Consider the following 57671-nt stretch of genomic DNA (forward strand, 5'->3'; position numbering starts at 1 on the left):
CCTACAGACAGCCGGACGCAGTCGCTACTCGGTGGGGGCTAATTGATCCAGCGCCCGATTCACCGCCAACTCGCCCAGCATGATGACTTGCGCAATCCCCAGCAGGGAGTTGCGGCATGTCCCGTCCAGTTGATCCGCCAGGTCCGTCGCCATGACATTGGCCGATGCCAGGGATTCACACGCATGGGCCAGCAGGGTTTCGGTATCGAGTTCCGGGTTGACGATAAACAGGGTGGTGGGTGTTCGCGGAGTGGCTTTGATGTGAGCGTTCTGGGCGGCAGGGTTGAAGTAGAAATCGAGGGCGCGATTGACTGCCTCGCGATGTGCTTCTGAATCGGGATTGTCTTGCGGCGATGCCGGATCGGTGTCCGGTGGATTGGGCGTTACTTTGAACATTACAGGTACTCCTAATTGAAAAAGGAGCCTTCACCCTCGCTACCAAACGATGGGTGGCGGCCATACGCGGGTTGGTAGACCGGTAATTAGGAACCCGGCGCCCCCGAGGGAGCCCTGCGCATGGCCACCATAAAACAGAGACTAAAAAGGTCTGCTAACAGTGACGCAATACGCCTAATTGAACCGGGCTACCAAACCCCATCGCTGTATTTTTCAGCGACCGGAAAACGATAGAGCCCTGGCCCAAGGCGCACAAGCCGGCGGATTCTGGCGCAAGCGTAGGCAATGGCGCAAGGCGTTGTAGCCTGCGCGAAGTAACACGAAGTGTTTTTAAACACGCGTGGTTAAACATGAGCAAGCACTGCTGAAAATCGCGGAAGCGCCAGACTGTGCTCGTGGCAGTTTGCAAAGGCAAAACCACTGAATGTGTGTTTGCCGAACGGTTACGACGTGTATCGATTGATGGATCCAACAGCGGATCGTCACGTCAACACCCAATACCGGGCAAATGCCTGACCGTGGGCTATAACCAATGGGGGGAATCGCCGGGAAGTACGCCCATGAACATGCCCACACAATCGCTCCAGTCCGAAGAGGGCGATGTGCGCTTGAGCTCGCGAAAGCAACCGTTCAATCTGCTGCGCTGGTTTTCCCTCATCAGCATGGCGGTGATTGGTACGGTGGCGGTGGCGCTGGGGGCTGTGTCCACGCGATTTGTGATTACCGAGAGCGTGCAGCGCGATGCATTGCTGACCTCGCAGTTCATTCAGACGATTGCCTTGACCGAGGTGCGCCACGTATCCATTCCCAATGTGCGCAGCATGGGCGAGCTGCTGGACCCGCGCAAGGACAAGGATTTCCCCGACGTAGACCCGATGGCCCGCGCCAACGCCCGGGGCGAATTTCTCGACCACATCGAGCACTTGCCTGACGTGATCCTTGCCAACATCTACGCCCCCGACCGCATGGTGATCTGGTCGACCAACCCGGCATTGATGGGCACCACGATCCATGCCGACGAAGACCTTGAGCGCGCATTCGCCTCCAGGACGCCGGTGTCGACCAGTTATCACGACGTCGACAAGACACGCATGGAGCAAAAGTTCGTCTCGCCGCCGGAATTCATCTTCATCGAAAACTACATTCCGCTGTTCGATGCCGACGGCGAGCACGTCACGGCGATGGTCGAGATCTACAAGGAACCCGAAGACCTGATCAGCCGCATGGAGCGCGGTCTGGTGTTGATCTGGCTGGCCACCGCACTGGGCGGCGGGCTGATTTATCTGGGGCTGTACTGGATCGTGCGGCGTGCGGCGATCCTGTTGGCGGCGCAGCAAAAACAATTGATCACCAACGAAACCTTTGTCGCCCTGGGTGAGATGTCATCGGCGGTGGCCCACAGTTTGCGTAACCCGTTGGCGACCATTCGCTCCAGTGCCGAACTGGCGCTGGAGTTCGACAATGGCCCGGCGCACCAAAACATCAACGACATCATCGGTCAGGTCGATCGCATGTCGACGTGGGTCAGGGAATTGCTGCAATCCTTGCGCCCGCTCACCGATGAACCGGAACCGGTGAACCTGGTGGCGGCGGTGCACGACAGCCTCATGGCCTTCGAGCAGCAGATCGCCAAGGCCTGCGTTCAGGTGGTGTTCGAGCCGAAGGACACGCCCATGGTCCTGAGCCAGCAGATGCAGTTGACGCAGATACTCAACCGTCTGCTGGCCAACGCGCTGGAGGCCATGGACCAGGGCGGCACGCTCACCGTCATTCTGGAGCCGACGGATGCCCGAGACGTCAGCGTGGTGGTGAGCGATACCGGCAGAGGCATGAACGAAGAACAGCGCAGCATGGCTTTCCGGCCGTTTTTCACCACCAAGCAAGGCGGGCTCGGCGTCGGGCTCGTACTGGTCAAGCGGATTATGGAGCGCTGCGGCGGTACGGTGAGCCTGGACAGTCGCGAGGGCGAGGGCACAAGTGTTCGCCTGTCGTTCCAACGCAGTCCCTGAAATGGGGACGAACTTTCCCCGGTTGCGGGTGTCATTCCCCAGTCGTTTTTCGGGGAATGGCAAATTGATGTTGATAAGCCATTGTTTCCACGAGCATTAGTGCGATTGTATAGGCTGTAGCAAGTCTGGCGAGCTCCTTGCAAAACCCCCATTACCCCCTTCACGACTTCGAGGCGGCTGGTGATGGACAGAAAAGCGCTGCACCCCTGCAAATGGTTTGGTCTCCTGACGCCCCTTAGCGTTTTTGTGGCCATGACGCTCGGCACAACGAGCCTGCGCGCCAGCCCGATCGACGACGAGGGGCAGCCGCCACCTTCCGACCCTTCGGCGTATCACGACGAGCCGGCTGACAAGGCAGGTGCCTTGAACGCCATTTTGACCATGCCCCCCGCCAACCTGGATGCCTTCGACTTGCCGGCTGGCGTCAAAGGCACCCGAGAGACCCCGCTCAAGGAAAACGTCCTTCCGCCGGCGATACAGACCAGCTTCAATTACCCTACCAACGGCAAACCCAGCCCGTTGTACGGTGCTCTGCCGTTCACTCAGCAACTGGTGCTGTTCGAAGAGTTCGGTCCGGAAAAACTCGACCCCACCACCCCGGCGGCGCAGTTGCCGTTTCCACCGGCCGCCATCGGCCCGCTGCCGCAACAGGATCCCACCAGCGTCGCTCGCAGCGCTCCGCCGAGTGCGGCACTCGACGCTTTCATGCGCCAACCCGGACTGACCCCGTTTCCCAGCCATTATTCCAACGTGGTCGACCGCAACCCTTGGCAGAAGCAGATCGAATTTTTCCTCAACCGCCGTATCGGTTCGTCGGCTGAAGGCCGTCCACCAGGAAAAGGCTGGTCGCACCAGCGCTGGAACGAGTTTTACCCGCAGATTGCCTACAAGACTGTGCAATCCGGCGCACGGGTGAATACCGGGTTGCGTGACAGTCGTCAGATGCACCGCTATGCCATGGGCGAGTTTGGCCCCGGTGGCCTCTATTACAATGTGGCTGGCCTGCCGACGACCGTAGGCACCGCCAAAGGCGTCGATGCGCGTTTTCACCCGAAAATGCCGGTGCAGAACCACAAATCGGTCTGGACCTTCGACGGCACCTTGCCGCCAAAATTGCTCATGGTGCGTTACGGACAACCCGTGCTGATGCGCCATTACAACGCCTTGCCGATCGACCCGTCGGCGAACATGGGTTTTGGTCTGCACACCCTCAGCACCCACGAACACAACGGTCACCAACCGGCGGAAAGCGACGGTTATGCCAACGCATTTTTCTTCCCCGGGCAATTCTACGACTATCGCTGGCCGATCCAGTTGGCCGGCTACGACAGCATCAACACCACGGCTACAGACCCGCGTGCAGCTTTTCCGTGCTCGCCGGGCGAAACCCTGTGGACCAACGACCTCATCCCCAGCCGCAAGACCTGCGACAACGGCACGATCAAGATCCGTGGCGACTGGCGCGAAACCATGAGCACCCACTGGTTTCACGACCACATGCTCGATTTCACCGCGCAGAACGTCTACAAGGGCAACGCGGCGATGATGAACTACTACAGCGCCCTGGACCGTGGCAATGAAGCGGTGAATGACGGCGTCAACCTGCGTTTACCCAGTGGCAACGCCTTGCCTTGGGGCAACCGCGACTACGACGTCAACCTGCTGTTTGCCGATAAAGCGTGGGACAAGAACGGTCAACTGTGGTTTAACCCGTTCAATACCGATGGCTTCCTCGGTGATCAGGTGCTGGTCAACTGGCAGTGGAAACCGGTCCTGGATGTGCGCGCCCGCAGCTATCGGTTCCGCATGCTCAATGGCTCGGTATCGCGCTACTTCAAACTCGCGCTGGTGCGCGAAATCAAGGGCACCGGCGGCGAGTTCCCAGGGCCTGTCGGGTCAGGCTTGTCGTACGCCCGCGTGCCGTTCCACATGATTGCCAACGACGGCAATATCATGGAACACGCCGTGCCGTTCGACGGCACCATGGACCTGGATGCCGACGGCGATACTCAAAATCACAACGCGATCCTGCCAACCATGGGCATCGCCGAACGTTTCGACATCATCGTCAACTTCTCGAAAAACGGGGTCAAGGCGGGCGACAAGCTGTTCTTCGTCAACCTGCTGGTGCACGAAGACGGCAAGGGCCCGGAAGAACCCGCCGCCCTGGCTGACGTGCTGTCCGAGAAGTACAAGGCCGTCATCAGGCAATCCAGCAAGGGGCCGAAGTGGGAGGACGGTGATCCGGCGATAGGCAAAGTGTTGCAATTCAACGTCAAGGCCTACACCGGTCAGGACCTGGCCATGGACCCGGCGGCCTATGAACCGGCCAAACCGGGCAAGGCTGAAGGCCTGGTGATGATCCCGCTGAAAATTCACCGCGATAATGTGGCCGACAAGGCGCTGCTGGCCAAGGCCCGTCATCGCACCTTCACCTTCGGTCGTTCCGACGGCACCGATTCGGCGCCGTGGACAATCAAGACCGACGGCGGTTTCGGTTTCAGAATGGACCCTCGTCGGCTGAACGTCTCGACCAAACTGGCCTCCGGCCCGACCGATGCCGGCGCCACGGGCTTCGGTACGCTGGAAGTGTGGAACATCAAGCTCGGCGGCGAGGGCTGGAGCCACCCGGTTCACGTGCACTTCGAGGAGGGGATCATCCTCAGTCGCGGCGGCAAGCTACCACCAGAGTGGGAAAAATGGGCACGTAAGGACGTGTACCGCATCGGTCCGGAAAAGGACGGCCTGGACAGCGTCGAGATTGCGATCCACTTCCGCGAATTCGCCGGGACGTACATGGAGCACTGCCACAACACTCAACATGAAGACAACTCCATGCTGTTGCGTTGGGACGTTGAGAAACCGGGGCAACTGCAATTGATGCCGGTTCCGCTGCCGAGCTGGGATGGCGTGCGCTACGTGAACTCTGCTGCACTGCCAACCTTCCGCACTGGCGATGGCTACGGCCCACAAGTGGTGATCAAGCCATGATCCGCAGGGGAGCCGACATGACACTGCACACGCCGCGCTCCCGCGCACTGGGCATGCACCTGATTCTGGTACTGGTGACGTTTTTGCTGGCCAGCCAGGTGCTGCTCGCTCATGAAGGCGCACTGTCGCCGTCGCCGACGGAATCGGCGACCCCCTGGGGGCGCGATTACTTTCCCAACACCTTGCTGACCGACCAGGACGGTCGGCAGGTGCGTTTTTTCGATGACATGATCAAAGGCAAAGTGGTTGTGATCAACTTCATCTTCACCACGTGCAGCGATTCCTGCCCGCTGGAAACCGCGCGCCTGCGCCAGGTGCAGCAGTTGTTGGGGCCCCGGGTCGGTCAGGACATTTTTTTCTACTCGATCAGCATCGACCCGTTGAGCGATACACCCGAGGTGCTCAAGGCCTACGCGCAGCGCTTCAAAGTCGGACCGGGCTGGCAGTTCCTCACCGGGGAGTTCGAGGCCGTCACCGACCTGCGCAAAAAGCTCGGGCTGTTTATCGAGGGTGTCGACAACGGTCGCAGCAAGGACCACAACCTGAGCCTGATCGTCGGCAACCAGGGCACCGGTCGCTGGATGAAAGCCTCACCGTTCGAGAACCCATGGATTCTCGCCGATCAGTTGGCCAATACCTTGCAGAACTGGAAGCAACCCAGTGTTGAAGAAAATTATGCCGATGCGCCCGAGATCCGCCCGCCGAGCAACGGCGAAGAGTTGTTTCGCACCCGTTGCGCCTCGTGCCACAGCCTCGGGCCGCAAGACGGGCAGGGCATCGGCATGCGTGCCATCGGCCCGGACCTGATCGGCGTAACCCGCGTGCGCGATCCCGCCTGGCTCAATCGCTGGATCCGAGAACCGGATCGCATGCTGGCCGAAAAAGACCCGATTGCGCTGGAACTGTTTCAACGCTTCGACAAAATCCCGATGCCAAACCTGCGCCTTGATGAGAAAGCGGCGCAGTCCATCATTGATTTTTTGCAGGAGGAAACCGATCGTCAGCAATCGTTGCAAGCGGCGCAGGTGCCATAGCGGCGAATTACTATCATTGAACCGCCGACTCGATCAATGACACCTACACTGATGCGAAACGCCACTGAATAGGCTTCATGCCAGTACCGAATTCAGGACCCACCATGCAGATACTCGAACAACAAAAAGTACCTGCTCCGTCGAACCTTCCGGCGGGGGAATGCACGAGCTGGCGTGGCGAATTCAATCTGCTGCGCTGGTTTTCCTTTGCCAGTTTTTTGATCATTGCCGCCGTGGCGGCGGGGCTGGGGTACATCTCCACCCGTTTCGTGGTGGAGGAGAGCATCGAACGCGATTCCATGCTGACCGCGCAATTTATCCAGGCCATCGGTGCTGCCGAAATCCGCCACGCATCGATTTCCCCGGAAAGAACCATGGGCGAAATGCTCGATTCTCGCCTGGATAACGCCCATCCCGACGTGAACCCGGGCGCACGTGCTGCGGCGCGCATCGAGTTTCTCGACCATGTGGCAAACCTGCCGGACCTGCTGTTGGCCACGGTGTATGCCCAGGATCGCACCGTGGTCTGGTCGACCAACCCGGAACTGATCGGCGTACGCATCGAAGACGACGATGAACTGGACGAATCTTTCGAAATGAAGGAGCCCGTTTCCACCAGCTACCACGAAGTCGATGAAGAACGTCCGGAACAAAAACTGTTGCACGAGCCCCAGTACCTGTTCGTTGAAAACTACATCCCGATGTTCAACGCCGACAAAAGCAAAGTCATCGCCATGGTCGAGGTCTACAAGGAGCCTACTGATCTGGTTGAACGTATCCAGCGCGGTTTCAAGGCCATCTGGCTGGCCACCGTGCTCGGTGGTGCCGCCATCTACTTGGGGCTGTTCTGGATTGTGCGGCGTGCGGCGAAGCTGATCGAGAGCCAGCAGAAACAGCTGATTGCCAACGAAACCTTCGTCGCGCTGGGGGAAATGTCTTCGGCCGTGGCCCACAGTTTGCGCAACCCGCTGGCGAACATTCGCTCCAGCGCCGAACTGGCCCAGGAAATCGCCAGTCAGAGCGCGCAGAAGAACATCGGCGACATCATCAACCAGGTCGATCGCATGTCGCGTTGGGTTCGCGAGTTGCTGGTGTCGTTGCGGCCGGTGAATGACGACTACGAAACGGTAGACCTGGTGTTGGCCATCGACGACACCCTGAGTGCCTTTGACGCGCTGATCAAGCGCTCCGGTGTCGAAGTCCGGTTCACGCCGCAGGTTTGCCCACCGGTCGTCAGCCAACAGGTGCTGCTCACGCAAATTCTCAATAGCCTGTTCGCCAATGCCCTCGAAGCCATGCCCAAGGGCGGCGTGCTGAGCATCGATATCGAGTCGCCGCAGTCCGGACTCTTGCGCATGACCCTGAGCGATACCGGCAAGGGCATGACCAAACAGCAGCAACAAATGGTTTTCAAACCGTTTTTCACCACCAAGCAAGGCGGGTTGGGTGTGGGCCTGGCCCTGGTCAAAAGAATAATGGAGCGTTTTGAAGGTTCGGTCGAACTGACCAGCCAGGAGCAGGAAGGAACCCGCGTTTGTCTGAACTTCAAAGTGGCAACGGGAGGGGAATATGGGGTACAGCATTCTGCTGGTCGAGGATGACGAAATCCTCGCCGGGAATCTTCAGACCTACCTGGAACGCAAAGACTTCGAGGTGACGGTCTGCCACTCGGCTGAAGATGCGCTGAAGCAAATGAACACGTTTGCCCCGGACGTCGTACTGACCGACAACTCGTTGCCGGGCATGAGCGGTCACGATCTGATCCAGAAGCTGCGTATCAGCGCGCCGGACCTGAAAGTGATCATGATGACCGGCTACGGCAATGTCGAAGACGCCGTGGTGGCGATGAAAGAAGGCGCGTTCCATTACGTCACCAAACCGGTGGCGCTGCCGGAACTCAAGCTGTTGCTGGACAAGGCCCTGGCCACCGAGCGGATGGAGCGCACGCTGTCGTTCTATCAGGAACGCGAAGCGCAGAAGTCGGGGGTGCAGGCGTTGATCGGCGAATCGGGGCCCATGGTCTTTCTGAAAAACACCATCGGCCAGTTGCTCGACGCGGAGCGCCGGATGGCCAACGCCGATTTGCCGCCGGTGCTGGTGGAAGGCGAGACGGGCACTGGCAAGGAACTGGTGGCCCGCGCGCTGCATTTCGACGGCCCGCGCAGCAAGGGTCCGTTCATTGAATTCAACTGCGCGTCGATTCCCTCCAACCTCGTGGAGTCGGAGCTGTTCGGCCATGAGAAGGGGGCATTCACCGACGCCAAGGACCGTCGCGTCGGCCTTGTGGAAGCGGCGGATGGCGGCACCTTGTTTCTCGATGAAGTCGGGGAAATGGACCTGCTGCTGCAAGCCAAACTGCTGAAGCTGCTGGAAGACCGGACTATTCGCCGGGTCGGTTCGGTGAAGGAGCGCAAGGTCGATTTGCGGGTGATCAGCGCAACCAATTGCAACCTCGAACAAATGGTCCAGCAGGGCAAGTTCCGCCGCGACCTGTTCTTCCGTTTGCGCATCATTTCGATCAAGGTGCCGCGCCTTTATACCCGTGGCGAAGACGTCCTGTTGCTGGCCCGGCACTTCCTCGCCATCCACGGCAAACGCTATGGCAAACCGAACCTGCATTTCAGCGAACAGGCCGAAGAGTTGCTCATGAGCTACAGCTGGCCGGGCAACGTGCGCGAGTTGCGCAACATGCTCGAACAAACCGTGCTGCTGGCCCAGTACGACACCATCGCCGCGCACCAGTTGAACGTCTGCCTGAGCCTGGTGGACGAGCCGGTGGCGATGCCCGAGGCGCCCCATAACGAAGTGCGCCCGGCGTACAACGGCAACGAGTCGATGAACCTGCCGGAGGTCGAGCGCGACATGGTGCGCAAGATGCTCGACAAGACCGACTGGAACGTCACCAAGTCCGCGCGCCTGCTGGGTTTGAGCCGCGACATGCTGCGTTACCGGATCGAAAAACTCGGCCTCGCCCGCCCGGACAAGCGTCAGTGGTAGACGGGCGTCGCCTGGCCCTGCCGACTGAGGCAGGCCAGCAGGCAGGTCGGGTCGACGACTTCTTCGTTCACGTAGACGCCGAGTTCCGGGTCATAGGAGCGGATGAACACCCGGACGGTGGCATCCGCGACGGTCGGCAACTGTGAATCGGAGAACACGTGCTCGCTGGAGATCGGGATGAAATCCTGCGGCGCCGTGGGAATGTACGAGCGCGGTGGCACCGTGCTCAACGTCGGCGGAACGGGGTGGGCGAACGGCTGGTTTTCGCCGTAATAGTTGAACTCGCTGCTGTACCCGGACGGCGGCGTCAGGTTGTCATCCGCGTGAACCCCCGTGGTGGCGGTCAGGCAGAAGATGAGCAACAGCATCAAATCGGTGTGTTTCATGGCAGCACCTGCGAAATCGGTTGTCCCGCAATTCCCCAAGGCCATTAACTATAGCTGCCGTACGGGGGCGTTGCCGGCTTACAACATTCCAACAAACACCACATGGGTTTTTCAAAAACGCTGATCTAGACTCGGGCCGGTCTGATAAACCCGAGTTCTGGAGCGTGCAATGGAAATGCTGACCAAAGAAAAAGCCATCGCCAGCAACCGCGATGCGTGGAATGACTCCGCCCGACACCACAAAGACAATCCCGAATGGCCGTCCCTGTTGAAGGCCGTGACACTGGGCGATTTCTGCTGCATCGACGACACGTTGCGCGGTGTGCTGGAGCAGGTCGGGGTCGACGGCAAGGACGTGGTGCAACTGGGCTGCAACAACGGCCGCGAAAGTCTTGCACTGTTTGCGCTCGGTGCCCGCAGCGTCGTCGGCGTTGACCAGTCCGCAGCGTTTCTCGATCAGGCGCGGGAACTGGCTTCCCGCTCGCCGCACGCGCCTGAATTCGTCGAGGCCGACATTCATCACCTGCCGAGTGAACTGCACCACCGGTTCGATGTGGCCCTGATCACCATCGGCGTATTGGGCTGGATGCCGGACATTGGCGAATTCTTCCGCCACGTCGCCCGCACCCTCAAGCCCGGCGGGGCGTTGGTGGTGTACGAAACCCACCCGTTCCTGGAAATGTTCGACCCCGAATCAGACGATCCCTTTCGCCCGGTCACTTCGTACTTCCGCCGCGAACCTTTCGTGCAGGACCAGCCGATCGTCTACGAAGGTAAAGTCGAACAGCAGGCCGCGACGTCCTACTGGTTCGTCCACACCCTCAGCGAGATGTTTACCGGCGCCATCGAAGCGGGGTTGCAGATCAGCCACTTCAAGGAATATCCGCATTCCAACCGGGAGGAGATTTATGATCAGTATCAGCAGCGAGAGGCGCAGTTGCCGTTGTGTTTTACGTGGGTGGGGGTGAAGTGCTGAGTTTTTGAGCCGAAAATGAGTTGCCCCTATCGCGAGCAGGCTCGCTCCCACCTTGATCTTTGGCGCAACGAAGATCCAATGTGGGAGCGAGCCTGCTCGCGATGGGGCCCTAACGTGCAACGCAAACCTGAAATTTGTCCCAACTCCACTTCCGCGGCCGCTATCCTTTGCCCCACGCCCCTAAAACAGGTTCACCCATGCTTTCGGTCCAAGGCGTTTTCAAAAGCTACGCCACTCCGCAAGGTCCTCTGTCGGTGCTGCAAGGTGTCGACCTGACGCTGAAATCCGGCAGCAGCCTGGCGCTGATGGGCGAGTCGGGCAGCGGCAAAAGCACCTTGCTGCACTTGATCGCCGGGCTGGACAAGGTCGATAGCGGCAGCATCCGCAGTGGTGAACATCAGCTTGAACGAATGAGTGAAGGGCAACTGGCGAACTGGCGACGCACCGAAATCGGCCTGGTGTTCCAGCAGTTCAACCTGATCGGCAGTTTGCGCGTGGAGGACAATCTGGCGTTCCAGGCGCGGCTGGCGGGGCGGCATGATGCGCGCTGGCAGGCGCATCTGGTCAAGCGTCTGGGCCTGGGCGATGTGTTGCGGCGTTATCCCGAGCAGTTGTCCGGCGGCCAGCAACAGCGAGTCGCGCTGGGCCGGGCGCTGGCATCGCAACCCAAATTGCTGCTGGCCGATGAACCCACCGGCAGCCTCGATGAAGCCACCAGCGATGAAGTGCTGAAGTTGTTGCTGGAACTGCTCGACGACAGTCCGACGACGTTGTTGATGGTCACCCACAGCCCGAGAGTGGCCGCGCGGCTGGCTGAAAAAGTGGTGCTGCACCGTGGCCGTCTGGCTGGCGCGGACGAGCACTGAGGTGAGGGTCTTTCGCGAGACGTTGCGGGCGCTGCTCAGCCATTGGCGGCAGCACCCGGTGCAGTTTTTCAGTGTGCTGACCGGGCTGTGGCTGGCCACCAGCCTGCTGACCGGCGTGCAGGCGCTCAACAGTCAGGCGCGGGAAAGTTATGCGCGGGCCAGTCAGTTGATCGGCGGTGAACCGCAGGCCAGCCTCAGTGCACCCGGTGGCGGGACTTTTTCTCAGGCATTGTTTATCGAACTGCGCCGCGCCGGTTGGCCGGTGTCGCCGGTGCTGCAAGGGCGGGTGACGCTCAAGGGCCATGAAGACCAGCGCTTGCAACTGATGGGCATCGAGCCGGTGTCGCTGCCGGCCGGTTCGGCGGTGGCCGGGCGGGCATTGGACATTGAGCAGATCGTCCGGTTTTTCAGCCCGCCGGGCAGCACCTGGATTTCGCCGCAGACGTTGCAAGCGTTGGGCATGCGCGAAGGCGAGCAGCCGTTGACGTTGAGCGGTGCCGCCTTGCCGCCGCTGCATGTACAAACCGACATGGCCCCCGGCGTGTTGCTGGTGGATATCGGCTTCGCCCAGCAGATTCTGGGGCTGCCGGAGCAACTGTCTCGTCTGCTGCTGCCCAAGGATTTCACCGCCACCTTGCCGGATCAGTTCAAAAGCCAGCTCCAACTCAAAAGCAGCGGCGAAGAAAACAACCTCTCGCGCCTCACCGAAAGTTTTCATCTGAACCTCGATGCCTTGGGTTTTCTGTCTTTCGTGGTCGGCCTGTTCATCGTTCACGCGGCCATCGGGCTGGCGCTGGAACAACGCCGAGGGCTGCTGCGAACCTTGCGCGCCTGTGGTGTCAGCGCACGGATGTTGATCGCTTGCCTCGCCGTTGAACTGGGCGGCCTGGCACTGCTCGGCGGCCTCGCCGGCGTTGCCAGCGGCTACCTGCTGGCCAGCGTGCTGCTGCCGGATGTCGCTGCGAGTTTGCGCGGTTTGTACGGTGCCGAAGTGGCGGGGCAGTTAAGCCTCAGTCCATGGTGGTGGCTCAGTGGCGTCGGCTTGAGCCTGTTCGGCGCGTTGTTGGCCGGTGCCAACAGTTTGTTGCGGGCGGCGCGTCTGCCGTTGCTGGCCCTGGCCGATCCGCAAGCCTGGCATCAGGCTCACGCACGCTGGTTGCGGCGCCAGGCGTGGGTCGCGGCGATTGCCGGCGTGATCGCGTTACTGGCGCTGATCCGGGGCGACAGCCTCGCCAGTGGATTTGTGCTGATGGCGGCATTGTTGATCGGTGCCGCACTGGCGCTGCCGGTGGTGCTCAACAGCGTGTTGAACCTGACGCTGCAGCGCAGCCGCTCGGTGCTCGGCCAATGGTTTCTCGCCGATTGCCGCCAGCAACTGCCGGCCCTGAGCCTGGCGCTGATGGCGCTGCTGTTGGCATTGGCGGCGAACATCGGCGCCGGCAGCATGACCGCCGGTTTCCGCCAGACCTTCAGTAACTGGCTCGAACAACGCCTGACTGCCGAGCTGTACGTGAACCCGCAAAATCCGGCCCAGGCCCGAGAACTGCAAAGCTGGCTCAAACAGCAACCCTCCCTCAGCGCGGTGCTGCCCAACTGGCAGGTGTCGATCCAGTTGCAGGGCTGGCCCGCGGACGTATTCGGCGTGACCGACCACCCGACCTATCGCCAGCACTGGCCGCTGTTGGAGGCCTTGGGCGACAACCCGTGGGACCGGCTGGCCAAGGACGACGCCTTGATGCTCAGCGAACAACTGGCGCGGCGGTTGAAAGTGCATCTGGGCGACCACCTGACGATACCCACACCGGCGGGACCCTGGTCGCCGCGAATCGTCGGGATCTACGCCGACTACGGCAACCCCAAGGGCCACCTCCTGGTCAACGTCAATCACCTGCTGCGCGGCTGGCCGCAACTGACGCCGAACCGTTTCAACCTGCGCATCGACCCGCCGTTGATTGCGCCGTTCCTGCAAACCCTGCAAGCGCGCTTCGCCCTCGATGACAGTCGCATCGTCGATCAGGCCCGGCTCAAGGGCTGGTCCACACAAGTGTTCGAACGCACCTTCGCCGCCACTGCCGCGCTGAACAGCCTGACCCTCGCAGTCGCGGGCGTGGCGCTGTTCATCAGCCTGCTGACCCAGAGCCAAAGCCGCCTCGGACAACTCGCGCCCCTGTGGGCGCTGGGTGTGACGCGCCGACAATTGATGCTGCTCAACCTCGGGCAAACCTGGCTGCTGGCAGTGCTGACGCTGATGTTGGCGTTGCCGTTGGGCATCGCGCTGGCGTGGTGCCTGGACACGGTGATCAACGTTCAGGCGTTCGGCTGGCGCCTGCCGTTGCGGGTCTTTCCGTTGCAGCTGTTGCAGTTGATGGGGCTGGCGTTGCTCGCGACTTTGCTGGCGTCGGCGTGGCCGCTGTACTCGCTGTATCGCTCGCAACCGGCGGACCTGCTGAGGACGTTTGCTCATGAGGATTAAGCTCGGCGCGTTGTTGCTGGCACTTTTTTTGAGCGGCTGCGATGACACGGCGCCGGTTGAAAAAGGCTTCGCCGGGCTCGGGGGTGAAGCTGCCGCGTTCACACCCGTAGTGCCCGGCCGGGTGTTCAGTTTCCCGGCGGATCACGGTCCCCACGATGGTTTTCGGATCGAGTGGTGGTACGTCACGGCTAACCTCAAGGACGATCAGGGCCGCGAGTTCGGCGTGCAATGGACGCTGTTTCGCAGTGCCTTGAAAGCCGCGCCCGAGGTGGCGGGTTGGGGCAATCAGGTGATCTGGTTGGGGCATGCTGCGGTGACCTCTGCCACGGTGCATCATGCTGCCGAGCGTTATTCCCGGGGTGGCGTTGGTCAGGCGGGTGTGAGTCTTGACCCGTTCAATGCGTGGATCGACGACTGGCGATTCAGCAGCCAGGGCGCCGATCCTCTGGCGGAGCTTCAACTCAGTGCCCGCGACAAGGCGTTCAGCTACCAGCTGCGGCTGACGTCCACGCGTCCACTGGTGCTTCAGGGCGACAAGGGTTTTAGTCAGAAATCCGAACAGGGCCAGGCGTCGTACTACTACAGCCAGCCGTTTTTCCAGGCCAGCGGCACGTTGGATATCGACGGCAAGGCCTATCAGGTCAGCGGTCCAGCCTGGCTTGACCGCGAGTGGAGCAGCCAGCCACTGACCGCCAATCAGACAGGTTGGGACTGGTTTTCCCTGCACCTGGACAGCGGCGAACAGGTCATGCTGTACCGCATGCGGCAGAAAAACGGCGAGCCGTATCTCACCGGCACCTGGATCGACGCACAGGGCCAGACTCAGTTATTGCACGCCGCCGACATCATCCTCACGCCACAAGACACCGCGACAGTCGCCGGTCGTTCGATGCCGGTGCGCTGGTCAATCAAAATTCCCGCCAAGCACCTCGACATCACCCTCGATGCCCTCAATCGCAATGCCTGGATGAATTTGCGCATTCCATACTGGGAAGGCCCCGTGCGCCTGAGCGGCAGTCATGCGGGGCAGGGCTATCTGGAAATGACCGGGTATTGAGTCGCAGCTCTCGACAGCGCGTGCCTCGAAATACTCCGACGTACCGCGTCCACCCGTGCAAGAGACGGCGGACAATCGCTGAACAGCGTCTATGCTCAGTGGCACAGACGGCGCCGAACCTCGATTCAGAGCCGTCTGCTGCCATCCACCACAGGGAATGTTCCGCTTATGAAACTTCATGCTCTGACCAATGCCATCGCCCTCGCCACCGTGCTGTCCACTGTCAGCTTCAGCGCCGTGGCAGCGGACATTCCGTTGTCTGCCGTCGTTGAAGCCGATCAAGTCACGACCAAAGTCCTGGCCGTAGACGCCGCCAACCACCAAGTCGTCCTTGAAGGTGCTGAAGGCCGTGAGGTGAATGTACAACTGAGCGACAAGGCCAAGAATCTGGGTAACCTGAAGGTCGGCGATAAGGTCACTGTCGAAGTGATCCGCTCCGTTGCCGCTTACCTCGACACCGATGTCGACAAAGGTCTGCCGGGCTCTACCGAACGCACCGGAGAAATCCGCGCCACCAAAGACGACCCCAACCCTGGGGGTGAAGCCTTCCGTCAGGTACAGGTACAACTGCAAATCACCAAAATTGATGTGGCGAAAAACCAGGTGACCTTCAAGGGACCCCGCGGACACTCGAAAACCATCAACGTTGAAAAGCCTGAAGTTCAGAAAAAACTGAAAGACTTGAAAGTAGGGCAGAGCGTCGTCGTGACGTATACCGATGTATTGAAAGTGACCACTCAACACTAAAGTTGAGTCTTGGCTCTACAGCTTGATCATTCCTGTACAGTTTCTTGTATAGGAATGATCAGAATTAATGGTCTAACTGGTGGGTTTAAAAAGTTGTCAGCGTAATATTGCAATCGACATTTTGTTAAACATTGTGTACACAAATTTCATGTTTATGCACACGGACATATCCGCCAACTTCTATTAAAATCCCTCCCGTTCGCCCAGTGTCAGGGCTCTTTACCAGTGCATGGATTGCCGAGGCCATTACACTGGGCGAACACCTTCTTCAAGTGCAATATGCACTGCATAAATCCGATAGGATGCCCAGCATTTCTTGTAAAGGATGAAAACGGCAGCCGCCGTTCTGACACGGATGAAACCTCTCTCCCTTTATCACCCGGCCCTCTACTGGCTGCGCGTGTGGCAAAAAAGACTGTTCCGCCAACTGGCGTGGCGCTTCTCCCGCAAACGTTACGCTCGCCCGAAAGACACCTTTGAGCGCTTGCCGTACCGATACCTCAAACACACCTCCAAACTGATCCGCAAACTCGGCAACTCCGATGTGCAGCTGCAACACAACAAAGTCGTGAACCTGAAATTGGCCGTGGCTTCAATAGACGGCGTGGTCATTGGCCCCGGTGAATACTTTTCCTTCTGTCGTCTGGTCGGCCGACCGACCCGAAAACGCGGTTACGTCGAAGGCATGGAACTGTCCTTTGGTGAAGCACGCAGTGGCGTCGGTGGCGGGATTTGCCAACTAAGCAACCTGATCCACTGGATGGCGATTCACTCCCCGCTGCTGGTAGTCGAACGATCGAATCACAGCTTCGACCCATTTCCTGACGAGGGGCGCGTGCTGCCATTCGGTTCCGGGGCGGCGATCTTTTACAACTACATCGACCTGGTGCTGCACAACCCGACGGATCGGCACTTTCAGTTGAAGTTGAAAGTGGCTGAGCAGCAGTTGGAGGGGGAGTTGTTGTGTGATCAGATCCGGGCGTTTCGGTATCACGTTTATCAACGGGAACACCGGTTTGTGCGTGAAGGCGGGCGGGTGTTTCGGGAGAATGAAATCTGGCGGGATGTGAGGAGCAAGGGGCAGGAGAGTCAGGTGTTGGAGAGTGCGCGGCTTTATAAGAATCGGGTGGTGGTCAAGTATGAGGTTGAAGAGAGTTTATTGGCAGAGCGTGCATAAAAAACGGGCGATAATTTGATCGCCCGTTTTTTATGTTGTCTGAAACTGTAACTTTTTCAGGAGTCAGCTTCTTTCTCTAGGTCGATTAATCTAGATGATGGTCCATCACACCGTAAACGTTCAAGCACGATTTTCGGCCAATGATTACGCGAACGACGGTTAGCGATTTTGTAGGTGAAATCCTGAATTAGACTTGAGGGGTGAAAAAATAGGTTGCCCAAAAGCATTGCGACATCAATACCACTTAAGTAGTTTTTACCGTTAGCAGCGGCTTTTTTCTCAGCTATTACTTTGCGAGTATGACCAAGAAACCCCGACTGTTTAAGATTCGATGCGAGCTGAGTCTTAACAAATTTGTCGGAGTCGCTCGGATTTCCATTTTCATCAAACCAGGGGCCGTTGTTCATGTATGATCGGATGTATTCCCAAAAGCCCTTTTGCATGTCTAGCGATTTCCCCATCGGGGTACCAAGACTGATCATCAGCGCGTTCTCAGCATTACCGAATTGGTGAACCAGTATTTCCAGAGAGGCATTAGTCATGCCCGCTGTATAAGGTCCGACCATCTGGAATTCACATGTCAGTGCTTTTAGCCCATCCCAAGGTGCGTGATACAACTCCCCATTGTTGTCATAGTAGATTTCGCGAGTGCGTCTATTGAAAATTATGGGCAGCGGTAATCGGCGAAATGTCTCCCAGAGGAAGGGAATTGCTACCAATGGCGCAGCCACGATTAACCCATTGCTGGCGCCTTCATAATTGCCGGTCGCTAATAGCCATAGGGCAATTAGAAAGCATGGAATCGATCCGAGAGCCATTAATCCAGTGATGAGCCCACGGTCTGTATCTCCGCCAGTTTTTAGTGACAAAAAATGCTCGGAGTGCTCGTCGGTAATGAACAGTTCCATAGGGAGTTGGCCTGTTGACTGATCAAAACTAAGGGTTGTGGTTTTTGAGGCTCCATATTTTGTATTCGCCTGTCTTACAAGGTCATCCAGAGCCATGTGATTTCCTATTTTCTGGCAGCGAGTCGTGCGGTTGAAAAGTATCGGTAGAGTTGGCTAAAGTGTCTCCCACAGGAGTGGGGGAGGAAAAACGGTGCTCCGAACACCACTGGCGATATTACGGCTTCCCATCGGCCTAAAAGTGCTATCCACAACTCCATGCCCAGGATAGAGATGGCGGAAGTTCTTGATTTTTTCTTCTACTTTTCAATATCAATCAATCTAGTAGTGGGGCCATCTGACTGTAAACGCTCCAGCACGACCTTGGGCCACCGATTACGAGATTTACGTTTTGCAATGTTATAGGTGAAATCCTGAATCCAATGGGTAGGATAGAACATTATGTGTCCTAGAAGCATGAGCGCATCCATACCACTGAGATAGTTCTTCCCATTTGTTGCGGTTTTTTTGTCAGCGATGGTTTTTCGCCAATGAGCAAGAAAGCTAGAGGGTTTCGTGTTTAGGTTTAGTTGGCTTTTCACAAAAGTATCTGATTGGCTGTAATTGCCTTTCTCGTCAAACCATGGTCCATTGTTCATGTAGGAACGTATGTATTCCCAAAATCCTTTTTGCATATCCAGGGTTTTACCTATTGGTGATCCGAGACTAATCATTAATGAATCGCCAGGGTCGCAAAAACGATGAAGCATTATATCTAAAGACGTATTTCCAATGCCGCCAGTATAGGGTCCGACAATTTGAAATTCGCACGCCATAGCTTGAATTCCATCCCATGGGGAATGGAATAGTTCACCTTTTTTTTCAAAATAAATTTCACGAGTGCGGCGATTGAATAGAACGGGTAAAGGAAGAGGTCGGCTGATTTCAAATAAGAAAGGAATTACAAACATAGGAATCGCAATGGCGAGAGATAAAGCTGCCAACGCCCATTCAGCTTCCATCGCCATCCATAGTGACAGAAGCAGTCCAAGCGGAGATGCGATGCCTGCAAGCATGCCTGTCATTGCACCCCGTTCAGCGTCGCCGCTCATTTTCAGGGTGAGATAATTTTCAGTGTGTTCATCGGTAATGAATAGCTCTATAGGGGCCTTGCCTGTTGGTTTCTCAGCCCTGAGAATTACCGTAGGCGGGGCTCCATATTTTGCATTCGACTGTCTTATAAGATCACCCAGTACCATGTGATTCCCTTGTTTTCTGGTAGGGATGTGCATTCCGAATGCATATCTTGAAAAAGATAGAACGACCTGTTTTTATGAGGTCGTAGTAAGTAGGTTGCCCTTTTACGCCTTGTACAGAACATCATCTATATTTTCCTAATCTATCAGTCTGGTCGCAGGGCCATTATGTCTTAGTCGCTCAAGCACTATGTTCGGCCAGCGATTGCGCGATCTCTTTTTTGCGATTTTATAAGTAAGGTTCTGTATTAGGTTTGATGGGTAAAACATTAAATGGCCAAGAAACATAAGTGCGTCTATACCACTTAAGTAATTTTCCCCGTCTGCCGCAGCTTTTTTTTCTGCGATAGTTTGGCGCCAGTGATCAAGGAGCTGGGATTGATCGATGTTCGCAGAAAGTTGCATTTTTACAAAGTTGTCTGAATTACTATGATTTCCATCTTTATCGAACCATGGACCATTATTCATGTAGGAACGAATGTATTCCCAGAATCCTTTCTGCATCTCCAGTGTTTTTCCTGCCGGAGATCCTAGGCTCACCATAAGCGCGTTTTCAGGGTTTTGATACCGATGAACCATAATTTCTAAAGATGCGTTTTTCATACCAGCAGTGTAGGGGCCGACTATTTGAAATTCACGTGCAACGGCTTGGATACCATCCCATGGACAGTGAAACAACGTCCCTTCATGATCAAAATAGACCTCGCGAGTCCTGCGGTTGAAAAGTATCGGTAGAGGAAGTGGTCGAAGTGTCTCCCATAGGAACGGGGCAAGGAAAAGCGGAACGCCAAACACCACTGGCCATATTACGGCTTCCCATCGGCCTTGAAGCGCCATCCACGACCCTATGACAAGACAAAGACTTGAGCAAATACCGCCAAGAATACCGGTCAACATTCCTCGGTCAGAGCCCCCTCCAACCTGAAGTGATAGGTATTGCTCAGTGTGTTCATCTGTAATGAAAAGCTCCATAGGAGCCTTGCCTGTGGGCTGATCTGCACTTAGAACTATCCGGCTAGTTGCATGTGCGAGACCGCGGGGCTGTTTGATCTCTACGCTCATAATGCCGAACTATCCGCTGATTCTTTTGCCTCGGTTTTGCTGAGGTTGGCCTTGAAGTACGTCATGAAATCCTGTCCTTGAGCAAAGGCTCTTTCAATCTTCGCGCTTTGCTCGTTCAAAGCTTGGCTCGGCTTGGCCCACTGCTCAGGTGGTATAGATTTTGACCACTCAGCAATGGATTCAGGTAGAGACTTCATGCTGAAACGATGGTCCCATTCCGCTACCCAGTACGGAAAACGCCACCAAGTCATCAGGTGTGTCAGGTACCACCAGCCAACGCCTAAAGCGGAACGCTCGTTGTGTTGGTATTCCTCGTGCACGTCTTGTCGTTCTTTATCAAAGGTGTGACGCCCTTCGTAGGGGGCTTTGCCAGGGCGGAACTCTGGACCTTTTTCCATGTAGACGCGTATGGCTTCCCATTTGCCCAAGCCATGAGCAGGAGTCATTACGCCTTGTCTCACAAAGTGCACTACGTCAGCTCCGGAGTCGTCGAACGCCATACCAAAGGTATAGGCGCTTGCTACTCCCACTCCAGTAACCCCTGTACTGATTGAGAGCCAAGATACTGTCTCTTCCCATGGTTGAATGACAGGAACGTCAGAACCTTCGGGGAAAAAGCAGACTTCACGACGTTGGCGGTTGAATCGAATTGGACGGGTGCGGGACTTCTCTCTGGTAGTGCTCAAGATAACGTAAGTACCCAGAAGCGCGGCTATTCCTCCTCCCCAAAGACTAAAGGTCACACCGAAATGGAACATGCCTGCTGCCCTGTCCCAAAAGGACTCGGAAAATGGATTTCCCCAAGTAGTAGATCCTGCAAGCAAAGGCAGAACAATCAGGCATGAGAATATGAACATCATACCGAGCCCAATCATTGCCCTAGCTTGGAAAGCCTTGCCGAAATTACTACTGCCTACGTCAAGGAATGTCTCGTTGACTTCAACGAAGCTTCCGCCGAGATCCATGGGTATTTGCCCGGTAGGCACCGGCAGTGGCGAAAAAAATAGAGCCTCTCCAGTAGCAAAACGACGAGTTTCACCGGCAGCAGGGCGCTGCTGTTTAATATCGAACTCGTCGTGCTGCGCAGAGATAGGTGTCATTCGGAAAGCCATAAACGGTATTCGGCCTAGGATGCATCCACTGTGGGCTCGTTAGCCGGTTCGGAAAATTTCACCTTGAAGTAATCCAGCAGGTTTTGCCCTTTGGCAAAGGCCTTCCGGATTTCAGCGCTTTCCTCGAGCAACGCTTCGCTCGGCAGAGCGTGTTGCTCAGTGGGGAGAGGTCTTGACCATTCCAGGACTTCTTTAGGAAAACCTGCTTTTGGCCGACGGTTCACCCAACCAGATATGTAGCACGGTATTGTCCAGCCGCTAAAAAATTGTATTGTCAAAAAGCCCCAGGTGTAACGTAGAAATGAGTGATCTGCTCGATAACTACGACGACACAGATGGAAGAATTCGACGGAGCCTTCCTCTAGTTCGTCCGATTGATCTGGGGGGAGGGCAGACATACCTTCCTCCATATAGGCACGAATTGCCTCCCACTCAGAAACGGCAAGGCTCAAATTACTGCTGGGTATAACGGACCACAATACATTTCCGGTGCCGGCATCCCGCAGGCCAATCATCAGTTTGTATTCTGGCATCACTGCATATTGGGTAATGAGTTTTCCCACTGAGACACAAGCTATAACATCTTCCCAAGGTACATATCGTGGTTTATGGCCCTTTTGAGGTACAAATACGACTTCGCGGCGCTGCCTGTTAAAGCGAACAGGTGGGTGTGCTGAAACTTGTCGAGCGGCTTGATGGAAGAAATAAATATAGGTAAGTGCGATAGCGCCAATAATAAACCAAAGTACAGGGTTGAAAAAAAAGCTGAGCCAGCCACTCAAAAATGGCTCTGCGTTTCTCCTAAGGTAAGAGGCGAAAGCAGAGAAAAAAAATAGCAAAGTCACAATGAACATTATCGCGCCGATGCCAATTCTAGCCATAAATTCAAAATTACCTTGCCCGACAGCAAAGTCTAGAAAGGTTTCATTAGTGTTGCGGTGCAGTTGGCGAGAGCTAACTGCTGGCATTCCTGTCGGTACTGGTTTTGGTGATAAGTAAACCACCTCGGTCCCCGACTCTTTCTCAAAGTCTCCCGCATGGGGCAGTCGCTCGTATTTACTATCAGGCACTTAGATTCTCCGGTTTAATGTCGGCCCATTTTAACGTGGTTCTACTCTGTCTGACCGAAGATTCACCTTTAATTGGGTTGTTGGTGCCCGAAAAGCGTAGTGAAATAGGGTAATAAAGAAATCCATCATTGGCTTTGAGCGGCGCACTCGCTATATCTGGCTGTACACTCAGGCGTAATCTCAATTCGGATTGCTCTCCACACCACTCTTCAGGTATTTCTAATTTTAGGAGTAGCGGGTCGCTACTCGCCAGTTGCAGTATATCTCGTACGGATTCGCTGACATCTTTCGCTGGATGGGTAAGCTGAGCCGATAGTTCTGCCTGCATCCGAATTGGATTTTCATTCCACTTCTCCAGAGATAAACCTGGAAATGTGATTCCAATTGTTCGAATGCCTTCCCCATCTAGTTGGCGCTTTGCGATACCTGTGTCAGTAACAACAGGGCGTAAATTGGCCTCGGCTAATCCTTGAGCGTGCGTTTTCATATCCCATTGCTTATTCTCAATACCCCAGCAACAACTTTGCATCCAGCGTTGTTGATCATCAAGGTTGAAATAGTTGTAAAGGGCTTCGCCGCCCAATTGAAGTGCGGTGAAACCTAAAGACCATGGCGTTAGTCGAGATGAGAAACTTAAGAATCGTACTCCGCGGGTACCCCAAGCTCGTCCCACTGCGACAACTCGATCAGCTCTTGGCGTGGTAACGTAAATGCGACCTACGGTACCAATCTCCTTGAACGACTTAGCCGTAGTGATACCGGCCACACCAGTGTTACCTATGTCTCCCGTAAGGGCTAGCAATGCTCCCGCTTTTTCACCTGCTGTACCGGTAAGCAATGCGTCTGTCCACTTGTTCCAGTTATCTAAAGTAGTGCCAATGGAGCTGAGGAGGCCCAATGGCGCTATCACTGCTCCCAGACCTAGTCCCAGCTTGCCAAGTTTTACCATGAATAGGGCGCCGCCTTTACCTCCGGTGCTGGCGACAGTTGCTTTGAACCCTATATCTACTAATGCAATATATGCGTTTTGGTATACCGATAACGCAGCGGAAACAACACCCGTAAATGCTCCGAAAAATACAATGCTGTCTTTTGTCGTTGCATTGCCCGAGACCTTGCTCCAAGCGTCCAACGCTTCTCTGAAATTCCAAGCTTGAAATAATAATGCAGCCATTGGAACAAAGCTGCTCTTTAGTACGGCGGAACTGCCAGGTTCCCCATAACTACGGAGTGCCCCGATTTTTAATCGTTGTATTTCATTGTTTAGCAGCGCTTGTTGGGCTGTATCAATGTTTAGCTGTACGCCAATATAGCCGGATGCAAGTGTGTTGGTTGTAATTAGGCTGTCTTGGATCTTGGCTGTGAGAGCAAGGCGCTCCTTTCTCAATAATAAAAGCTGGCGATTTAGCTCGTTTTTTTCTGCTTTAGCATTGGCTTGCCTTGCTTTACCCTGATGGTCGCTGCTCGCTACACGGCGCTTGCTTTCTTTTTGTGCTCGATTTCGTTCTCGGACTAACTGCTGCTCCGTATCTAGCATCGTTCCTAGACTTCCAAGTCGTCCAAGGAAAATTTGTTTATCTTGAGTGCTGGATACTTTTAGTGTCGCACCTCCATGTTTCAATGCATATAGTGTTCCAAGTCGATGAGCTCGATTGCTATGCGTTGAAATTTTATCGAGATGGGTTTTTAGTTCTGGGCCATTAAGTTTTTCCTGGATTTCTGAAAGCCAGTTTTGTAAGCGTAGGGCAATCGCTGGAGAGTAAGCTGCATTGATCGCATGGCTTGTGCTCAGAGCGTTAGAATTTAAGTTTGCAGTCCAATGGCGGCCTAGTAGGGTGCCAATTTCGTTGAGTCGTGCTTTTGCGTCATCAAGTCCGGATTGTAGATTCTTCGCGTCGTCTAACCATTTACGGACATCCCCTGCTTTTTTAAGCAGGAAGGCTTCGTCGAGACGACTAGAAAATGCCGGCATAATGTAATAAGGCGCGCCGTGGAAGTATTCGCCTACTGTCTTTAAACTTTCCTCTGTACGACACAAATCTCGAACACAATTCTGCTCTGTTACCAAAGCCGACATCAACTGATCAGGAACATCCGCATCGAAATACCACGCACTCATGTGGTATTCGCTTTTGGTAAACAACCCTACCCGGTCATCAGTAATGCGGTTCAAACGAGAGGTCCAGCGCTTCATGTGCGAGCGCTCGGTTTCCAGGTATTTGTTCATTTCCTCATAGCGGACGAGGTCGTGGATGCCACGAGCGCCCAGGCCTTTACCTTGTACAGCGGCGTGGCTTTTGTCTTCCAGCACCTCGATGTCATCTTCCAGATCGCTGTAAAGACTTTTGCCAAGGGAGTCGATCATCTCCTGCTTTTTGGTGTTCATGACCTTGTAAGCAGCGCCGACCTTGGGGTTGGGGACGCGAACCCGGCTTACTCTCTGTGGCAGATCAGTGGTGCTGGTTCTGGCGCCGTCGTATTCATTTCGCGAATTAACGTAGTCATAGATTTTTTGACGTTGCTCAGGCGTGGTTTTTTCGAACAATGCATCGCTGGTACCTGCCTGGCGGGCAGACTTTTCGCTGACTACCATGAGCGTTTCGATGTAGTTACCGATGGAATACTTGAGGTCGTTCTTCTCCTTGAGCACCCATTCATCGATCCAGCCAACCACTTTGTCCTGCTGTTCGGCAAGATCACGCATTACCCCAATGCTGTCTTTGAAAACCAAAAAGAAATGGTCTTTTTCATAGGCTGGCAATAACGACTTTTTAATCGTGCCGAGTTGAGTCGCCTTGAACAGATTCTTCTGGTCTTCCCAGATGTAGTCCTTACTTTCCTCGGGGTGGGCACCCGTAGGCGGTGCTTGTGTGGCGGGTTTCTCCGCAACCTCTGTGATCCATTTTTCAGCCTGTTTGTCGGTCAGCAGGTTTGGGCCACCTTTTTCAACGTCGCCTTTGGCGAGGTTTACTTTCTGCATGAACAGATCGCGCTCTTTACTCGACTTAAGCATTTGCGAGCACTTGGCAGCCGTCCATTGCACTTCGGCATAGGCTATGTGCAGAGAGCTGCCACGGGTGAATATCAAAGCGTTTTCGCCTGCAGAACCGGTGCGCTTGTCCTGGGTAGCTTCTTTGCCTTTCCAAATGCACTTGGTGACCACGCCGTTTTTCACTTCGTACTCGTGCAAGTAACCCGTCGTGTTGTCGATTACGTAAAGCCAGCCATCGCGCAGCAGGCGAATCCCCATTGGGCGCGAGGCGGTTTTGTAAGGAAGCGACAATTCAGAAGAAGGGTCGAGCCGTTCGACAAGACCATAGCGCAGGGGAATCAGCTGAAGCTTTTGCTTCATCTGCGAACAGCCACCAGTGGAGCACTTGGCATCGCTGCGGGGCAGGTCGACTGCGTTGGGGTTTTTTCCTGTCTGGCTCATACGGAATTCCTTTCCAGCATCGGGTAGCAAGGGCGGATCGATTCGCCCGTTTGCTCAGTTCTTGGTGATGACGTGAGTGTCGCTACCGGCGGGTTTTACTAACGCGCGGCGCAGTCTCACAAAAAGCTGCCTTTTAGGCAAAGAGTGAAGCTCTCTTGAGCGTTCTCTTTCAATTCGGTTTTGCCGCCCGTTCCTGGGCAATATCAGCGACCCGTTCGAGTCTCTGAGCGGGCGTTTGTTCCGACGGGGTCTTGAGTATCGCATCCAGGTCCGGATGCTCCTCCAGCGCTCGCTCGCCGAGGAACCCGTGAATGTTGGCGTAGAGGGTGATGTCGAGTTCGGTGTTGAAGCCGCGATCGTAGGAGGTCGAGGCCAGTGCGTGCAGGTGTTCCCAGCGGTGCAGCGGCATCGATTGTGCCTGATAGGACGGGAAGTATTCGTGCATGTGCTGGTCGAGACGCAGGACGATGCTGCGGAAATTCACTTCATCCAGTTGGCTGAGTTGCTCGTCGCTCAAGCGATAGCGTTTGCTGTGGTTCGGCTCGGGGGCTTTGCCCGGTCGCTGGTTGATGTGCCAGCAACCCAATGCCGCGTCGGCGGCGACGATCTGCGAGCAGGGGCCGAACAGGGTAGGGTCCTCGATGCTCTCGGCGTGACCGAGCAATGCGTGGGCCACGGCAGGGTCGGCGATGCGCAGCAGGACTTCTTCACCCTGAGGGTGCATGACGCTGGTCAGCCAGCGGAAGTGCTCGACCATTTGTGTCCAGGGTTGATCGCTGAACACCAGGTAGCCCCACTCTTGGCGGGGCTCGGCGAGAAACTTCGCGAGGATGGGGTTGTTCTGTGCATTTATCTGAACCAGGCACGGCGAGACGTCGCCCAATTCCGCCCACTGTGTGCCGAGGTAGAGCGGCTCGAACACCGGGTCATCCGACCATTGATAAAGGTGCTGGGGCAGTTTCTCGACGCTGACGCCATCCAGCAACAATCCGACGGTGCCATTCCACGGCAGGCCTTGGGGCAATCCGTTTTCCAGCGTCCAGTCGGACTTAAGCATTTTGCGCCTCCAGTTTGGCCTTCTCGCAAATCGCGCAGATCGGCTTCTTCTGCATCAACGCTTGGCGCTGCGCGGGCACCAGCAATTGCCCGGCCTTATCCGCATCCGCCTGCTTCAACGGCCCCGGCAATATCGGCGCCGCCCCCGTCCCGCTGCCCGGTCCGCCACCGGAGTTCATGTTGATCGCCGGCCCGCTCATGGTGACGCCGCCGGCATCGATCTTGATGAAGCTGCCGCCGCCGATCAGGGTCAGTTCGCTGCCGGCTTCGAGTACGACTTTGATGCCGCTGCTCAGGTGGATTTCCTGGCCCGCGTCGATGAATTGCCCGGTGCCGATCTTGATGTGCTGGTTCACGCCCACGGTCAGGTGGTCGTTGGCGCGGGTTTCGACTTTGCGGTCTTCATAAACGGTGTGGTGTTCTTCGGCCTTGAATTCGCTGTAGCTGTTCTTCTCCACGGTGTCGTGGCGTTCGTTGCCGACGCGGATCTTCTGGTCGTGTTCGACGTTTTCATCCCAGTCGCGCTGGGCATGGAGGAAGATCTGTTCCTGGCCTTTTTTGTCTTCGATGCGCAGTTCGTTGAAGCCTGCGCCACCGGGCGAGCTCAGGGTTTTGAAGGTGGTGCGGGTCTTGTTCGCCGGCAGGGCGTACGGGACGACGTTTTCCTTGTGGTACAGGCAGCCGCTGATCAGCGGCTGGTCGGGGTCGCCTTCGAGGAACGTGACGAGCACTTCCATGCCGATTCGCGGGATGGCGATGCCGCCGTAGTGAGCACCGGCCCAGGCGGAGGAGACGCGCAGCCAGCAGCTGGTCTTGTCGTCGGCCTGACCTTCGCGGTCCCAGTGGAATTGCACTTTGACGCGGCCGTACTGATCGCAGTGGATTTCTTCACCTTTGGGCCCGGTGACCACAGCGCTCTGGCTGCCGAGAATGCGCGGTTTCTTCTGCGTCAGCGGCGGGCGGTTCGGCACGTCCCACGGGGTGGTCTGGAAGCGGTTGCGATAACCCTGATGGAAGTCGTCTTTCAGGTTGGTCGTGCTGCTGGTGACCGACTCTTCCAGCACTTGCGGCTGTTTGCCTTCGTGCAGGACTTCGGTGAGCAGCCACAGGTCGTTCCATTTAGCTTTCGGGTGTTGGGTCAGGGCCAGGAAATGGCCACTGACCAGCAACGGCTGATCGCTTTTGCCTTCGGCCAGCTGGAAGTCGCTGCGGTGACGTTCGAGGGCACGTTTGGCCAGGTGCTTGCCGCGTTCGCGGTCGATGAAGCGACCAGGGTAGTCGTAGTCTTCGAGGTCGGGCAGGGCGTCGCCACGGTGTTCGCTTTCGAGGTTGATGCGCGGTTTTTCGAAGTCGTAGTCACGGCGGGTGATGCGGCTGGTGCGGGTTTCCAGGCGCAGGTCGAAGCGCTTGATCACCGGGTCGCTGGCGACCATGCCGGAGTCTTGCTGATAGGCCACGGGCGCGAGTTTCGGGAACACCGTCTGGTCATCGCCGAACACCAGTTTGTGGGCCGTGGGGCTGTGCTCGAAGTGGTAGTGGATACCTTCTTCCTCGCACAGGCGCTGGACGAATTGCAGGTCCGATTCATCGTACTGAACGCAGTAGATGCGCTCGGGATAAATCGCCCCGACTTTGAATTGGTAGGCATTGCTCTGAATGCCGTGCTCTTCGAGGACCAGGCCGATGATTTTCGGCACGGTGAGGTTCTGGAAGATGCGCTGGTTGATGCGGTGCGCGAGGTAGGACAGTTGCGGGCGCAGGGTCACCGCGTAGCGGGTCAGGCGTTTGCCGGAATCACCCTGGGCGGCGCGATAAATCTGGCCATGAATGCCGCTGCCGTCGGGCGAGAGCTGCAAAAAGGCCGGTTTGTGCAGCAGGCTTTCGAGGTCCAGGGACGGCTTTTCACTGACCAGTTCCACCTCAAACACAAACGGCTGGCTGATGGCTTCCCGACCTTGCAGGGATAAAACCTGGAAGTCGCTGGAAAGACCTTCGATGGTCAGGGCAAAGTGAGTCTGATTGGCCGGCGCGAACATCCCTTGTTCCTCGTGCAGTGGAGCGGCGTTCGTCGACAACCGCAAAGCGGATCAACGCACGCGAAATTCTGGAGGGGCGTAAACAACATCGACCAGCAGAGCTGGCCGATGCTTGTAACGATCAGCCGTAATTAAACGACTGGAGCACGCCAGTCATCGGAACCCGAAGTACCGGATACTTCGTGGGTCCAGGTGATTTTGCGGTAGGTGAACTGCACTTCTTCCAGGTGGGTGAAGTGCGAGTTGCCTGGATCCTGGCAGTTGTGCATTTTGTTGTTGATGGCGACGATGATCGCGTCTTCCAGTTTGGTGGTGTAGTAGTGCTCTTGAGTACCTTGAGCCGAAGTACGGTACCACTGGATAACGATTTCGCTCATGCGCTCGCCGGAGGTCAGAGCCGCTTGCAGCAGAGGCGAAGCCTTGTCGTAGACCTTGGTGATCACGACTGGCTTGTGTACGCGCTGACCGGTCGGTTGGCCGGATTGCGGGTCACGCGGGATGATCACGTCGTGGCTGAAAGCCTGAACCATGACCTGGTCTTCGTGACCTTCCTGGTAGGTGTTGCCAACGGAGTCGGCAGTGAAGGCGCCGGCAGTGATCAGGCCTTGTTTTTCGCCAGTGACGGACATGTACGCTGGTGTTGCCATGGATGCTCTCCTTGCTGAATAAATAAAGGTGCCCGGGAGGCGGTATCGCCCGGTGGGTGCATGACTGTTATCAAGGTCCGTGCCACAAACGATAAAAGCCATATAAAACAAGGTGTTGAGATGGTTTCGCGACTGTTTTTGAAACGCCGCGCAAGGCTCTACGCGTAATGTGCGCAAGAAGTTGCGCAGCACTGCGCAACTTCTTGCGCACTCGGCTGGAGGCCCTGATTAGCCGGATGTTGTGCAGTGAAACCGGACGATTTGCTCGGTCGATTGCGCAACTTCTTGCGCATCAAGGCGGTTGGCCATCACTGAGAGAACCCGTGTAACAAGTGCAACGAACTGCGCAGCCGGGTGGTCAAAAACTGCGCTGAGATAACCGTACATTTCCCACATTCAAGGAGCGCGACATGAAAATCCTGATGGTTTTGACGTCCCACGATCAATTGGGCAATACCGGTAAGAAAACCGGCTTCTGGCTGGAGGAATTCGCGGCACCGTATTTCGCTTTCAAAGACGCCGGCGCTCAGCTGACGCTGGCGTCGCCCAAGGGAGGCCAGCCGCCACTGGACCCCAAAAGCGATGAGCCCGATGCGCAGACCGCTGCGACGGAGCGTTTTCGCAAGGATTCTGCAGCCCAGTCCGCATTGGCGTCCACCGCGTTGCTCGGCAGCGTGCGAGCCGAAGATTACGATGCGGTTTTCTATCCGGGCGGGCATGGCCCGTTGTGGGATCTGACTGAAGACAAGGTTTCGATCGCATTGATCGAGGCGTTTTACAAGGCGGGCAAGCCGGTTGCTTTGGTCTGCCATGCGCCGGGCGTGTTGCGTCACGTCAAGGGCGCGGATGGTCAACCGCAGGTCAAAGGCAAGCGTGTGACCGGTTTCACCAACTCCGAGGAGGAGGCGGTGCAACTGACTAATGTGGTGCCGTTTCTGGTGGAGGACATGCTCCAGGAGAAGGGCGGGATTTATTCCAAGGGAGATGACTGGGCGAGTTATGTGGTGACCGATGGTCTGCTGCTGACCGGGCAGAATCCGGCGTCGTCCGAGGCGGCGGCTGAAGCGCTGCTGGCGAAGCTGAAATAACCACGAACCTTGTAGGAGCCGGCTTGCCGGCGATAAGGCCCTGAAGAGCAATACAAGTCCAAGGGCCCCATCGCCGGCAAGCCGGCTCCTACAAGGGGGGATTAACGGAGCGTTGCGAAGCATTCCTCGATCGAACGCCGTTGCGTCTCGGCATACAACCCCAACTCATCGATGGTCGATCGTCCCAGGGCTTGCTCGAATGCTTGCCGATTCGAATGCTCGCCGTAGTGGGTTTGCGCGGCATCCCCCAGGTTTGACTGAAAAATCCCCGCCGCGCTGACCGGCAGGAAATCTTCGTAAACCAGCGGTTCAACCCGCAAATAGCCTCCGCTGAGCAGATCTTCCAGAGACGAGGATTTAAGCGCCGGCGCTCCGACGCCTTTCTCCGTCACGAAATAGCGAAAGTACGCCAGTTCCTGTAGGCGCATGCCCTCGACGGTGTCAGGGAATTCGCTGAAATGCTGCGTCATCAGCGCGTTATAGCGTGCGGCGTTGCCTTCGTTGGGGAAGTCCCCGAGTTCGTCGCGAGCAGCATTGAGCAAACGGTCATACAGCGCTCGTCCTTTAGGCGTGAGCGCCGCGCCGCGCTGCTCGATTTCACCGAAACGAGCGCTGTGGCTGCCGCGACTTTCGGCCTGATCGGTAAAGGCAACAGGCTCGTCCAGCGCCTTGAAACTGGTCTGACGCAACAGGATCGGGCACTGCCGGCGGGGCGGGCCTTCGATCACCGCTTTAGGGGTAATGCCGTGGGCCGGCATTTGCGCCTGCACGATGTCGATGTCCAGCGTGCGCGGCGTCAGGTGGTTGATGTGCGGCCCCTTGAACGCCACCACGTCGGCGATCAGGCGATGCTGGGCGCTGAGTTTCTGGTACTGCTCGGCGGTGACCGTCGCGCTGTGGTGCCAGCGGAAGGTTTCCAGCGCTTGCTCGACGAAGTCCTGGGCCTCGGGCTCGGTGAGGCCACCTTCGGTTTCGGCACGATCAATGAGGTTCAATGCTTTTGGCGTGAAGATCGAGCGCTTATTCAGCACCGATTGCGCAAAGGCGCGCAGCTCAAGGTCTTCGATCAATTCCAGACGCAGCAACGAGGTGAACACTCGAAACGGGCTGACCTGCAGTGCGGCTTCATGCACCGCGCGGAACGCCGTGGAATGCACCGGCACGCCGGCCGGGGTCAGGTCGTAATAGCCGACCGGTTGCATGCCCATCACCGCAAACAGCCGGGCGAGGGTGGCCAGTTCAGCGGCGGTGCCGACGCGGATGGCGCCATGACGCTCCAGGTCCAGGCGCTGGATTTCGCCGGTGCTGTTCAACTGTCGGGCGATCTGCGGGTCGCTCTCCAGTACATGGCGGTTGGTCTGTTCCACCAGTTCCATCAGCGCGCCGTACAGCGGCACTTCTTCGCGGTACATGTCGGACATCGCTTTGGAAAAGCGTTGGCGGATCAGGTCAGGGCTGACAAAGCTCGGGTGGCTCATGAAAAAATTCCTGGCGCGGTGACGTAAAGGATGCGGAAAAGATCGCAGCCTTCAGCGTCGCCGACAAACGAAGAATCTTACGGACTTCATTCTTTCAAGGACTGCTTGCTCAATGCATCCTCTGGTCCTGAGGGCTTTCCGAGCGTTGGGATGCCAAAAACTCCCGATATAACCGCGCCGTGCTCCCTGGCTCTTCGACCATCGGCATATGGCCGATTCCGTCCCAGATTTCTACACGCAGATCCTCGATGCCTTTGCTCCAGATCGCCACGCTACTGACATCGATCAAGCGGTCCTTGCGCCCCCACAGCAGCAGCGCCGGGCACTTGATGTCGGGCAGTTTTGGCTCCATCGGCGGGCTGGCGCGAAAGTCGCTGAAGATTTCTGCCAACTCATCCCGGGACTGTTCATAACGCTGGGCGATGGCGTCCAGCACCACGCCGGGCACCCACGGTGGTTCGGCCATGGTCATGGCGTAGAAGCGCCGAAATTCTTCTCGGGAGTGAACCAGGAACGGGTTGTGCCCCTGGGCCAGGTGGCGTTCCAGGTCACTGATTTCGGGTGCGGTGACACCGGCCGGGTCGATCAGCGCGACCGACGCGATGCGCTCCGGGTAGGTGGCCGCGAGCCAGGCCGCCATGTAGCCACCCATCGAGTTGCCGATCACGTGGACCTTCTCGACGCCGCAGACGTCGAGCAACTGGATCATTCGTTTGGCCTGCAAGGGAATGTCATAACCGCCGCCGGCCTTGAAGCCGGTTTCGCCATGCCCCGCGATGTCGGGGATGATCACCCGGTAGGTGCCGACAAAGTGCCGGGCAAAACGCAGCCAGGTATTCTTGTCGGCGCTGTAGCCGTGGAGCATCAGCACACTGCTTGACGCTTCATAAGGCCCGCCTTGCCAGGTCGAGACGGTCATTTCGGCGATGGGCACGACGATTTTGTGCAGCCGATACAGCTTGGCTTCGGCCGCCATGTTCAAGTCATAGAGCCAATAACCGATGGCCGGGTAGCTCAACCAGCTCCAGGCCGCGAAAACTGCGATAGCGACAACCAACAAAAGCATCAGGCGTCTCCCTTCTCTCTGATCAGGACAGCATGTGATCGGCGGGTTTCAGTGCCCGGGTCAATCGGTGGTAGCTGAAACTGAACCCCGGAAACATGGCGATTACATGACCGCTCTTGCTTTGATACCAACTGTGGCAGCCTCCTGACTTCCATACAGTGCGTTCCATCTCCCGGTGGATCATTTCAGTGTAGGTACGTTCTGCCTCGGGGCGTACTTCGATGCTGCGCAAACCCTGTTCTTTTAACGTGCGAATGCAGTCGAGGATGTAATTCATCTGCGATTCGATGATGAACAGCGCCGATGTATGGCCGATGCCGGTGTTGGGACCGGTGACGATAAACAGGTTGGGGAAGTCCGGCAGGCTGGTGCCGAGGTAGGCACGAGGGTAGGTCGCCCAGAAATCCCTGAGTTGCTTGCCGTTTTTTCCGCTGACCGGGTAGGAAATGACCCCGTCAGTGGCGTCGTAACCGGTGGACCAGACGATCAGGTCCACGTCGATGTGCTGCCCGTCCTGCATGACAATGCCGGTTTCGTCGATGGCGGCAATGCCTTGCTCGCGGCTGTGCAAGGTCACGTTGTCGCGGCCGAGTGCCGGGTACAGGGTGCTTGAAACAATGACCCGCTTGCAGCCGATGGCGTAGTCCGGTGTCAGTTTTCGTCTGAGTTCAGGGTCGGGCACTTGTCGCTTGAGGAAGCGCAGGGCGTGTTGCTGGACCATACGGATGGCCGGTTTCGAATACTTGAAGGCAATCACCCGGGTTTCGAATTGCCAGTAGATCATCCAGCGCAGCAGCTTGTAGGCGGGTTTGAGGCCGAGCAGCCAGCGCTGGAAAGGCCCAAAAGTGCGGTCGCCCCGTGGCAGCACCCAGTGCGGTGTGCGCTGGAATACATGCAAATGCGCGACGTCCGAAGCAATCGCCGGGATCACCTGGGCCGCGCTGGCGCCACTGCCAACGATGGCGACGCGTTTATGCCGATAGTCGTAGGCGTGATCCCAATGGTTGGTATGAAAAGTCTTGCCCTGAAAGCGCTCCTGGCCCTCGAAGCGTGGGACGACGGGCTGGCTCAGCGGCCCTGTGGCGTTGATCAGGAACTGCGCGTAGAACGTGCCTTTGCTGGCGGTGTGCACTGCCCAGCGTTTGGCGTCGTCGTCCCATTCGATGCGTTCGACGTTCGCCTCCAGTTCCACCCTGTCGCGCAGGCCGAATTGCTCCACCACGTGCTGCGTGTAGCGGTGCAATTCGGCTTGTTCGGCGAACATTTGCGTCCAGCGATAGGGCGCAAAGGACAGCGAATACAGCGGCGAGGGCACATCGACGGCGGCGCCGGGGTAAGTGTTCTGGCACCAGGTGCCGCCGAAGAAGTCCCGACGTTCCAACAGACGAAAATCATCGATGCCGGCCTTGAGCAAATTGATCGCCGCACACTGGCCGCCGAAACCGCTGCCGATGATCAACACTTGGAAAGTCTGCATGGGCCTCCTTTTTTCTCGTTATTTGTCTCTTCAGGTATAGCCAAACATTCGGGGCTCGCCTCCTGTCTATACCGCGGTATTCAGACTGCTGGCCGGTGATGGCTATTTGACGTTGCCCTGTTAGACTTCGAGCACACCCGCTACCCCAGGTGTGATCAGGTTCCGTTCAGCGGTACAGAGGCCTTATGGGAAAAACGGGAGGAAAAGGACTTTCACTGGCCAGGAGGCTCTATGCATCGCGAAGCCTGGGGCTAGCCGCGGGACTGGTGTGTGTGGTCGCCGCGACGTACCCGCTTGATCCGCCATTGTGGGTCTGGGCGATGATGCTCTTCAACGGAATCTTCTGGCCACACGTGGCCTACCAATGGGCGCGTCGGGCGAAGGTTCCCTACCACGCCGAACACCGTAACCTGCTGGTCGATGCCTTTCTCGGCGGCTTCTGGGTCGCCGCCATGCAATTCAATCCGCTGCCCAGCGCAACCACCATTGCCATGATGGCGATGAACAATGTGGCCATTGGCGGTTTGCGATTCCTGCTGGTGGGCACGGTTGCGCAACTTCTGGGCGTTTGCGTCGGATACTTTCTGTTTGCGCCGGCCTTCATTCCTGAAACCAGTCAGCTGCAGCTGTACGCCTGTTTACCCTTGCTGTGTCTGTATCCGTTAGCGCTGGGCTGGATCTGCTTTCGCCAGGCCACCACGCTTGGCCGGCAAAAGCGCGAATTGCTCGCCCTGAGTCGCACCGATAGCCTCACCGGCCTGCTCAACCATGGTGCCTGGAAGGACCAGTTGGAAGTCGAATTCCAGCGCTGTAAACGCCAGAATCGGGGTGGGGCTATTGCGTTGATCGACGTCGATCACTTCAAAGCCATCAACGACACCTACGGGCATGTCGCCGGCGATATCGTCTTGCGGCAGTTGAGCAAGGTGCTCAAACAGAACCTTCGGGCGACTGACGTGGCCGGCCGCTACGGCGGTGACGAGTTCTGTGTGATTCTCCCGGACCTTGCGCTCGGCAGCGCCGCGGCGGCCATGGATGCCCTGCGGGATCGTTTCGCGACCCTCAGTTACGAACAGAGCCCGGCGCTGAAAGTCAGCCTGAGCATCGGCCTGGCCGCTTTCACCCAGGCGCACACAGACGCGACGCTCTGGCTCAACGACGCCGATCAGGCGCTTTACCAGGCCAAGACTACCGGTCGTAATCGCGTCATCTGTAGCGGCGAGGGCGAGCCTCGTCGCGAACTGTTCGACCCGGTTTGAAAGCCTGCACAAATCCCCATGTGGGAGCGGGCTTCGGTCGGTAGAAACCGGGGACATCCTTTACGTTTTAAACCGCTGCCTTCGCCGAACCGCACAAACGAGTTCTCGCCGATTCTCAATCTGACTATTCCAGACCCAGCAGCGACAACGTCTGTTCGTAGAACGCTGTTTCCTGCGTTGCAATGCCGGGATAGGTCGGCAGGTAGTCCTCGTCGAAACACCAGGCCTGGGCGGAGGTTGTTGACGGCTGAGCATGAATGATCAGGCTTAGTGAGGAAGACATGCACTGGGGCGGCAGTTGTCGATGTACTTCGTAATAAGGTTGCATGTGCAGTACTTCGTCCTGGGCAAGTTTAAGTGTTGTTTCGTCGCCTAAGGGAGGTCGGGTACCCACACGCAATGGCGCCGGATCAAGTATTTTGCGTATAACGGTGGTGTAGCCGTCGCCGCTGTAACCCACCGCATAAATCTCAAAATCGTGGGTGTGGTTCAAGTTGTAGATGAACGTTTCGCTCTCATCCTTGCTCGTCACTGGAGCCCAGAAACCCAAGCGGACGGTGTAGGCATCCGAATAGTGCAGCACGAAGGCGTAGGCGTTATACAAACTGTTTTTGGTGTTGTAACCGTCGCGTTGGAGGGTGTTGTAGAGATGCTCGCTCAGTAATGTTTTGTGGGTAGCGAGTTCGCGCAGGTCGGCAATGATTTGTGGTTTGTCACGATCCGGATCGTACCCTTCTATGCGCTCGATAAAAGTCTTCAGGTTCATGCGACTTCATCCAGGTGCTGGTCAAGCAAACGGTTCAGATGAGTATTTTGCAGCTTCCGCAATTGCGGCACGTATCTCCGAGCGTTACAGGGATCAGCGCCATATATGAGCTGGAACGCCTTCCACGCAACTGCGGGGTGATAGTGATAAATCAACTCTTCAGCCACTTTGCTAGAATCTGGGTCTTGTACGGCCTCAAGCAGTTCCAGACTGACCAGATAATGTGCGGCGCTTTTGTCGTGGGGGAACCAGGCACATTTGCGTAATGACCTGCGTTCGAAAACACGGATATCGGCACTCTTATCCGGAAAGTTAAGGCTGCCGATAAACGCTGGGTGCCCGTTCCCTGTTGGATTGCTGTCAAACAGAACTTTTGTGCCGTCGATGAGCAGGGGGTTATCCGCGTCGACCGTGACTTGTGGTCCGAGTATCAGGTAGTCATCCGCCACTTCGTAAAGTTGAACGCGATACGACTGCGCATTGATTGCGAACAGAATGCTGTTACCCGGCACCGTATAGAGTTGCGGTGAAACAGGGGCATTGTCAGGTGCCTTCAAGCTGATATTGCCACTTGCGTTATAGTACAAAGTCAACGTTCCGGTATGGATGTTGGTTGAGCTCAAGATTGCTGCTCCCCTGGACAGCTCGGGGTCGTCAGCAGTTTTCTGATGCAATAAAGCGGCTAAGTGTTTTACTTCGGTGGTCAGATCCAGTGTCTTGAGAGTGTTAATAATTAGTTCTGGATGAAGGTCTGATCTGATAAGGGTCTTGATCATAGGCGTATCCATTGACTCAAAGTGTGTGAGTGAATGTGGGCGTATAGCCGCCATCAGCGATCGGGCGTGCAGTACAGGTTTTTGCTGGAAAAAAATGTGTGTATTGAGACTTTGGTGGTTAGACGTTGAAACTTGATTTAGTAGGGGTGCCTGGCGTTGCAAACTACGAAAGCCAAGCACTTGGTCGGATGTGTCGGTAGTGTTACTTAATAAATTGCGGTGCTTCAGTCAATTGCCAGTAACGTTTGATTTCGTGGATATTGCCCACGTTGAGGCGAGGTGTATATCCGGACATGCAAGACAGTGCAGTAAGTTTATGTGTCGATGTGTTGATGATGTTGGTTTGAGCGTGAAATAGCGGTGTGCTACACCAGTTGTTGGTTGTTGTTTTCATGGTGCTCTCGCAAAATAATAATGGGTTGGTTTTGTTGTCGTAGTGACGTAAAGATAGTTGCACTGCTGGTGATGCAGGGCAAGGCTGTAGCTGTAAATGAATGTGAGTGGTTGTGTGTAAGTGTTGTGATGGAACTGACTTAAGAGGGTTTTATAGTTGGGTGTAGTGAGGGGGATTTATAATAAGTTGATGCCTGGCGTCACCTTGATGACGACGCCAGACTCGACTGAATGTCACTCTTTAACACTCATAAACTCTTCTGCCCAACGGATGTATTCCTCAGGCTGCGTATAGGTATGCGTCAGTTCCGTAGCGCTCAAGTCCGAGGTCTGAGTGAGGATCTGCCGCTGCTCGCGCAGGCTGTCGTAAGTCGCCTTGATCGCCGCAAAGTAAGCGCCATGACCGTCGATGGTGACCCGCACGCCCAGCTCCGCCAGACGTTTGTCGTCGCGCAGCAGCGGGTTGCCGTAGGTGACCAGCATCAGTGGCACGCTCAGGTGTTCGGCGATCTGTTCGAGGTGGTCGAAGTCGCGCACGCCCACCATGCAAATCCCGTCCGCACCGGCCTTCTGGTACTGCTGGGTGCGGCTGATGATTTCCTGCACCGGCAGGATGCCCGCGTGGGTGCGGGCGATGATGGCCATTTCCGAGTCGACCCGGGCTTCCAGCGCTGCGCGGATCTTGCCGACACCTTCGGCGACACCGATCAGGTCGGTGGACTTGCGGCCGAACTGCGCCGGCAGCAGGGTGTCTTCGATGGTCAGGGCGGCGATGCCGGCACGTTCGAGCTCGACGATGGTGCGCATCACGTTAAGGGCGTTGCCGTAGCCATGGTCGGCGTCGGCGATCACCGGCAATTGGGCGACACGGCCGATGCGAGTGGCCTGCTCGGCGAATTCACTGAGGGTGATCAGGGCGAAGTCGGGTGCACCCAGCACCTGTAGCGACGCGACGGAACCACCCAGGATCCCCACTTCAAAACCCAGGTCTGCGGCAATGCGTGCCGACATCGGGTCGAAAACCGATGCGGTGTGATAGCAGGTTTTGGAAGCGAACAGTTCACGGAAGTTACGGCGCAAATCTTGATGTGAAAGCCTGGACATATGAGTTCCACCAATGGAATGGAAGGGCTTGAGCAAAAGTGTCAACGCCGAAAAAACAAAAGGCTATCACGCTAAGGGGGGAAGAATGATGACGAATTTGCAGAGCGGGCCTGATCGAAACCGCCATTGAGAGGCGTGAGGTTGCTTCAAGCCGCCGCAGCCTGCTGCTGTTGATTGAGCAGCGGCACCGCGCGTACCGAGTTGCCGGGTTGCAGTTGCAAGCGTTTGGCGGTGAGCCGGTCGACGATCAGGCTGTTGCCCACCCGCCTGGCAGGGGCGGCGGTGATGCGGCAGTTTTCCAGTCGGCGGTTGTGGATCAGCCAGACCGGCGCCTGGTCGTCTGGCGTGCCGATGACCAGCGATAGCGCCTGGCTGTCGCGCACCGTGCGGATTTTCGACAGCGGTGCTTCGATGACCGGGCCGGCGTCGAAGATGTCGATGTAACCCTTGTGCGTGAAACCTTCGGCGGTAAGGATTTTCAATGCCGGTTCGGTATTCGGGTGAGCCTTGCCGATCACGGCCTGGGCCTGTTCGGTGAGCAGGCAGGTATACAGCGGTTGGCGTGGCATCAGTTCGGCAATGAACGATTTGCTGCCCAGCCCCGACAAGTGATCGGCATGGTTGAAGTCCATCTTGAAGAAGTGCCGGCCCAGGCTGTCCCAGAATGGCGAGCAGCCTTGCTCGTCGGCGCTGCCACGCAGTTCGGCGATGAGCTTCTCGCCGAACAGGTGCGCAAACTCGGCAGCAAACAGCAAGCGCGCCAACGACAACAATCGACCGTTACTGCCGTGGCGTTGATCGTGACGCAGGAACAGGGAGCAAATCTCCGATTGCCCGGTCATTTCGTTGTTCAGGAACAGTGTCGGGATTTGCCGCCGGATGCCCAGATCCGGTGACGCACTGACTGTCAGTCCCACTCGATAGTTGTACCAGGGCTCACGCAGGCCAACGGCCCCCGTCAGGGCGCTGACACCCACCACTTGCTGATCGTCGTCTTCGAGCACGAACAGGTAGTCGGCATCGGCGCGTTCAACCTGTTCCGCGAAAGTCCGTTGCGCCCAGCGCACCCGGTGCGCCAGGCGGTCCTCGCTGGCGGGCAGGGTGGTAAAGCCGGGGCCGGCCTGCCGGACCAGCGCCAACAGGGCGGGCAGGTCGGTGATCTGGACCGGACGGACAATCATGATGCAGCTCCTTCTACGCGCAGGCTCGAGCGCTGTCGTTGGGCACTGGACGCGAGGATGCTCACAGCGCGATCACCCGGATCGGGCTGCCGTCGGTGACATTCAGTGCCTCGCACATCTCGGCGCTGAGGACCACGGGTTGCCCGGCGGTATAGTCCAGATCGGCGACGATGGCGCGATAGTTTCGCAGTGAATCGTTGCTCACCAGGTAGCGTCCGCGGGCATCGATGGTCGAGCCCGGTGTGGCGGTGCCATTCTGGCTTTGCGCGATAGAGCGGATGTTGGCCAGACGTGCATACAGGGTCGGGCCGCCGTCGAACAGGTCGATGTAGCTGTTGGTCTCGAACCCCTCGCGTTCAAGGATATCGAAGGCCTCCTGGCCGTCGGGGTGAATACGGCCGATGCAGTCCCGCGCGGCCTGGGGCAGCATCGGCACGTAGATCGGATATTGCGGCATCAGTTCGGCAAGAAATGTCCGGCTCTCCAGCCCGCAAAGCCGCTCGGCCTCGGTGTAGGGCAGGTCGAAGAAGTGTTTGCCCAGTGCATCCCAGAACGGCGACCGTCCTTCTTCATCGCTGAAGCCGACGATTTCGGTGATGACCGCTTCGGCAAAGCGCGGCAGGTGCGCGGCGATGAACATCAGGCGCGCCCGTGACAGCAATTCCGAGGACGGTGTGCGCACCAGTGCCGCATCGATGTGAAACCCGCGCAGCAAGGTGTGGCCACTGAGGTCGTGGCACAACGAAAGCGCCGGCACGCCGTGCTCGATGTTCAACTCCCGCGAGGCGCTGGTGAAATGCCGGTTGCGCAGGCTGTAGAAGGGTTCGCCGAAACCGGCAGTGGCGAGGATTTCCGAACAGCCCGCGAGGCGCCGGGTGGTCAGGTCCTCCAGCACGAAGAAGTAGTTTTCCGGGCCATGCTGTTGCACGTTTTTATCGAACGAGGCGCAGGAGTCGAGAATCCGCTCGCGCAAGCGTTCGGTGTCGTCCGGCAGGGACGTCACGCCGACCAGGCTTTCTTGCGCCAGTCGCTGCAACTGGGGCAGGTCGGTTAACTCCACTGGGCGTAAGACCAGCATGGATGCACTCCTGTATCAAAGGGTTCGGCGGTTGGCACGAACCTGACTATCACTGTCGGTTTCCACGCATTGAATCGGCGGTCGCTTGATGCTGTTTGCCAGGCGCCACTCTTTTTCTTTTCCAGTCAGTCGCTGCTTGCCGCAGGCAGCGTCATGCTGACACTGTCGGTCGGGTTCTGGGTGCGGAGGCGGTGGTGCATGTTGCTGGAAGCGGGCATCCGGGCTCCTGCTGGATGAGGGTGTTGTTTAGATTAGCCGTTACGGCAGTATTTATGGAACGATCGCCCCATGTCTAGTGAATTTTTGCTCGGCCATTTCTGGCCCTAAAATGGGGCGAAATGCCCGTATGTCGGGGGCTACACCAAAGTCGCTCAGCCTTGTAGGTCCTCGCTTACAGGGGTGTCGGAGATAGCGGTTTTTTAAGGGCGACAAGCGTTGGCAAGGGGTAAAACGAAACGCCCCCAATCGTGTTTCTTACGGCACAATTGCGTGATTGTTGGCGGCGTGACGCTGTTTTTCTTTCCTTTTACCGAGTGATCCTTCGTGCAGGCGACCCGTTTGACCCTGATGTGCCACGCTCGAACCGTCGCACAGAAATTGGCGCGTTTTCCTACGGATGAGCCGGTGGAGATGGATTGGCAATCGGCAAGAGGTTCGTTGGGTTCCCGACTCAAGAAGGCATCGCGCCTGTTCTGCGGTCCGGAATTGCGAACCCGGCAAACCGCCGGGTTGTTCGCCGATGACGTGGAAATTGTCGAGGCGCTGAGGGAGTGTGATTTCGGGCGCTGGAATGGCTTGCGGATCGACGACCTGCAGCGTTCCGAACCCGAGACCTTGCAGGCCTGGCTCGATGAGCCGCGTTCGGCGCCTCACGGTGGCGAGTCGGTAGCGCAACTCGGCGAGCGGGTGGCCGCCTGGCTGAAAACCCTGGAGGCAACACCGGGGCACAGCGTTGCCATCACCCACCCTTTTGTCATTCGCGCGGCGTTGACCCATGTGCTGCAAAGTCCCGCGTTCAATCTGATCGATGTCGAACCGCTGTCAGCCATCGAATTGCGCTTCAATGGTCGCTGGCGCTTACGTGTGTTGGGCACAGACCTTGAGGGAGCCTGTTGATGAAAAAACTGATGGTCATCGGCATCGGTGCCGGCAACCCCGACTACATCACGATGCAGGCCGTGAAGGCTCTGAACCTCGTCGATGTGTTTTTCCTCATGGACAAGGGCCAGAGCAAAGACAAACTGATCGACCTGCGCCGTGAGATTTGCCAGCGCTACATCACTGATCACACCTACCGTTTCGTTGAAGCCCACAGCCCGGAGCGCGAGCGCGGAGAGGTGGACTACAAGGCCAGTGTGGAAGACCTGAATCTTGCCAAGCAGCTGACCTTCGAACGGCTGATCAATGAGGAAATGTCCGACGGCCAGTGTGGCGGATTTCTGGTGTGGGGCGACCCGGCGTTGTACGACAGCACCATTCGGATCTTGCAGGCGATTCTGGCGTCCGGTCGCTGCGTCTTCGAGTTCGACGTGATCCCCGGTATCACCAGCGTTCAGGCATTGGCAGCCCAGCATAAAGTGCCGCTGAACCGGATTGGGCGCTCATTCGAAATCACGACGGGCCGCCGGCTGGCGGCAGGGCAGGTGAGCGATGCCGACAGCCTGGTGGTGATGCTCGACGCGGAAGATTCCTACCATCAGGTGGCGGATCAGGAGACAGAGATTTACTGGGGGGCTTACCTGGGGACACCGGATGAAATCCTCATCAGCGGCAAGCTCAAGGACGTGGCGGACGAGATCGAGCGAGTGCGCAAGGCGGCGCGGCTGGCTAATGGGTGGATTATGGATACGTACCTGCTGCGCAAGCCTTGAAGCCACCTTCGCGGGCAAGCCTCGCTCCTACAAAGATCACGTATACCTTGTAGGAGCGAGGCTTGCCCGCGAAGGGGACCTCAAACACACCTCAAATCTTCGCTTCAATCCCCCGCCCAAACCGCTCCCGATACACCGACGGCGGCACGCCGACCACGTTGCGAAACGCCACCCGGAAACTTTCCACCGAGCGATAACCACACTGCTCGGCGATCTGGTCGGTGTTTCTGCTCGTGCTCTCCAGCAATTCACGGGCCCGCGCCAGGCGTTCATGCTGCAACCACGCTTTGGGCGGCATGCCTGTGGCTTCGGTAAACCGACGCAGGAATGTCCGCTCACTCATGGCCGCCTCGCTGGCCAGGTCGCGGACCTCCAGCGGTTCATGCAAACGCTCCCGAACCCACTGCATCACGCGGGAAAGATCGCTGCGCGGCGTAGGACTGACCGGCGTCGGAATGAACTGCGCCTGGCCACCGGTGCGTTGCGGCGACATCACCAGCCGTCGTGCCACCGAGTTGGCCACCTGGGTGCCGAAATCCCGTGCCACCAGATGCAGGCACGCATCGATACCAGCAGCACTGCCCGCCGAAGTGATCAGTTGGCCCGAGTCGACGTAGAGCACGTCAGGGTCCACCAGGATGTTTGGGAAACGCGCCGCCAGTTCCGAGGTGTAGCGCCAGTGTGTGGTGGCACCGTGACCGTCGAGCAAACCGGACGCTGCCAGGACGAACACGCCTGAGCAGATCGACAGCAACCGTGCGCCCCGCGCATGGGCCTGGCGCAGGGCGGTGATCAACGCTTCAGGCACCGCAGCGTTGCGATCACGCCAACCGGGAATGATGATGGTTCGGGCGTCGCCGAGCAGTTCCATGCCGCCATCGGCCAGCACCTGAATGCCGCCCATGGCGCGCATCGGGCCTTGATCCACGGCGACGATCCGGTGTTCGTACCATGGGAAATCGAACTCCGGGCGCGCCAGGCTGAAAATCTCCACGGCGATGCCGAATTCGAAGGTGCAGAGGCCGTCGTAGGCCAGAATCGCGACTAATCCAGGGTTGGGTTGCATTTGGCGGAAAATTCCCGGTAGGTGTCTTGTGCGCCACTTTAGCCGCAAGCGCACGGCGGATAAAGTCTTCTCACACCCACCCAAACGTTGGAGTACCGCTCATGACCAGCCTGGTCCGCAACATTCCCGCCGCCCCATCGGCCATTGCCCTGATGCATTTCAGCAACCGTCTGACCTTTGAGACCGATTGTTCCGACGTCCACGGCAGCCAGCAGGCAGGTGAAGTGGATTTTGTGTTGGTGGACGTTCGCGGTCCGCTGGCGTTTGAGCGTGGTCATGTGCCGGGCGCGATCAATTTTCCGGGACGACTGCTGACTGCTGAAGGGTTGGCAACCTGGGCGAAATCCACGCTGTTCGTGGTGTATTGCGCCGGGCCGCATTGCAATGGTGCCAACAAGGCCGCGGTGAAACTGGCGGCGCTGGGTTACCCGGTCAAGGAAATGATCGGCGGAGTGACCGGGTGGCTGGATGAAGGGTTTGAGTTGAGCACTGAGGTGCAACGGCCAGCTGCCATCGGCTGCGAATGCTGATGTAGCTTTCCCTGTAGGAGCCGGCTTGCCGGCGATCGCGACCGTTCAGGCGATGGACGTGTCGGCTGATCCACCGCCATCGCCAGCAAGCTGGCTCCTACAAATTTGGGGTGTTCTTGCGATCTTTGGCTAATGCCCACCACTCATCCAGCGTCACCTGCAACCAGTCAAAAACGGCGGCATGGGCGGCGCTGTCCGGTGCTCCCCGAGGCAGCGGTGATTCCTCGGCAAAGTGTGCATTGAGCGTTGCCACCGATTCGGCATTCCACTCCGGATGAAACTGCAAACCCACCCGCGCAGGCCCTGCGCGATACATCTGCTGCTCGCACTGATCGCTGCTGGCCAGTAGCTGCGCGCCGGGCGGCAAGTCGATGGCGTCTTCGTGCCATTCCAGCACCTTCAATACCCGGCCATCGGCAAAGCGCACTGGCGTCCAGCCGGTTTCGGTCCGATCCATTCGCCGCACATTCCCGCCCAGACTCAGCGCCAACAACTGCGCCCCCAGACAAATCGCAAACACCGCCGCGCCCTGTTCCAGGCTGCGCGCCAGCCACTGACGTTCAGCCTCCAGCCATGCGGGGCCGGCGTTGGACTCATAGGGCCCGCCCAATAAAATCGCCGGTTCCGCGCTGACTGGCGGCAATTGACCGAGGTCGGCGCGGTAGACGTTCAGCGACAATCCCCGGGAGGCAGCCCAGTCGGCAATTGCGCCCGGTCCTTCGGCGGGGTGGTGCTGGATCAGGTTCAAGGTGCGAATCTCATCGTTCATGCAGCTCGCCTTTTCTATAAGTATTTGTCGCATATGCACAATTTACGCGCCTGAAGCCGCTCTAGACTGCCCGCCACTTCGGTTTTCTCCAACAAAAAAGCGCTGACCGAACGCTACCAATCGAACGCTGCCAATAAAAGCCTCCGCCCACAGGAGTTATAAATGAAGAAGCTAGTGATGTTCGGTGCCCTGGCACTGTCGATGTTGTCCCTGACCGCTGTGGCCGATGACGCCAAGCCGATCCGCATCGGTATCGAAGCCGGTTACCCGCCATTCTCGATGAAAACCCCCGACGGCAAACTCACCGGTTTCGACGTCGATATCGGCGACGCGCTGTGTGAGCAGGCGAAACTGAAATGTACTTGGGTCGAGCAAGAGTTCGACGGCCTGATCCCGGCCCTGAAGGTCAAGAAAATCGACGCGATCCTGTCGTCCATGACCATCACCGACGACCGCAAGAAAAACGTCGATTTCACCATCAAGTACTACCACACCCCGGCGCGCTTCGTGATGAAGGAAGGCACCGACGTCAAAGACCCGCTGACCGAGCTCAAGGGCAAGAAAGTCGGTGTACTGCGCGCAAGTACTCACGACCGCTTCGCCACTGAAGTGCTGCAACCGGCCGGTATTGTCCTGGTGCGTTACGGCTCGCAGCAGGAAGCCAACCTGGACATGGTCTCCGGTCGCCTCGACGCGATGCTGGCCGACTCGGTCAACCTCGACGACGGTTTCCTGAAAACCGACGCAGGCAAAGGCTTCGCTTTTGTGGGTCCAACCTACGAAGACGCCAAGTACTTCGGCGGCGGCGCCGGCATCGCTGTGCGCAAGGGTGATCAAGAGCTGGCGGACAAATTCAACACCGCCATCACTGAAATTCGTGCCAACGGCAAGTACAAGCAAGTGCAGGACAAGTACTTCAATTTTGATGTTTACGGCGAGTAATCCAGCCGTATAAGAAAGTGGCAACCGTGAAGACGGTTGCCACTTTTTTTATGTGCCGGTGTTTTTTTTGCCAACATATTTCCCTGTAGGAGCTGGCTTGCCAGCGATGACGGCCGCACATTCAACATCAATGTGACTGTTGGATCGCCTTCGCCGGCAAGCCAGCTCCTACAGGTTTCGTGATCCTGAGCGTCGGTTTCGACAGGAGTTTTTATGCAACGCATCGACCACCCATTGCCCTGGAGCCACCTGGGCTCCGAACGCACCCTCAGCGTATTTCGTTACGGCACGGGCTCGCGCAAGGTCTACATCCAGGCCAGCCTGCACGCGGACGAACTGCCGGGCATGCGCACGGCGTGGGAGCTGAAAAAACGCCTGGCCGAACTCGAAGCCCAAGGTCAGTTGCAAGGCGTGATCGAGTTGGTTCCAGTGGCCAATCCCATCGGCCTGGACCAACACCTGCAAGGCAGTCACATGGGCCGTTTCGAACTTGGCAGCGGCAAGAATTTCAACCGCTCGTTCGTTGAACTGAGCGCGCCGGTCGGTGAGCTGATCGGTGATCAGTTGGGCGCCGATGCCCAGGCCAACATCGCGTTGATTCGTCAGGCCATGGGCCAGGTTCTCGACGGTTTGCCTGCACCGAAGTCGCAGCTGGAAGCCATGCATCGCTTGCTGCTGCGCCATGCCTGTGACGCCGACATCACCCTCGACCTGCATTGCGATTTCGAAGCGGCGATTCATATTTATGCGCTGCCGCAACACTGGTCGCAATGGAAGTCCCTGGCGGCTCGGCTGAAGGCAGGCGTTGCGCTGCTGTGTGAAGACTCCGGCGGCAGTTCTTTCGATGAATCCTGTTCTTCGCCATGGCTGCGCCTGGCAAGGGCATTCCCCGAGGCGGCGATTCCACCGGCGAACCTGGCGACAACGCTGGAGCTGGGCAGCATGGGCGATACCCGGGTCGATCAGGCTCAGGCCAATTGCGAGGCCATTCTCGGCTTCCTTGCCGAACAGGGTTTTATCAAAGGCACCTGGCCGGCCGCACCGAGTGAATGCTGTGAAGGTATGCCGTTTGAAGGCACGGAATACCTGTTTGCGCCGCATCATGGCGTGGTCAGTTTTCTGCGCGAGGCCGGTGAATGGGTCGAGAAGGGCGATGCATTGTTTGAAGTGGTTGACCCGTTGAGCGACCGGGTGACCACCGTGTGCGCCGGCACCAGTGGTGTGTTGTTTGCGATTGATCGCGGGCGGTATACGCAACCGGGGACGTGGCAGGCGAAAGTTGCGGGGCGCGAGCCGATCCGCGTTGGGAAGTTGATTAACGATTGACCGGGATGCTTTGGTGTCGCTGATACCGCTATCGCGAGCAGGCTCGCTCCCACAGTTGAAATGCATTCCCCCTGTGGGAGCGAGCCTGCTCGCGATAGCGGTATCAGCAGCACTGCGAGTGCATCGGCAACAGGAAATGTTAGGCTCAACCCCGAATCCTGCGCTCTGTGAAGGAAGGTTTATGTTGAAGGTTCTCGCTCTGCTGACACTCCTGGCGTCCGCCGCCGTCCACGCTGAAACCCCGCTGCATACCGATCTGCCGCTCAAATACCTGGAGCAGGCCAACCCCGAATCGGTCAATCAACCCCTGGTGATTTTCCTCCACGGCTACGGCAGTAACGAACAGGACTTGTTCGGCATCAAGGATGAATTGCCTGTCCACTACAACTACCTGTCGGTGCGCGCACCGATGGTCATGGAGGAGGGCAGCTATCAGTGGTTTCGCAAGAAGGGAGAAGGTGCCTACAACGGCGAGACGGATGACCTGAAGGCCAGCGGCCCGGTGTTGCTGGATTTCGTCGCACAGGCTGCGAAGAAATATCACACAGTACCGAACAAGGTTTTCCTGGTGGGCTTCAGCCAGGGCGCGATCATGTCTTACGAAGTCGCGTTGCGTCATCCCGAGGCCGTGGGCGGGATCGCGGCGTTGAGCGGGCGAATTTTGCCGGTGCTCAAGTCCGAGCTCAAACCCGATGAAAAACTTCAGAAACTGGCGATTTTCATCGGGCATGGAACGGCGGACAAACGCCTTCCCTTCAACGACGGCACCGAGGCGAACAGCCTGTTACAGAGCCTGTCACTCAAGCCTGAATTTCATGCCTACCCAGGTGTTGGCCACAACATCAGTGCCGCCGAAATGCAGGATTTGAGCGCCTGGTTGCAGCGCCTCAACCCCTGAGCCTTACTTGCCGCTGACGATCTGTTTAACCAGCGCTTCGTGGCCGGCATTGTCGCTGAGACGGGAAATCACCTTTACCAGCGCCATGCGCGTGCCCGAGGCGGCCATCAGCGTGGTATCGAGGGTCTTGCCGCCGCCCTGGGTGGCGATGCTGTCGATCTCCCGCAGACCGAGGCCGGTGCCTTTCTGGGTCAGGCTTTTCTCACTGAGCTTGGTGAAATCCGGCAGAGCCTTGGCTTGTTGAGTGGCGAAGTCGGACGCCGTGGTATCGAGGAACTCACCGTCGTTGTCCTTGGCGTTGACGCCACCAGGAATGGTGTTTTCAGCGGCAATCACTACGGTTTTCGTGGTTGCGTTGGTGTACATGGTGCCACTCGCACCGGTCGCGTCCGCCGGCAGCGGGTTGGCAACGAAGCCCTTGGGCAGGTTGAATTTGAATTTTCCGCCCAGCATCGAGACGTTCTGCGCTGGCGCTACCTCTTTAGCCGCCTGTGCATTCAAAGCCCCCAGGCTGGCAGCCACTGCCAGCAGCAGGACAACGGCTTTTTTACTCAACAGTGACATTCAAAATCTCCAGGGTGGTCTCGCGGTGGGGGCGATCATCCCATGGAGGTCGTGACGCATTCCAGTGTGGGCTAACGGGCGGTCGGGTTCTGGTGAGCGAAAAGCTTTTGAACCTCGCGTTTACGGCTAATCAACGTATTTACGAAGGCTTGTTTAACCGCGCTCAGCGTTACTTCATGAAAGCTACAACACCTTGCGTCGTTGCCTACAGGTACGTAAGAATCCGCCGGCTTGTGCGCTTTTGGGGTGGGTTCTATTGTTTTCCGGTCGCTGAAAACACAGTGATCGGGTTTGGTAGACCCTCAGCATCGACGCATAGCGTCACCTTGTTCGGCCCTTTCTCAGGGCTGCGTTTTATGGTGGCCATGCGCAGGGCTCCTTCGGGGGCGCCGGTTCCGATGCCCGGTCTACCAACCTTCGTATGGCCGCCACCCTCCGTTTGGTAGCGAGAGGTTGATGGCTCCTTCTAAGTAGCATCGGAGCTCCATCTATGCCCAAACCAACACCCAATCCCCCCAACCCGGACCTGTCCGCTCCAGCCCAAAGCACTGACCAAGAGAAGCTCGAAGAGACCATCAAGCTCGCCCTCGACTTTTACGCCAATCCTGCCGCGCACATTGCCCTGATCAATGCCACGCCAAGGCAACTCGACAGCATGTTCAGCGTCAACCCGGAACTCGATGTCCAGACCCTGCTCAGCCATGCGTGCGAGTCGCTGGCATCGGCCAATGTCATGGCCATGGACCTGGCGGATCATATGGAGGGGACCCGTCGCAATTCGCTGTTGGGCATTGCGCAGGTCATCATGCTTGGGGAGCTGGCGGTGAACCAGGCGCTGGATAAACTCGACGCCGCCGAGTAATAAGAGTGCCCGTGGTGAGAGGTTGGCCCTCACCACGGGGATTACGCTGTTACACGTCGCGGCGCACCGGGTAGCTCTCGATCACGTCCAGAAACTCGATCCGACGGTCGCTGGCCAACAGCTCCGGCAACAGCTTTTCATAGTCCTGGCGATACGGCTTGCTCAGGTGACGCGTGATGAAGTCTTCCTTGCTGCAGTTCCAGGTTTCGTAGAGCACCAGAGTGTTCGGCTCGTCCTGCAACTGATGGACCCAGGTGTTGACGAAGTCCGGCTCGGCCGACATCTGGTGCACCACGTCCAGCAGGCGCTGCTTTGTTTCGGCGAAGCGTTCCGGTTTGGCTGGCAGGTAAACGATAAACGCGACTTGATCACTCATTTCATCACCTTCGCATGCGGGGAATGGATTACTGCGCCTGGTTTTGCGGGAACAGGTTACGACGGGTTTCTTCGTCGAATTCCGCTTTCAGTACCAGCTTCTCTTTGAGGCCGTGAGCACGTACGGCTGCCGGGCGAGCGCTGATTTCATCGAACAGGCGCTTGACGTTCGGGTACGCCGCCAAACCGTTTTCGCCGAGGATGTATGGCGCGTAATTGGCCCAGCCCCACAGCGCCATGTCGGCGATGCTATAGGTGTCGCCGGCCAGGTATTGATGGTCGGCCAGGCGCTGATCGAGCACGCGGTAATGACGCTCGACTTCCTTGAGGTAACGGTTTTTTGCGTAGGCCAGGTCTTCCGGGGCGTGGTGCAGGAAGTGCACCGCCTGACCCGAGAATGGCGACAGGCCGGTGGCGATGAACATCAGCCACGACAGCAGCTCGGCCTGGCCGGCAACGGAGGTCGGCAGGAAGCGCTGATGTTTTTGCGCGAGGTGCAACAGGATCGCCTGGGAGTCGAACACGGTGGCGTCGCCATCGACCAGCGCTGGCACTTTGGCGTTCGGGTTGATCGCCAGGAAGGCTGGCTGGTGTTGCTCGCCCTTGAAGGTGTCGACGCCGATCAATTCGTACGGCGTTTGCAGTTCTTCGAGCAGCAGGGCGACTTTCATCGGGTTTGGCGAAGGGTGGAAAAAGAATTTCATGGTGTAGGCCTCAGTCAGTGGTTGGTCAGGAACTGAGGCTGATAGTGGGCGAAACCTGTTCGATTGACGTACGGGGTTGTTGTTCTACTCGTTCGAAATAGTTGAATGTGTTGCGGGCGTTGCCACCGGTTTGGCCAACAGGCGCCGGGTGACGCCGAGCATGGCGACCGACACCGCGACGCCCAGGCCAAAAGCCTTCAGGCCCATGCCCGGCAAGGTCAGCGCCAGGACCAGGCAGAACGCGCTGAACGAATACATGCCGGTGGCCGTGGCGCGCAACAAGGCGGCGGTAAACGCCGGGCCACGGGTTTGCTGGGAAAACACCGCCATCACGCTGCCCAGCACCGGGAACACCGCGAGCAGGCCGCTCCAGCGTTCGCCGACGGTGCTGGCGAGCCAGGTGACCGCGAGAGTGAGAAGGGCGCCGGCAATCATGCGCAGCAGCAATTTGTCGGACTTTGGTGCCGGGCCGGAGACGATCGGCTGCACCTTGGGAAACAGGTAAGGCGCCGCCAGCAGCGCGGTCGCGGCGGCGATCACCGAGAACACCAGGGACGGTGGAATCACCGACAGCACCACCGCCGCTGTGGCCCAGACCAGCAACGAAACCGTCAGCGCCCAAGGCCATCCCGCGCGTTGGGCGACCTGGGCGTAGGTTACGCAGAAGGCAATCATCGCGAACATCGCGGATAACGCGGCGGTCGCCGATTGCGCGGCAAACACTTCGCCTTGTTCGATGGCGAGGAAGAACAGAATCGGCCCGACCACCACCGGCAACCCTGACAGCCAACCGGCGACACTCGGGCCCCAGCGTTTGCCCGCGAGGGAGATCAGTAAGAGAAACCCGGGAATGACCAGCAGTTTGAGCAGCAGCACGTAGGCGCCTCCGACCTGAGTGAAGCGGCAACGTTAGCATTGCGACAAGTAGATTGCTCTAAGGATTAGCTGTTTTTGTATACAAAGTTGAAAGCTTGTACAGCAACACTTTATGCGTATAAGTAACAGAACCCATACGCGCTGAATCGAGCCGATCATGACCCGACCACGATCACCTCTGCGGCATACCCTGTGGCTGTTGGTATTGCTGGGCAACCACGCGTTGGCCAACTGGCAGGAGTCTTTGCCTGGCGCCCAAATCGTTGGTACCGGCGAGTTCCGGATGTTCGGTTTCGATATCTACAACGCTCGTCTGTGGAGCGCCGCGCAGCCATTTGCGAGCGACCAGCCGTTCGCCCTGGAGCTGATTTATCAGCGCAGGATTTCCCGGGACGATCTGGTCCAGGCCAGCGTCGAAGAAATCAAACGACTGTCGGGCACATCGGTGAGTGCCGGGCAACTCGCGGTATGGCAGGCGCAGATGCAGCAGGCGTTTGTCGATGTGCAGGCCGGGACCCGACTCATCGGGGTTTACTTGCCGGGGCAGGGCGCACGTTTTTTTGTCGGCCCGCAGTTGCAGTACGAGGTGACGGACCCGGTGTTCGCCCGGGCGTTTTTTGATATCTGGCTCGACCCGCGCACGAGCAATCCCGAGTTGCGGGAGCAGTTGTTGGGCATTGCCAAGCCCTGATCATCACCCGCCGTTGCTTTTGCCTTTGTAGGAGCAGCCGGTCGACGCTCGATTGCTCGCGATGGCAGCACCTCGGTGGTCCAGACGTTCCGCGTCATCGTTTATCGCGAGCAAGCTTGCTCCTACAAAAGCAAAGGCCGCAGCGGCGATCTTTGCGTTTTGTCTGTACACCGAAAAGCGCGAAACGTCTAAGCTGCGCCCTCCCGCCTGTTTTCTGGAATGTTTGCGTGAAATTCAGTTTGCCCAAAGTCGCCACTGCGCCGTTTTGTCCGCCGGAAGTGGCGGGCAGCGTTGCCGTTGACCCTCGCGCGTCATTTTTCAAGCGTGTCCTGCGTTTCGCCGGCCCGGGCTTGCTGGTGTCCATCGGCTACATGGACCCGGGCAACTGGGCCACCGCCATCGAGGCCGGTTCGCGGTTTGGTTACAGCCTGTTGTTTGTGGTGTTGCTGGCGAGTCTGGCGGGGATGGTGGTGCAGTGTTTGTGCTCGCGCCTGGGCATTGCCACTGGGCGCGATCTGGCGCAGTTGTCCCGCGAGCGCTACAGCACGCGGACCGCACGGACCCAATGGGTGCTGGCAGAGATCTCGATCATCGCCACCGACCTCGCCGAAGTGCTCGGCTGTGCGCTGGCGTTCCATCTGCTGTTGGGCTGTTCGCTGAGCGTCGGCATCGCCCTCACGGCGTTCGACACGCTGCTGGTGCTGGCCCTGCAGAACCGTGGCTTCCGCCGACTGGAAGCGATCATGCTGGTGCTGGTGAGCACCATCGGTGTGTGTTTCTTCGTTGAATTGTTGCTGATCAAGCCTTACTGGCCGGACGTCGCACGGGGTTTTACACCGTCACTGTCGGCCATCGGCGATGCGGCGCCGCTGTACCTGGCCATCGGGATTCTCGGGGCCACGGTCATGCCGCATAACTTGTACCTGCACACCTCGATCGTACAGACCCGGATGATCGGCAAGGACCTGGCCAGCAAGCAGGACGCGGTGAAACTGGCGCGCATCGACACCATCGGTTCCCTGGCACTGGCGCTGCTGGTGAACGCGGCGATCCTGATCCTCGCGGCCGCGGCCTTCCACAAGACCGGGCACACCGATGTGGTGGACATTCAGGACGCCTATCACTTGCTCGACCCGCTGGTGGGCGGCGCGTTGGCCAGCGTGCTGTTCGGCGTCGCGTTGCTGGCGTCCGGTCAGAGTTCGACGTTCACCGGCACCATCGCCGGGCAAGTGATCATGGAGGGTTACCTCAACCTGCGGATTCCCTGCTGGCAACGGCGGTTGATTACCCGGGGGCTGGCGTTGATCCCGGCGTTTATCGGTGTGTGGCTGATGGGGGATAACGCGATTGGCAAGCTGCTGGTGTTGAGTCAGGTGGTGCTGAGTTTGCAGTTGCCGTTTGCGTTGTATCCGTTGATTCGCATGACCAATGATCACAAGTTGATGGGGCCGTTTGTGAATCGATTGCCGACGCGAGTGTTGGCGTGGGGGTTGTTTGCGGTGATCAGTGGGGCGAATAGTTGGTTGATCTTTCAGTTTTTTGGGTGACTGTTCGGCCGCCATCGCCAGCAAGCTGGCTCCTACAAGGACATGGTGAACCTGTAGGAGCCGGCTTGCCGGCGATGAACGATGACGCGGTCTACCGCTGAAACGCCTCAACCACAAAATCAATGAACACCCGGGTCTTGGCCGGCATCAGCGTCCGGCTCGGGTAATACAGCGAGATCGGCCCCGCATCGGCGTGCCAGTCCGGCAGCAGGCGCACCAGTTCCCCGCGCTCGATGTTCGCTGCCACATCCGGCAACACCAGCAGCGTCACCCCCAGGCCCAGGAGCGCTGCCTCACGCATGGCGGCTGGATCGTTGAGCACGATGTTTTCGTTCAGACCGGCGCTCTCTTCATGGCCCGCTCGATCGTGCATCACCCACTGACGAATCCGCCCGGTACGAATGCCGCGCATCACAATGCCGGTGTGTCCGATCAGGTCGGCCGGCGTACGCGGCAGCGTGCGTCCTGCCAGGTAGGCCGGTGAGGCCACCGCGACGATATCCGCCGCCGCCAATGTCCGTGAGATGACCCCTGGCGTGAGTTCAAAGCCGCCGCCGATGGCCGCGTCATAGCCTTCAGCAATCAAATCCACCTGGCGATTTTCGAAGTGCCATTCCGGGCGAATCAGCGGATAACGCGCCAGGAACTGCGGCAACAACGGCAGCACATGACCGATGCCAAACGTCGGCGCCAGGCTGACCTTGAGCACACCGGCCGGCTCCCCGCGATCGCTGCTCACGGCACTGATCGCCGCTTGCAACGCCTCCAGGTTGCCGCCGATGCTGGCCAGAAAACCCTCACCGGCTTCAGTGAGCGACAGCTTGCGGGTCGAACGCTGGAACAACCGCACACCCATATTGCGTTCCAGCATCGCCACGTTGCGGCTGACCGCGGCGGGTGTCAGCGCCAGCAAACGTGCCGCGGCGGAAAAACTGCCCGTTTCAGCGCTGCGTACAAAAGATTCGAGGTTGGCGAGGGTTTCCATGTCTGGTACCTGCTATGAATGCTTGAAAATCATTCAAATCATTACCCGCTAATCAAGGGCTAATGACAAGCGCAGTATTCACGCCAACGACAACCCCTTGGAGTGAATCACCATGAGTACTATCGGCATCATCGGCGCTGGCGCCATTGGTTCAGCGTTTGCCAGAGCCTTGTCCCGTCAGGGCATCGAAGTGGTCATTGCCAACAGTCGTGGACCTGAAACGCTGTCATCGCTGGTAGCGGAGCTCGGTCCGACGGCGCGCGCCGGCACCCGTGAAGAAGCGGCCGCCCAGCCAATCGTTCTGGTGGCGGTCAACTGGTCGAAGTTGCCGACAGCACTCGCTGGTCTGCCGGACTTCGGCGGGCGGATCGTGATCGACGCCAATAACTCGATTGAGGCGCCGTCGTTCAAGGCGGTGGATTTGCACGGCCGTACGTCCAGCGAAGTGTTCGCTGAATGGGTGCCGGGGGCGAGGGTGGTGAAGGCGTTCAATCACCTGGCGGCGCGCTTGCTGGAGAGTGATCCGGCGGCGGAGGGCGGTCGGCGGGTGCTGTTTGTGTCGGGCGATGATGCCGAGGCGAAAGCTCAGGTGGTTGCGTTGACCGAGCGCTTGGGCTTCTTCGGGATTGATCTTGGGGAGTTGAGTGTCGGCGCGCGGTTGGCGCAGTTTCCGGGTGGGCCGTTGCCAGTGTTGAACCTCGTGAAGTTCGCCTGACACGGTTTGCGGCAATAAACGCAAATCCTGTAGGAGCCGGCTTGCTGCGGGCGGCGTTCCGACGATGGCGGTGTATCGGGCAACATCAATGTTGAATGTTGCTCCGCCATCGCCAGCAAGCTGGCTCCTACAGAAATGCTCCCTCGTTTGAGAATGAGGGGTGTTGCCGGATGGCGCGGATCTTCGTGGGTCCCCGCGCCGTCCGTTGAACGCGTTAAGCCCGTTCGATCGCCAGTGCCACGCCCTGACCACCACCGATGCACAGGGTGGCGAGGCCTTTCTTGGCGTCGCGCTTGATCATTTCATGCAGCAAAGTCACCAGCACACGGCAACCCGACGCACCGATCGGGTGACCGAGGGCGATGGCGCCGCCGTTGACGTTGACCTTGTTCAAGTCCCATTCCAGGTCCTTGGCTACCGCCAGGGATTGCGCGGCGAAGGCTTCGTTGGCTTCGATCAGGTCCAGTTGGTCGATGGACCAGCCGGCTTTGCTCAGGCAACGGCGAGTGGCCGAGACCGGGCCGATGCCCATGATCGCCGGGTCCACGCCCGCGTTGGCGTAAGCCGCGATTTTTGCCAGCACCGGCAGGCCCAGGGCCTTGGCTTTGTCCGCGCTCATCAGGATCACGGCGGCGGCGCCATCGTTCAGCGACGAGGCGTTACCGGCAGTCACCGAACCGTCCTTCTTGAAGGCCGGTTTCAGTTTGCCCAGGGCTTCGGCGGTGGTGCCGGCGCGTGGCTGTTCGTCGGTGGCGAAGGACAGCGGATCGCCCTTGCGCTGCGGAATCAGGATCGGCGTGATCTCATCGGCAAAACGCCCGGCTTCGATGGCGGCCGTGGCTTTCTGCTGCGAGGCCGCAGCGAAGGCGTCCTGTTGCTCGCGGGTCAGGCTGTACTTTTCAGCCAGGTTTTCGGCGGTGATGCCCATGTGGTAATCGTTGAACGCATCCCACAGACCGTCGCTGATCATGGTGTCGACGATTTGCGTGTGACCCATGCGCAGACCGGTGCGCGCGCCGGGCATGACGTAGTTGGAAAGGCTCATGTTTTCCTGGCCGCCGGCAATGATCACCTCGGCGTCGCCGCAGCGAATCGCCTGGGTGGCCAGGTGCAGGGCCTTGAGGCCCGAGCCGCAGACCTTGTTCAGGGTCATGGCCGGCACGGTGAACGGCAGGCCCGCCTTGATCGCGGACTGACGCGCAGGGTTTTGCCCGGCGCCGGCGGTCAACACCTGGCCCATGATCACTTCATCGACTTCAGCCGGGTTCAGACCGGTTTGCGTCAGCAACTGACGGATCACCGCAGCACCGAGGTCTACGGCGGACACATTGGCCAGCGAGCCCTGGAAGCTGCCGATGGCAGTACGGGTGGCGGCGACAATGACGACTTCTTGCATGGAATGATTCCTCACTGGGCAGCGAACTGCATTTCCGGAACGTGGTCCGGCACGATCAGTTTACCGGCAGTCTTGGCGACGATCTCTTCGACGCTGACGCCCGGCGCACGCTCTTTGAGAATGAACGCGCCGTTTTCGATTTCAAGATACGCCAGGTCAGTCAGTACGCGCTTGATGCAACCGGCACCGGTCAGCGGCAGGCTGCATTGGGACAGCAGCTTGG

Annotated in this window: 51 protein-coding genes (1 of these 51 running past the window's edge); 23 read left to right on the top strand and 28 right to left on the bottom strand. The window is 57.9% G+C overall.

The window, feature by feature from the left end:
* Positions 1–24: 24 nt before the first annotated feature.
* On the bottom strand, positions 25–396 hold the full coding sequence (locus tag KGB27_RS10970; protein ID WP_008034164.1) for a DUF6124 family protein: 372 nt from the start codon (positions 394–396) through the stop codon (positions 25–27).
* 560 nt (positions 397–956) lie between these two features.
* Between KGB27_RS10970 and KGB27_RS10975 the strand changes: the two genes are divergently transcribed.
* From KGB27_RS10975 to KGB27_RS10995, 5 genes are all read left to right on the top strand, one after another.
* Entirely contained in the window at positions 957–2405 is a 1449-nt protein-coding gene (locus KGB27_RS10975) for a sensor histidine kinase (protein ID WP_223480510.1), read from the top strand.
* A gap of 183 nt (positions 2406–2588) precedes the next feature.
* Positions 2589–5396, top strand: coding sequence for a multicopper oxidase domain-containing protein (locus KGB27_RS10980; protein WP_223554442.1), 2808 nt, complete (start codon positions 2589–2591; stop codon positions 5394–5396).
* 17 nt (positions 5397–5413) lie between these two features.
* Entirely contained in the window at positions 5414–6430 is a 1017-nt protein-coding gene (locus KGB27_RS10985) for an SCO family protein (RefSeq protein ID WP_008043625.1), read from the top strand.
* Positions 6431–6534: 104 nt separating this feature from the next.
* A complete protein-coding gene (locus KGB27_RS10990; protein WP_008034155.1) occupies positions 6535–8031 on the top strand; it encodes a sensor histidine kinase in 1497 nt (498 codons plus the stop codon).
* Positions 8000–9427: a sigma-54-dependent transcriptional regulator gene (locus KGB27_RS10995; protein WP_207286177.1), complete on the top strand. Its 1428-nt coding sequence runs from the start codon at positions 8000–8002 to the stop codon at positions 9425–9427. The genes KGB27_RS10990 and KGB27_RS10995 overlap by 32 nt, the downstream gene beginning before the upstream one ends.
* Here KGB27_RS10995 and KGB27_RS11000 read toward each other — a convergent pair.
* Positions 9418–9813, bottom strand: a complete 396-nt coding sequence (locus KGB27_RS11000; RefSeq protein ID WP_223554444.1) for a hypothetical protein — start codon at positions 9811–9813, stop codon at positions 9418–9420. The genes KGB27_RS10995 and KGB27_RS11000 overlap by 10 nt on opposite strands.
* 169 nt (positions 9814–9982) lie before the next feature.
* On the opposite strand from KGB27_RS11000, the gene KGB27_RS11005 reads away from it, so the two are divergent.
* The 6 genes from KGB27_RS11005 to KGB27_RS11030 all read left to right on the top strand — a co-directional run bounded on the left by KGB27_RS11005 (position 9983) and on the right by KGB27_RS11030 (position 17109).
* Positions 9983–10789: a class I SAM-dependent methyltransferase gene (locus KGB27_RS11005; RefSeq protein WP_223554446.1), complete on the top strand. Its 807-nt coding sequence runs from the start codon at positions 9983–9985 to the stop codon at positions 10787–10789.
* A gap of 197 nt (positions 10790–10986) precedes the next feature.
* The gene (locus tag KGB27_RS11010; RefSeq protein WP_008034147.1) at positions 10987–11655 is read left to right on the top strand and encodes an ABC transporter ATP-binding protein; all 669 of its coding nucleotides are present in this window, start codon (positions 10987–10989) and stop codon (positions 11653–11655) included.
* A gap of 1 nt (position 11656) precedes the next feature.
* Positions 11657–14128 carry an ABC transporter permease gene (locus KGB27_RS11015; protein WP_223554448.1) on the top strand — a complete coding sequence of 824 codons (2472 nt, stop codon included), beginning with the start codon at positions 11657–11659 and terminating at the stop codon, positions 14126–14128.
* Entirely contained in the window at positions 14118–15185 is a 1068-nt protein-coding gene (locus KGB27_RS11020) for a lipocalin-like domain-containing protein (protein ID WP_223554451.1), read from the top strand. Before KGB27_RS11015 ends, KGB27_RS11020 begins: the two co-directional genes overlap by 11 nt.
* A 168-nt stretch (positions 15186–15353) precedes the next feature.
* Complete coding sequence (locus tag KGB27_RS11025; RefSeq protein ID WP_223554452.1) at positions 15354–15932, top strand: hypothetical protein; 579 nt, start codon at positions 15354–15356, stop codon at positions 15930–15932.
* Between the two features lie 355 nt (positions 15933–16287).
* Positions 16288–17109 (top strand): VanW family protein, encoded by an 822-nt coding sequence (locus KGB27_RS11030; RefSeq protein WP_192418381.1) that lies wholly within the window; start codon positions 16288–16290, stop codon positions 17107–17109.
* Positions 17110–17165: 56 nt separating this feature from the next.
* Here KGB27_RS11030 and KGB27_RS11035 read toward each other — a convergent pair whose 3' ends face one another.
* From KGB27_RS11035 to KGB27_RS11075, 9 genes are all read right to left on the bottom strand, one after another.
* Complete coding sequence (locus KGB27_RS11035; RefSeq protein ID WP_223554454.1) at positions 17166–18113, bottom strand: hypothetical protein; 948 nt, start codon at positions 18111–18113, stop codon at positions 17166–17168.
* A 200-nt stretch (positions 18114–18313) separates the two neighbouring features.
* A complete protein-coding gene (locus tag KGB27_RS11040) occupies positions 18314–19252 on the bottom strand; it encodes a hypothetical protein (protein WP_223554457.1) in 939 nt (312 codons plus the stop codon).
* A gap of 135 nt (positions 19253–19387) precedes the next feature.
* Positions 19388–20311 carry a hypothetical protein gene (locus tag KGB27_RS11045; RefSeq protein WP_223554459.1) on the bottom strand — a complete coding sequence of 308 codons (924 nt, stop codon included), beginning with the start codon at positions 20309–20311 and terminating at the stop codon, positions 19388–19390.
* Positions 20308–21411 (bottom strand): DUF6708 domain-containing protein, encoded by a 1104-nt coding sequence (locus KGB27_RS11050; protein WP_223554461.1) that lies wholly within the window; start codon positions 21409–21411, stop codon positions 20308–20310. The genes KGB27_RS11045 and KGB27_RS11050 overlap by 4 nt, the downstream gene beginning before the upstream one ends.
* A 26-nt stretch (positions 21412–21437) precedes the next feature.
* Complete coding sequence (locus tag KGB27_RS11055) at positions 21438–22493, bottom strand: phage holin family protein (protein WP_223554463.1); 1056 nt, start codon at positions 22491–22493, stop codon at positions 21438–21440.
* A complete protein-coding gene (locus tag KGB27_RS11060; protein WP_223554465.1) occupies positions 22486–25926 on the bottom strand; it encodes a toxin VasX in 3441 nt (1146 codons plus the stop codon). Before KGB27_RS11060 ends, KGB27_RS11055 begins: the two co-directional genes overlap by 8 nt.
* A gap of 169 nt (positions 25927–26095) precedes the next feature.
* Entirely contained in the window at positions 26096–26983 is an 888-nt protein-coding gene (locus KGB27_RS11065; RefSeq protein WP_223554467.1) for a DUF4123 domain-containing protein, read from the bottom strand.
* Positions 26976–29018 (bottom strand): type VI secretion system tip protein VgrG, encoded by a 2043-nt coding sequence (gene tssI / locus KGB27_RS11070; RefSeq protein WP_223554469.1) that lies wholly within the window; start codon positions 29016–29018, stop codon positions 26976–26978. Before tssI ends, KGB27_RS11065 begins: the two co-directional genes overlap by 8 nt.
* Before the next feature lie 131 nt (positions 29019–29149).
* Positions 29150–29665 carry an Hcp family type VI secretion system effector gene (locus KGB27_RS11075; protein ID WP_047601845.1) on the bottom strand — a complete coding sequence of 172 codons (516 nt, stop codon included), beginning with the start codon at positions 29663–29665 and terminating at the stop codon, positions 29150–29152.
* Between the two features lie 410 nt (positions 29666–30075).
* Here KGB27_RS11075 and KGB27_RS11080 point away from each other — a divergent pair, with 410 nt between their 5' ends.
* On the top strand, positions 30076–30753 hold the full coding sequence (locus KGB27_RS11080; RefSeq protein WP_223554471.1) for a type 1 glutamine amidotransferase domain-containing protein: 678 nt from the start codon (positions 30076–30078) through the stop codon (positions 30751–30753).
* Positions 30754–30854: 101 nt separating this feature from the next.
* Here the strand turns inward: KGB27_RS11080 and KGB27_RS11085 are convergent, their stop codons facing one another.
* The 3 genes from KGB27_RS11085 to KGB27_RS11095 all read right to left on the bottom strand — a co-directional run bounded on the left by KGB27_RS11085 (position 30855) and on the right by KGB27_RS11095 (position 34774).
* Positions 30855–32231 (bottom strand): VOC family protein, encoded by a 1377-nt coding sequence (locus KGB27_RS11085; protein ID WP_008044916.1) that lies wholly within the window; start codon positions 32229–32231, stop codon positions 30855–30857.
* A 109-nt stretch (positions 32232–32340) separates the two neighbouring features.
* Entirely contained in the window at positions 32341–33297 is a 957-nt protein-coding gene (locus KGB27_RS11090) for an alpha/beta fold hydrolase (RefSeq protein WP_223554473.1), read from the bottom strand.
* A 22-nt stretch (positions 33298–33319) separates the two neighbouring features.
* On the bottom strand, positions 33320–34774 hold the full coding sequence (locus tag KGB27_RS11095) for a flavin-containing monooxygenase (protein WP_223554475.1): 1455 nt from the start codon (positions 34772–34774) through the stop codon (positions 33320–33322).
* Positions 34775–34959: 185 nt separating this feature from the next.
* Between KGB27_RS11095 and KGB27_RS11100 the strand changes: the two genes are divergently transcribed.
* Positions 34960–36033 carry a diguanylate cyclase gene (locus tag KGB27_RS11100; protein ID WP_223554477.1) on the top strand — a complete coding sequence of 358 codons (1074 nt, stop codon included), beginning with the start codon at positions 34960–34962 and terminating at the stop codon, positions 36031–36033.
* Between the two features lie 124 nt (positions 36034–36157).
* On the opposite strand, the gene KGB27_RS11105 is transcribed toward KGB27_RS11100, so the two are convergent.
* The 5 genes from KGB27_RS11105 to KGB27_RS11125 all read right to left on the bottom strand — a co-directional run bounded on the left by KGB27_RS11105 (position 36158) and on the right by KGB27_RS11125 (position 41331).
* Positions 36158–36799: a transposase gene (locus tag KGB27_RS11105; protein WP_223554479.1), complete on the bottom strand. Its 642-nt coding sequence runs from the start codon at positions 36797–36799 to the stop codon at positions 36158–36160.
* Positions 36796–37575 (bottom strand): hypothetical protein, encoded by a 780-nt coding sequence (locus KGB27_RS11110; protein WP_223554481.1) that lies wholly within the window; start codon positions 37573–37575, stop codon positions 36796–36798. Before KGB27_RS11110 ends, KGB27_RS11105 begins: the two co-directional genes overlap by 4 nt.
* A 627-nt stretch (positions 37576–38202) precedes the next feature.
* A complete protein-coding gene (locus KGB27_RS11115) occupies positions 38203–39072 on the bottom strand; it encodes an oxaloacetate decarboxylase (protein ID WP_008026744.1) in 870 nt (289 codons plus the stop codon).
* A 146-nt stretch (positions 39073–39218) separates the two neighbouring features.
* Positions 39219–40253, bottom strand: a complete 1035-nt coding sequence (gene astA, locus KGB27_RS11120; RefSeq protein ID WP_008026743.1) for an arginine N-succinyltransferase — start codon at positions 40251–40253, stop codon at positions 39219–39221.
* A gap of 61 nt (positions 40254–40314) precedes the next feature.
* The gene (locus KGB27_RS11125) at positions 40315–41331 is read right to left on the bottom strand and encodes an arginine N-succinyltransferase (protein WP_192418405.1); all 1017 of its coding nucleotides are present in this window, start codon (positions 41329–41331) and stop codon (positions 40315–40317) included.
* A gap of 543 nt (positions 41332–41874) precedes the next feature.
* Here KGB27_RS11125 and KGB27_RS11130 point away from each other — a divergent pair.
* A complete protein-coding gene (locus KGB27_RS11130) occupies positions 41875–42447 on the top strand; it encodes a histidine phosphatase family protein (RefSeq protein WP_223554483.1) in 573 nt (190 codons plus the stop codon).
* Positions 42447–43202: a precorrin-6A synthase (deacetylating) gene (gene cobF / locus KGB27_RS11135; RefSeq protein WP_008044931.1), complete on the top strand. Its 756-nt coding sequence runs from the start codon at positions 42447–42449 to the stop codon at positions 43200–43202. The genes KGB27_RS11130 and cobF overlap by 1 nt, the downstream gene beginning before the upstream one ends.
* A 91-nt stretch (positions 43203–43293) precedes the next feature.
* On the opposite strand, the gene ftrA is transcribed toward cobF, so the two are convergent.
* Positions 43294–44268: a transcriptional regulator FtrA gene (gene ftrA / locus KGB27_RS11140; RefSeq protein WP_207286160.1), complete on the bottom strand. Its 975-nt coding sequence runs from the start codon at positions 44266–44268 to the stop codon at positions 43294–43296.
* A gap of 101 nt (positions 44269–44369) precedes the next feature.
* On the opposite strand from ftrA, the gene KGB27_RS11145 reads away from it, so the two are divergent.
* The gene (locus KGB27_RS11145) at positions 44370–44798 is read left to right on the top strand and encodes a rhodanese-like domain-containing protein (protein WP_223554485.1); all 429 of its coding nucleotides are present in this window, start codon (positions 44370–44372) and stop codon (positions 44796–44798) included.
* A 97-nt stretch (positions 44799–44895) separates the two neighbouring features.
* Here KGB27_RS11145 and KGB27_RS11150 read toward each other — a convergent pair whose 3' ends face one another.
* On the bottom strand, positions 44896–45555 hold the full coding sequence (locus KGB27_RS11150; protein ID WP_223554521.1) for a type 1 glutamine amidotransferase: 660 nt from the start codon (positions 45553–45555) through the stop codon (positions 44896–44898).
* A gap of 174 nt (positions 45556–45729) precedes the next feature.
* On the opposite strand from KGB27_RS11150, the gene KGB27_RS11155 reads away from it, so the two are divergent.
* From KGB27_RS11155 to KGB27_RS11165, 3 genes are all read left to right on the top strand, one after another.
* Positions 45730–46509: an ABC transporter substrate-binding protein gene (locus KGB27_RS11155; RefSeq protein WP_192228756.1), complete on the top strand. Its 780-nt coding sequence runs from the start codon at positions 45730–45732 to the stop codon at positions 46507–46509.
* A 213-nt stretch (positions 46510–46722) separates the two neighbouring features.
* Positions 46723–47835, top strand: a complete 1113-nt coding sequence (locus KGB27_RS11160; RefSeq protein WP_192228757.1) for a succinylglutamate desuccinylase/aspartoacylase family protein — start codon at positions 46723–46725, stop codon at positions 47833–47835.
* Between the two features lie 181 nt (positions 47836–48016).
* The gene (locus tag KGB27_RS11165; protein WP_223415667.1) at positions 48017–48733 is read left to right on the top strand and encodes an alpha/beta hydrolase; all 717 of its coding nucleotides are present in this window, start codon (positions 48017–48019) and stop codon (positions 48731–48733) included.
* A 3-nt stretch (positions 48734–48736) separates the two neighbouring features.
* Here the strand turns inward: KGB27_RS11165 and KGB27_RS11170 are convergent, their stop codons facing one another.
* Positions 48737–49297 carry a hypothetical protein gene (locus KGB27_RS11170; protein WP_223554488.1) on the bottom strand — a complete coding sequence of 187 codons (561 nt, stop codon included), beginning with the start codon at positions 49295–49297 and terminating at the stop codon, positions 48737–48739.
* Between the two features lie 490 nt (positions 49298–49787).
* On the opposite strand from KGB27_RS11170, the gene KGB27_RS11175 reads away from it, so the two are divergent.
* Positions 49788–50159 carry a DUF6124 family protein gene (locus KGB27_RS11175; protein ID WP_223554491.1) on the top strand — a complete coding sequence of 124 codons (372 nt, stop codon included), beginning with the start codon at positions 49788–49790 and terminating at the stop codon, positions 50157–50159.
* A 49-nt stretch (positions 50160–50208) separates the two neighbouring features.
* Here KGB27_RS11175 and KGB27_RS11180 read toward each other — a convergent pair whose 3' ends face one another.
* The 3 genes from KGB27_RS11180 to KGB27_RS11190 form a co-directional block, all read right to left on the bottom strand.
* The gene (locus KGB27_RS11180; protein ID WP_192228761.1) at positions 50209–50535 is read right to left on the bottom strand and encodes a putative quinol monooxygenase; all 327 of its coding nucleotides are present in this window, start codon (positions 50533–50535) and stop codon (positions 50209–50211) included.
* Between the two features lie 28 nt (positions 50536–50563).
* Positions 50564–51238 (bottom strand): glutathione S-transferase family protein, encoded by a 675-nt coding sequence (locus tag KGB27_RS11185; protein WP_008026724.1) that lies wholly within the window; start codon positions 51236–51238, stop codon positions 50564–50566.
* Between the two features lie 84 nt (positions 51239–51322).
* Complete coding sequence (locus tag KGB27_RS11190; RefSeq protein WP_223554493.1) at positions 51323–52114, bottom strand: hypothetical protein; 792 nt, start codon at positions 52112–52114, stop codon at positions 51323–51325.
* 157 nt (positions 52115–52271) lie between these two features.
* On the opposite strand from KGB27_RS11190, the gene KGB27_RS11195 reads away from it, so the two are divergent.
* Both KGB27_RS11195 and KGB27_RS11200 read left to right on the top strand, forming a co-directional pair.
* Entirely contained in the window at positions 52272–52805 is a 534-nt protein-coding gene (locus KGB27_RS11195) for a chalcone isomerase family protein (RefSeq protein WP_223554495.1), read from the top strand.
* Positions 52806–53032: 227 nt separating this feature from the next.
* Positions 53033–54352: an Nramp family divalent metal transporter gene (locus KGB27_RS11200; protein ID WP_008026721.1), complete on the top strand. Its 1320-nt coding sequence runs from the start codon at positions 53033–53035 to the stop codon at positions 54350–54352.
* A gap of 91 nt (positions 54353–54443) precedes the next feature.
* Here KGB27_RS11200 and KGB27_RS11205 read toward each other — a convergent pair whose 3' ends face one another.
* Positions 54444–55337, bottom strand: coding sequence for a LysR family transcriptional regulator (locus KGB27_RS11205; protein ID WP_223554498.1), 894 nt, complete (start codon positions 55335–55337; stop codon positions 54444–54446).
* Between the two features lie 112 nt (positions 55338–55449).
* On the opposite strand from KGB27_RS11205, the gene KGB27_RS11210 reads away from it, so the two are divergent.
* Entirely contained in the window at positions 55450–56052 is a 603-nt protein-coding gene (locus KGB27_RS11210) for an NADPH-dependent F420 reductase (protein ID WP_223554501.1), read from the top strand.
* A gap of 214 nt (positions 56053–56266) precedes the next feature.
* On the opposite strand, the gene KGB27_RS11215 is transcribed toward KGB27_RS11210, so the two are convergent.
* Both KGB27_RS11215 and KGB27_RS11220 read right to left on the bottom strand, forming a co-directional pair.
* Positions 56267–57448 (bottom strand): acetyl-CoA C-acetyltransferase, encoded by a 1182-nt coding sequence (locus KGB27_RS11215; protein WP_223554503.1) that lies wholly within the window; start codon positions 57446–57448, stop codon positions 56267–56269.
* Positions 57449–57459: 11 nt separating this feature from the next.
* A protein-coding gene (locus tag KGB27_RS11220; protein ID WP_008026717.1) for a CoA transferase subunit B crosses the window boundary here: on the bottom strand, positions 57460–57671 show its end. It continues 454 nt past the right edge of the window; the window shows 212 of its 666 coding nt (coding positions 455–666); its start codon lies beyond the right edge, outside the window; the stop codon is at positions 57460–57462.

The sequence above is a fragment of the Pseudomonas sp. BF-R-01 genome (assembly GCF_019946615.1).
Classification (GTDB): domain Bacteria; phylum Pseudomonadota; class Gammaproteobacteria; order Pseudomonadales; family Pseudomonadaceae; genus Aquipseudomonas; species Aquipseudomonas migulae.

Bases quoted from the DNA above. Each gene is read 5' to 3' on its own strand.
- KGB27_RS11045 (WP_223554459.1), bottom strand. From the start codon at position 20,311: ATGAGCGTAGAGATCAAACAGCCCCGCGGTCTCGCACATGCAACTAGC.
- KGB27_RS11020 (WP_223554451.1), top strand. From the start codon at position 14,118: ATGAGGATTAAGCTCGGCGCGTTGTTGCTGGCACTTTTTTTGAGCGGC.
- KGB27_RS10995 (WP_207286177.1), top strand. From the start codon at position 8,000: ATGGGGTACAGCATTCTGCTGGTCGAGGATGACGAAATCCTCGCCGGG.
- KGB27_RS11105 (WP_223554479.1), bottom strand. From the start codon at position 36,799: ATGAACCTGAAGACTTTTATCGAGCGCATAGAAGGGTACGATCCGGAT.
- KGB27_RS11205 (WP_223554498.1), bottom strand. From the start codon at position 55,337: ATGGAAACCCTCGCCAACCTCGAATCTTTTGTACGCAGCGCTGAAACG.
- ftrA (WP_207286160.1), bottom strand. From the start codon at position 44,268: ATGCAACCCAACCCTGGATTAGTCGCGATTCTGGCCTACGACGGCCTC.
- KGB27_RS11010 (WP_008034147.1), top strand. From the start codon at position 10,987: ATGCTTTCGGTCCAAGGCGTTTTCAAAAGCTACGCCACTCCGCAAGGT.
- cobF (WP_008044931.1), top strand. From the start codon at position 42,447: ATGAAAAAACTGATGGTCATCGGCATCGGTGCCGGCAACCCCGACTAC.
- KGB27_RS11035 (WP_223554454.1), bottom strand. From the start codon at position 18,113: ATGGCTCTGGATGACCTTGTAAGACAGGCGAATACAAAATATGGAGCC.
- KGB27_RS11080 (WP_223554471.1), top strand. From the start codon at position 30,076: ATGAAAATCCTGATGGTTTTGACGTCCCACGATCAATTGGGCAATACC.
- KGB27_RS11195 (WP_223554495.1), top strand. From the start codon at position 52,272: ATGACCCGACCACGATCACCTCTGCGGCATACCCTGTGGCTGTTGGTA.
- KGB27_RS11210 (WP_223554501.1), top strand. From the start codon at position 55,450: ATGAGTACTATCGGCATCATCGGCGCTGGCGCCATTGGTTCAGCGTTT.
- KGB27_RS10990 (WP_008034155.1), top strand. From the start codon at position 6,535: ATGCAGATACTCGAACAACAAAAAGTACCTGCTCCGTCGAACCTTCCG.
- KGB27_RS11180 (WP_192228761.1), bottom strand. From the start codon at position 50,535: ATGAGTGATCAAGTCGCGTTTATCGTTTACCTGCCAGCCAAACCGGAA.
- KGB27_RS11085 (WP_008044916.1), bottom strand. From the start codon at position 32,231: ATGAGCCACCCGAGCTTTGTCAGCCCTGACCTGATCCGCCAACGCTTT.
- KGB27_RS11065 (WP_223554467.1), bottom strand. From the start codon at position 26,983: ATGCTTAAGTCCGACTGGACGCTGGAAAACGGATTGCCCCAAGGCCTG.
- KGB27_RS11215 (WP_223554503.1), bottom strand. From the start codon at position 57,448: ATGCAAGAAGTCGTCATTGTCGCCGCCACCCGTACTGCCATCGGCAGC.
- KGB27_RS11165 (WP_223415667.1), top strand. From the start codon at position 48,017: ATGTTGAAGGTTCTCGCTCTGCTGACACTCCTGGCGTCCGCCGCCGTC.
- KGB27_RS11100 (WP_223554477.1), top strand. From the start codon at position 34,960: ATGGGAAAAACGGGAGGAAAAGGACTTTCACTGGCCAGGAGGCTCTAT.
- KGB27_RS11060 (WP_223554465.1), bottom strand. From the start codon at position 25,926: ATGAGCCAGACAGGAAAAAACCCCAACGCAGTCGACCTGCCCCGCAGC.
- KGB27_RS11185 (WP_008026724.1), bottom strand. From the start codon at position 51,238: ATGAAATTCTTTTTCCACCCTTCGCCAAACCCGATGAAAGTCGCCCTG.
- KGB27_RS10975 (WP_223480510.1), top strand. From the start codon at position 957: ATGAACATGCCCACACAATCGCTCCAGTCCGAAGAGGGCGATGTGCGC.
- KGB27_RS11160 (WP_192228757.1), top strand. From the start codon at position 46,723: ATGCAACGCATCGACCACCCATTGCCCTGGAGCCACCTGGGCTCCGAA.
- KGB27_RS11155 (WP_192228756.1), top strand. From the start codon at position 45,730: ATGAAGAAGCTAGTGATGTTCGGTGCCCTGGCACTGTCGATGTTGTCC.
- KGB27_RS11110 (WP_223554481.1), bottom strand. From the start codon at position 37,575: ATGATCAAGACCCTTATCAGATCAGACCTTCATCCAGAACTAATTATT.
- KGB27_RS11040 (WP_223554457.1), bottom strand. From the start codon at position 19,252: ATGGTACTGGGTGATCTTATAAGACAGTCGAATGCAAAATATGGAGCC.
- KGB27_RS11005 (WP_223554446.1), top strand. From the start codon at position 9,983: ATGGAAATGCTGACCAAAGAAAAAGCCATCGCCAGCAACCGCGATGCG.
- KGB27_RS11125 (WP_192418405.1), bottom strand. From the start codon at position 41,331: ATGCTGGTCTTACGCCCAGTGGAGTTAACCGACCTGCCCCAGTTGCAG.
- KGB27_RS10980 (WP_223554442.1), top strand. From the start codon at position 2,589: ATGGACAGAAAAGCGCTGCACCCCTGCAAATGGTTTGGTCTCCTGACG.
- KGB27_RS11090 (WP_223554473.1), bottom strand. From the start codon at position 33,297: ATGCTTTTGTTGGTTGTCGCTATCGCAGTTTTCGCGGCCTGGAGCTGG.
- KGB27_RS11000 (WP_223554444.1), bottom strand. From the start codon at position 9,813: ATGAAACACACCGATTTGATGCTGTTGCTCATCTTCTGCCTGACCGCC.
- KGB27_RS11095 (WP_223554475.1), bottom strand. From the start codon at position 34,774: ATGCAGACTTTCCAAGTGTTGATCATCGGCAGCGGTTTCGGCGGCCAG.
- KGB27_RS11075 (WP_047601845.1), bottom strand. From the start codon at position 29,665: ATGGCAACACCAGCGTACATGTCCGTCACTGGCGAAAAACAAGGCCTG.
- KGB27_RS11170 (WP_223554488.1), bottom strand. From the start codon at position 49,297: ATGTCACTGTTGAGTAAAAAAGCCGTTGTCCTGCTGCTGGCAGTGGCT.
- KGB27_RS10985 (WP_008043625.1), top strand. From the start codon at position 5,414: ATGACACTGCACACGCCGCGCTCCCGCGCACTGGGCATGCACCTGATT.
- KGB27_RS11050 (WP_223554461.1), bottom strand. From the start codon at position 21,411: ATGACACCTATCTCTGCGCAGCACGACGAGTTCGATATTAAACAGCAG.
- tssI (WP_223554469.1), bottom strand. From the start codon at position 29,018: ATGTTCGCGCCGGCCAATCAGACTCACTTTGCCCTGACCATCGAAGGT.
- KGB27_RS10970 (WP_008034164.1), bottom strand. From the start codon at position 396: ATGTTCAAAGTAACGCCCAATCCACCGGACACCGATCCGGCATCGCCG.
- KGB27_RS11175 (WP_223554491.1), top strand. From the start codon at position 49,788: ATGCCCAAACCAACACCCAATCCCCCCAACCCGGACCTGTCCGCTCCA.
- KGB27_RS11025 (WP_223554452.1), top strand. From the start codon at position 15,354: ATGAAACTTCATGCTCTGACCAATGCCATCGCCCTCGCCACCGTGCTG.
- KGB27_RS11030 (WP_192418381.1), top strand. From the start codon at position 16,288: ATGAAACCTCTCTCCCTTTATCACCCGGCCCTCTACTGGCTGCGCGTG.
- KGB27_RS11115 (WP_008026744.1), bottom strand. From the start codon at position 39,072: ATGTCCAGGCTTTCACATCAAGATTTGCGCCGTAACTTCCGTGAACTG.
- astA (WP_008026743.1), bottom strand. From the start codon at position 40,253: ATGATTGTCCGTCCGGTCCAGATCACCGACCTGCCCGCCCTGTTGGCG.
- KGB27_RS11145 (WP_223554485.1), top strand. From the start codon at position 44,370: ATGACCAGCCTGGTCCGCAACATTCCCGCCGCCCCATCGGCCATTGCC.